The 43,249-nt window shown below is 61.0% G+C and carries 49 protein-coding genes; 35 read left to right on the top strand and 14 right to left on the bottom strand.

From position 1 onward, the window contains the following. The first annotated feature begins 295 nt into the window (after nt 1-295). The 4 genes from PLN84_RS07025 to PLN84_RS07010 all read left to right on the top strand — a co-directional run bounded on the left by PLN84_RS07025 (nt 296) and on the right by PLN84_RS07010 (nt 3,073). Nucleotides 296-970, top strand: a complete 675-nt coding sequence (locus tag PLN84_RS07025; RefSeq protein WP_292383323.1) for a hypothetical protein — start codon at nt 296-298, stop codon at nt 968-970. A gap of 121 nt (nt 971-1,091) precedes the next feature. Further along, nucleotides 1,092-1,400, top strand: a complete 309-nt coding sequence (locus PLN84_RS07020) for a hypothetical protein (RefSeq protein ID WP_292558810.1) — start codon at nt 1,092-1,094, stop codon at nt 1,398-1,400. A 3-nt stretch (nt 1,401-1,403) separates the two neighbouring features. Further along, on the top strand, nt 1,404-2,318 hold the full coding sequence (locus PLN84_RS07015; RefSeq protein WP_292383321.1) for a calcium-dependent protein kinase: 915 nt from the start codon (nt 1,404-1,406) through the stop codon (nt 2,316-2,318). Then, nucleotides 2,315-3,073, top strand: a complete 759-nt coding sequence (locus PLN84_RS07010; RefSeq protein WP_292383319.1) for a carboxypeptidase-like regulatory domain-containing protein — start codon at nt 2,315-2,317, stop codon at nt 3,071-3,073. Before PLN84_RS07015 ends, PLN84_RS07010 begins: the two co-directional genes overlap by 4 nt. Nucleotides 3,074-3,137: 64 nt before the next feature. Here PLN84_RS07010 and PLN84_RS07005 read toward each other — a convergent pair whose 3' ends face one another. Further along, on the bottom strand, nt 3,138-3,623 hold the full coding sequence (locus tag PLN84_RS07005) for a helix-turn-helix domain-containing protein (protein ID WP_292383317.1): 486 nt from the start codon (nt 3,621-3,623) through the stop codon (nt 3,138-3,140). A 241-nt stretch (nt 3,624-3,864) separates the two neighbouring features. Between PLN84_RS07005 and PLN84_RS07000 the strand changes: the two genes are divergently transcribed. From PLN84_RS07000 to PLN84_RS06965, 8 genes are all read left to right on the top strand, one after another. Beyond that, complete coding sequence (locus tag PLN84_RS07000; protein ID WP_292383315.1) at nt 3,865-5,106, top strand: methanogenesis marker 16 metalloprotein; 1,242 nt, start codon at nt 3,865-3,867, stop codon at nt 5,104-5,106. Next, the gene (locus PLN84_RS06995; RefSeq protein ID WP_292383313.1) at nt 5,103-6,395 is read left to right on the top strand and encodes a cysteate synthase; all 1,293 of its coding nucleotides are present in this window, start codon (nt 5,103-5,105) and stop codon (nt 6,393-6,395) included. Before PLN84_RS07000 ends, PLN84_RS06995 begins: the two co-directional genes overlap by 4 nt. Next, on the top strand, nt 6,388-7,509 hold the full coding sequence (comE, locus tag PLN84_RS06990; RefSeq protein ID WP_292383311.1) for a sulfopyruvate decarboxylase subunit beta: 1,122 nt from the start codon (nt 6,388-6,390) through the stop codon (nt 7,507-7,509). The genes PLN84_RS06995 and comE overlap by 8 nt, the downstream gene beginning before the upstream one ends. 439 nt (nt 7,510-7,948) lie before the next feature. Further along, nucleotides 7,949-8,866: a hypothetical protein gene (locus PLN84_RS06985; RefSeq protein ID WP_292383310.1), complete on the top strand. Its 918-nt coding sequence runs from the start codon at nt 7,949-7,951 to the stop codon at nt 8,864-8,866. Beyond that, nucleotides 8,848-9,459 (top strand): YIP1 family protein, encoded by a 612-nt coding sequence (locus tag PLN84_RS06980; RefSeq protein WP_348531982.1) that lies wholly within the window; start codon nt 8,848-8,850, stop codon nt 9,457-9,459. The genes PLN84_RS06985 and PLN84_RS06980 overlap by 19 nt, the downstream gene beginning before the upstream one ends. A gap of 212 nt (nt 9,460-9,671) precedes the next feature. Beyond that, entirely contained in the window at nt 9,672-10,688 is a 1,017-nt protein-coding gene (locus PLN84_RS06975; RefSeq protein WP_348531981.1) for a cytochrome c biogenesis protein, read from the top strand. A gap of 660 nt (nt 10,689-11,348) precedes the next feature. Then, nucleotides 11,349-11,777 (top strand): hypothetical protein, encoded by a 429-nt coding sequence (locus tag PLN84_RS06970; RefSeq protein ID WP_292383305.1) that lies wholly within the window; start codon nt 11,349-11,351, stop codon nt 11,775-11,777. Between the two features lie 43 nt (nt 11,778-11,820). Next, a complete protein-coding gene (locus PLN84_RS06965) occupies nt 11,821-12,606 on the top strand; it encodes a winged helix-turn-helix transcriptional regulator (protein WP_299953494.1) in 786 nt (261 codons plus the stop codon). 98 nt (nt 12,607-12,704) lie between these two features. On the opposite strand, the gene PLN84_RS06960 is transcribed toward PLN84_RS06965, so the two are convergent. Beyond that, a complete protein-coding gene (locus tag PLN84_RS06960; RefSeq protein WP_292383302.1) occupies nt 12,705-13,391 on the bottom strand; it encodes a hypothetical protein in 687 nt (228 codons plus the stop codon). A gap of 187 nt (nt 13,392-13,578) precedes the next feature. Between PLN84_RS06960 and PLN84_RS06955 the strand changes: the two genes are divergently transcribed. The 7 genes from PLN84_RS06955 (at nt 13,579) to PLN84_RS06925 (ending at nt 19,304) form a co-directional block, all read left to right on the top strand. Further along, nucleotides 13,579-13,731: a hypothetical protein gene (locus tag PLN84_RS06955; protein ID WP_292383300.1), complete on the top strand. Its 153-nt coding sequence runs from the start codon at nt 13,579-13,581 to the stop codon at nt 13,729-13,731. Nucleotides 13,732-13,789: 58 nt separating this feature from the next. Further along, nucleotides 13,790-14,527 (top strand): carotenoid biosynthesis protein, encoded by a 738-nt coding sequence (locus tag PLN84_RS06950; protein WP_292383298.1) that lies wholly within the window; start codon nt 13,790-13,792, stop codon nt 14,525-14,527. A 92-nt stretch (nt 14,528-14,619) separates the two neighbouring features. Further along, a complete protein-coding gene (crtI, locus tag PLN84_RS06945; protein WP_292383296.1) occupies nt 14,620-16,095 on the top strand; it encodes a phytoene desaturase family protein in 1,476 nt (491 codons plus the stop codon). 10 nt (nt 16,096-16,105) lie between these two features. Continuing rightward, nucleotides 16,106-16,930 carry a phytoene/squalene synthase family protein gene (locus PLN84_RS06940; protein WP_292383294.1) on the top strand — a complete coding sequence of 275 codons (825 nt, stop codon included), beginning with the start codon at nt 16,106-16,108 and terminating at the stop codon, nt 16,928-16,930. 6 nt (nt 16,931-16,936) lie between these two features. Next, complete coding sequence (locus PLN84_RS06935) at nt 16,937-17,788, top strand: prenyltransferase (RefSeq protein ID WP_292383293.1); 852 nt, start codon at nt 16,937-16,939, stop codon at nt 17,786-17,788. Between the two features lie 246 nt (nt 17,789-18,034). After that, entirely contained in the window at nt 18,035-18,706 is a 672-nt protein-coding gene (locus tag PLN84_RS06930; protein WP_299953488.1) for a hypothetical protein, read from the top strand. A gap of 142 nt (nt 18,707-18,848) precedes the next feature. Then, complete coding sequence (locus tag PLN84_RS06925) at nt 18,849-19,304, top strand: hypothetical protein (RefSeq protein WP_292383289.1); 456 nt, start codon at nt 18,849-18,851, stop codon at nt 19,302-19,304. 63 nt (nt 19,305-19,367) lie between these two features. Here the strand turns inward: PLN84_RS06925 and PLN84_RS06920 are convergent, their stop codons facing one another. Together PLN84_RS06920 and PLN84_RS06915 are read right to left on the bottom strand one after the other, a co-directional pair. After that, the gene (locus tag PLN84_RS06920) at nt 19,368-19,730 is read right to left on the bottom strand and encodes a hypothetical protein (protein WP_292383288.1); all 363 of its coding nucleotides are present in this window, start codon (nt 19,728-19,730) and stop codon (nt 19,368-19,370) included. A gap of 248 nt (nt 19,731-19,978) precedes the next feature. Beyond that, nucleotides 19,979-20,911, bottom strand: a complete 933-nt coding sequence (locus tag PLN84_RS06915) for an AEC family transporter (RefSeq protein ID WP_348531980.1) — start codon at nt 20,909-20,911, stop codon at nt 19,979-19,981. 103 nt (nt 20,912-21,014) lie between these two features. On the opposite strand from PLN84_RS06915, the gene PLN84_RS06910 reads away from it, so the two are divergent. Continuing rightward, entirely contained in the window at nt 21,015-21,413 is a 399-nt protein-coding gene (locus PLN84_RS06910; RefSeq protein WP_300195539.1) for an NUDIX domain-containing protein, read from the top strand. 19 nt (nt 21,414-21,432) lie between these two features. Here the strand turns inward: PLN84_RS06910 and PLN84_RS06905 are convergent, their stop codons facing one another. The 4 genes from PLN84_RS06905 to PLN84_RS06890 form a co-directional block, all read right to left on the bottom strand. Then, nucleotides 21,433-21,906, bottom strand: coding sequence for a winged helix-turn-helix domain-containing protein (locus tag PLN84_RS06905; RefSeq protein WP_348531979.1), 474 nt, complete (start codon nt 21,904-21,906; stop codon nt 21,433-21,435). Between the two features lie 95 nt (nt 21,907-22,001). Further along, nucleotides 22,002-22,799 carry a hypothetical protein gene (locus PLN84_RS06900; protein WP_292383281.1) on the bottom strand — a complete coding sequence of 266 codons (798 nt, stop codon included), beginning with the start codon at nt 22,797-22,799 and terminating at the stop codon, nt 22,002-22,004. A 26-nt stretch (nt 22,800-22,825) separates the two neighbouring features. Continuing rightward, the gene (locus tag PLN84_RS06895) at nt 22,826-23,602 is read right to left on the bottom strand and encodes a PepSY domain-containing protein (protein ID WP_348531978.1); all 777 of its coding nucleotides are present in this window, start codon (nt 23,600-23,602) and stop codon (nt 22,826-22,828) included. 24 nt (nt 23,603-23,626) lie between these two features. Continuing rightward, nucleotides 23,627-24,319: a hypothetical protein gene (locus PLN84_RS06890; RefSeq protein WP_348531977.1), complete on the bottom strand. Its 693-nt coding sequence runs from the start codon at nt 24,317-24,319 to the stop codon at nt 23,627-23,629. A gap of 623 nt (nt 24,320-24,942) precedes the next feature. Here PLN84_RS06890 and PLN84_RS06885 point away from each other — a divergent pair. From PLN84_RS06885 to PLN84_RS06840, 10 genes are all read left to right on the top strand, one after another. Continuing rightward, the gene (locus tag PLN84_RS06885; RefSeq protein WP_292383275.1) at nt 24,943-25,392 is read left to right on the top strand and encodes a hypothetical protein; all 450 of its coding nucleotides are present in this window, start codon (nt 24,943-24,945) and stop codon (nt 25,390-25,392) included. Nucleotides 25,393-25,420: 28 nt separating this feature from the next. Further along, nucleotides 25,421-25,867, top strand: a complete 447-nt coding sequence (locus tag PLN84_RS06880) for a hypothetical protein (RefSeq protein ID WP_292383273.1) — start codon at nt 25,421-25,423, stop codon at nt 25,865-25,867. Between the two features lie 524 nt (nt 25,868-26,391). Then, nucleotides 26,392-26,655, top strand: a complete 264-nt coding sequence (locus PLN84_RS06875) for a C39 family peptidase (protein WP_292383272.1) — start codon at nt 26,392-26,394, stop codon at nt 26,653-26,655. Nucleotides 26,656-26,680: 25 nt separating this feature from the next. Further along, nucleotides 26,681-27,469, top strand: a complete 789-nt coding sequence (locus PLN84_RS06870) for a hypothetical protein (protein ID WP_292383270.1) — start codon at nt 26,681-26,683, stop codon at nt 27,467-27,469. A 157-nt stretch (nt 27,470-27,626) separates the two neighbouring features. Next, nucleotides 27,627-28,412 (top strand): calcium-dependent protein kinase, encoded by a 786-nt coding sequence (locus PLN84_RS06865; RefSeq protein WP_299952909.1) that lies wholly within the window; start codon nt 27,627-27,629, stop codon nt 28,410-28,412. 76 nt (nt 28,413-28,488) lie between these two features. Beyond that, nucleotides 28,489-29,043: a hypothetical protein gene (locus PLN84_RS06860; RefSeq protein ID WP_292383267.1), complete on the top strand. Its 555-nt coding sequence runs from the start codon at nt 28,489-28,491 to the stop codon at nt 29,041-29,043. A 463-nt stretch (nt 29,044-29,506) separates the two neighbouring features. Next, complete coding sequence (locus tag PLN84_RS06855) at nt 29,507-30,073, top strand: hypothetical protein (RefSeq protein WP_292383265.1); 567 nt, start codon at nt 29,507-29,509, stop codon at nt 30,071-30,073. A gap of 1 nt (nt 30,074) precedes the next feature. Further along, a complete protein-coding gene (locus tag PLN84_RS06850) occupies nt 30,075-30,230 on the top strand; it encodes a hypothetical protein (protein ID WP_292558647.1) in 156 nt (51 codons plus the stop codon). Nucleotides 30,231-30,409: 179 nt separating this feature from the next. After that, nucleotides 30,410-30,643: a hypothetical protein gene (locus PLN84_RS06845; RefSeq protein WP_292383264.1), complete on the top strand. Its 234-nt coding sequence runs from the start codon at nt 30,410-30,412 to the stop codon at nt 30,641-30,643. Next, on the top strand, nt 30,640-30,912 hold the full coding sequence (locus PLN84_RS06840; RefSeq protein ID WP_292383262.1) for a type II toxin-antitoxin system RelE/ParE family toxin: 273 nt from the start codon (nt 30,640-30,642) through the stop codon (nt 30,910-30,912). Before PLN84_RS06845 ends, PLN84_RS06840 begins: the two co-directional genes overlap by 4 nt. A gap of 377 nt (nt 30,913-31,289) precedes the next feature. Here PLN84_RS06840 and PLN84_RS06835 read toward each other — a convergent pair whose 3' ends face one another. From PLN84_RS06835 to PLN84_RS06825, 3 genes are read right to left on the bottom strand one after another with little or no spacing between them, the layout of a single operon-like run. Further along, on the bottom strand, nt 31,290-33,014 hold the full coding sequence (locus tag PLN84_RS06835) for a M28 family metallopeptidase (RefSeq protein WP_292558646.1): 1,725 nt from the start codon (nt 33,012-33,014) through the stop codon (nt 31,290-31,292). A 28-nt stretch (nt 33,015-33,042) separates the two neighbouring features. Further along, entirely contained in the window at nt 33,043-33,534 is a 492-nt protein-coding gene (locus tag PLN84_RS06830) for a hypothetical protein (RefSeq protein ID WP_292383259.1), read from the bottom strand. Beyond that, nucleotides 33,534-34,118, bottom strand: coding sequence for a nucleotidyltransferase domain-containing protein (locus PLN84_RS06825; RefSeq protein WP_292383258.1), 585 nt, complete (start codon nt 34,116-34,118; stop codon nt 33,534-33,536). The genes PLN84_RS06830 and PLN84_RS06825 overlap by 1 nt, the downstream gene beginning before the upstream one ends. A 243-nt stretch (nt 34,119-34,361) precedes the next feature. Here PLN84_RS06825 and PLN84_RS06820 point away from each other — a divergent pair, with 243 nt between their 5' ends. Together PLN84_RS06820 and PLN84_RS06815 are read left to right on the top strand one after the other, a co-directional pair. Then, nucleotides 34,362-34,706, top strand: coding sequence for a hypothetical protein (locus PLN84_RS06820; RefSeq protein ID WP_292383256.1), 345 nt, complete (start codon nt 34,362-34,364; stop codon nt 34,704-34,706). Nucleotides 34,707-35,069: 363 nt separating this feature from the next. After that, nucleotides 35,070-35,903 (top strand): hypothetical protein, encoded by an 834-nt coding sequence (locus tag PLN84_RS06815; RefSeq protein ID WP_292383254.1) that lies wholly within the window; start codon nt 35,070-35,072, stop codon nt 35,901-35,903. A gap of 95 nt (nt 35,904-35,998) precedes the next feature. Here PLN84_RS06815 and tfrB read toward each other — a convergent pair whose 3' ends face one another. Next, nucleotides 35,999-37,456, bottom strand: a complete 1,458-nt coding sequence (gene tfrB / locus PLN84_RS06810; RefSeq protein ID WP_292383252.1) for a fumarate reductase (CoM/CoB) subunit TfrB — start codon at nt 37,454-37,456, stop codon at nt 35,999-36,001. Further along, entirely contained in the window at nt 37,453-39,084 is a 1,632-nt protein-coding gene (tfrA, locus tag PLN84_RS06805) for a fumarate reductase (CoM/CoB) subunit TfrA (RefSeq protein WP_292383250.1), read from the bottom strand. The genes tfrB and tfrA overlap by 4 nt, the downstream gene beginning before the upstream one ends. Before the next feature lie 72 nt (nt 39,085-39,156). Here tfrA and PLN84_RS06800 point away from each other — a divergent pair, with 72 nt between their 5' ends. Together PLN84_RS06800 and purM are read left to right on the top strand one after the other, a co-directional pair. Further along, nucleotides 39,157-40,545 carry an aspartate kinase gene (locus PLN84_RS06800; RefSeq protein ID WP_292383248.1) on the top strand — a complete coding sequence of 463 codons (1,389 nt, stop codon included), beginning with the start codon at nt 39,157-39,159 and terminating at the stop codon, nt 40,543-40,545. After that, nucleotides 40,538-41,533 (top strand): phosphoribosylformylglycinamidine cyclo-ligase, encoded by a 996-nt coding sequence (purM, locus tag PLN84_RS06795; RefSeq protein WP_292383246.1) that lies wholly within the window; start codon nt 40,538-40,540, stop codon nt 41,531-41,533. The genes PLN84_RS06800 and purM overlap by 8 nt, the downstream gene beginning before the upstream one ends. A gap of 41 nt (nt 41,534-41,574) precedes the next feature. On the opposite strand, the gene PLN84_RS06790 is transcribed toward purM, so the two are convergent. Next, nucleotides 41,575-41,811 (bottom strand): hypothetical protein, encoded by a 237-nt coding sequence (locus PLN84_RS06790; RefSeq protein WP_292383244.1) that lies wholly within the window; start codon nt 41,809-41,811, stop codon nt 41,575-41,577. A gap of 180 nt (nt 41,812-41,991) precedes the next feature. On the opposite strand from PLN84_RS06790, the gene tnpB reads away from it, so the two are divergent. Then, complete coding sequence (gene tnpB / locus PLN84_RS06785) at nt 41,992-43,146, top strand: IS200/IS605 family element RNA-guided endonuclease TnpB (RefSeq protein WP_292383242.1); 1,155 nt, start codon at nt 41,992-41,994, stop codon at nt 43,144-43,146. Nucleotides 43,147-43,249: the final 103 nt, after the last annotated feature.

Below are 43,249 nucleotides of genomic sequence, written 5' to 3'. Positions count from 1 at the left end.
TGATGCGACATTAAAGAGATCAGGTTGCCGTGAGTATAAAAACGGTGCTATTTTGTTATTCCCCCATCGCACGCCTCTACGTGTCTTCCGGTAGCCGGTCACCTCCGCAGTCCGGGTTCGGTATCGACCGGCGCAGCGAACGTCCCTGATGGACTGCGGCGAATTCTCCGGAACAAAACCAACGGATCCGGCTCGACGTGTAGAGGATCGTGACAGAAATCGTTTATAGGGGAACGTTGACTTCTCATGCATCGATCCGGAAGGCGGCCCCACCCGGCCGGGCGATGGTGAGGAGATGGACGAAAAATATACCAATACCAAAAAAACTCTGCTGAACCTGCTGATAGCGGTTACCATCCTCGCTGCGGTGGTCCTCCTGCTCTTTCTTGCTGTCGGGTTCGTCGAGACGACCATGCCGAACGATTCCTACGAGATCAGGATCACCGGTCTCTCCGATCTTGCCGTAAACGGCACCGCCACGGTCATGATCCCGGTTCCGGCGAACGCGAAGGGCGAGCTGGTGATCTTCGAGTCGTCCAGCGTTCTCCAGCCCGCCGGGTGGCGGACGGCGATCCGGGAGACGCAGTACGGGAAGATGATCGCGTTCACGACGACGGAAGACTACGCGCAGGATATCTTCAGACCGACCGGCGAGTTCGAGACGAAAGAAGAGCCGCGGCTGCTCGTGCCGGTCCTCGGGACCCCTGAGAACGCGAGCGTCGCCGAGTTCACCCGGGGATCGGGGGGCACCTACACCACGGTCGTCTTCCTCGACGGCTTCGTCCCGCCGTCGGAGGATGCAGCGGTGGTCTCGTTCGACCTCAGTTACCGGGGCGGCGGGGGCATGAAACACCTGATAAAGGAGGATACCTGGACGACAACGGTGCATGCGACCGTCCCCGGAACAACGTCCGGATTTGTCCTGGTTCCGGCCGAATACCATGTTATTGCCGGGGGTATCGCGTTTTGATGGGCAGCTCTGGAAGAGAACATCTCGATCGAAACGTATGTATATTGATAGTTAAACTCAGAAAGCCCGTAACAGGGCGATCTCTCTTGCTCTTTTCTCTCTCATCATCCTCACTGCCGTGTTGGGATGCCTCTCAAGCGACACTGTCGCCGACTGCCATAATCTCACCGTCACCCGAACCGATGCTGCCGGTATCGAGGTCCGGCACACTGTCTTTGATGAAGGGAGCGACGAATACGGCACCATTCTTTTGCCGGTTTCGGATGGCGGCCTGTCTGTCGGGGGGTCAGTCAAACAATCTCCGGAAAGCGACGAGCAGGCTCTGCTGCTCAAGATCGCGGAGGATGGTCGCATTGAGTGGAACCGGTTCTACTCGACGCAGCGTACCATTCAGGCAATCACCGCCCGGATATTCAACCACGGGAACTGAGCGATGAGGGGCCTGCAGATCGGTACACTTGTCTGTCTCACCGTGGCGATCGCGGCCGGCTGCATACTGGTTCTCGGTTCGGCGAATGCGGGTGGAGGTCAGTATGCTCTCGTTGCCGGGTTCCCGGAGGTTCCTGACTCCTGTACGCTCTACCGGGTCGTCCCCATCACCGTCACCGGGGAAGAAGTCCGTGAGATCGCGGGCCGGTTCGGGCTCTCCGGGGAGTTGAGCGAGAGATCCGGGGAGTTTTGCCTCGTCGACACTAAAAAGGACCCTGAGGCGTGGCTCTCGGTGTATGCGCATTCCGGTGGGGTGGTTTACCGCATCCCCGACCGTGAGCTGCCGGCCGAGGTGACCCGGCAGCCGGACCTCCCGACGGATGCGGAGGCGGAGGAGATTGTTCTTGCATTCCTGGAGAAGACCGGGATGCATTCGCCGGACGCCCGGGTCGTGGAGATCGGGGTGAACCAGAGGCACGAGGTCTGGAGTTCAGGTGACGGTGAACCTGAGGCATCGTACGATGTGACAATCGCCGCCCGGTTCGGCCGGTCGCTCGACGGGCTGCCGGTCTACGGCGACGAGTTCGCGGTCATCCTGGGCGACGGCGGCGATGTCGTCGGGCTCGTGAAGACCTGGCGGGAGGTGGAGCCGGCCGGAGATATCGCTTTAAGGTTGCCGGAGGAGGCGTATGCGGACCTCCTCGCATCACGGATCGTCCGCCCTTCGGCAAGTGCGGCCTACGACCGCGTCACGATCGAGAACGTCTCGCTCGGCTACTGGATGGAGCCTCGCGGTGTCGTGCAGGATACGGTCCGGCCGGTCTACGCGTTCTCTGGGACCGCAGTCCGGGACGGCGCTCCGGAGCCGTACGTCGCGTACGTCGCCGCCGCGAGGGATGGGTTGGAAGGAGGGGCATGAAAGAATTGACCCGATCGGTGGCAATCCTTCTCCTCTTCGCGCTGCTCCTCGCGACAATCCCGGTAGCAAGCGCAGGTATCGATCAGCACACGATCCCGGCACCGAGGGTGAACGAGACGATCGTCATCACCATCACCTCCCCGATCGAGGGTGCGGAGGGCTGGATCGACGTCGTGCCGCCGCACGTCGCCGTCGTCGGGGAGGTCCACGCCCCTGCAGGTCTGCACAACGTGGTTGTGCGGAGCGGAACAGAGGAGGTCTCGTGCGGAAACGGGACTGAGTTCGCCTGTTCTGTGCCGGTCCTGGCCGGGAAGAACGCGATCACCGTCGTGGCAACGGACAACTACGGGCGCCGGGCCGAGAAGACCGTGAACCTGACCGTCTGCATCGGCATCCCGCCGTCGCCGTTGATCACCGTCTCGGGCAGGGTGACGGACACCGGCGGCAATCTGATCCCCGGTGCATCGGTGCGGTTCGAGTCGGTGCTTACGCTCGACGACGAACCCCTCGCGGCGACGGCCACGACCGGTGAGGACGGCGCCTACCTGGTAGACACCCCCGGCTACCGGCAGACTGTCACGGTCGAGAAGGAGGGCTACGTCCCCCTCCGACAGGGGATCACCTTCGAGAACCCAACAAACACGCTCGACCTGGAACTGGAGCCACTGCCCCGGACGGTGCCGGGGTTCGGTCCCGCGGCCGGGCTCCTTGGGACTCTCGGGGCAGTATGGATTTTTTGGCGTGCAAAGAAGTAGGGCTGCAGGGGTGCTCCATGCTACCCGATAATATGACCCGGAGAGGGGGGATTTCCACAGAACCCTAAACCCTCTTTGCTATCGTCTCGATCGCTTCAATAATCGTCTGCTGTTGCGGCTTGATGATCGCCACCGGGCAGTCGACGATCTTCTCCACGATCGACGCGAGGATGGGGGCGCAGACGATCCCGAGCGCTCCCTCCTTCTCCGCCCGTGCCGCGGCGGCGATGCACTCCTCGAGCGAGTCCGCCGGGTAGCCCCGGATATGGTATTTCTTTTCACCGATGGGCAGATCCCGGTTATCGATATCGTCGAGCAGGAACCGGGCCGCGATCACCGCGATGAAACTCTTCTCCCGCGGCTCGAGGACGTTGACGATCCGCCGGACGGTCGAGAGGCGCGGGTCCGCCCTCCCCGACGTGAGTTTGTAGAGGGTTGCGGGCGGAATCCCGGCCCGCTCCGCGAGTTCGCGGATGCTCATGTCCTGGCGGGCGAGCTCCTCCTGGAGCGCCTCGGCAAACTCGGTCTCAAAGATTCTTCGTGAGAGCATTACTCTACTGTAGTAGGATTCTCAAGATAACTTTTTCCTCATATGGTCAAGAGATCTGCTATAGTGGCCAACCGCGGATCTCCTGATAATCCCGGTCAACCGGGTGGGGAACCTCGCGGGACAGAGGGTTTAAGGACGTTGAGGCCTATTACACCGCCTGTTTGACGGAGTTGCCTGGTAATGCAGGGCGAGCTCCGGCGTGACAGGGCCCGGTGCATGCAGGTGGAGGAATAAGATTATTATGAAGACACTGGCAGAGATCGACGAGAGAATCCGGAACGGCACCGCGGTTGTCTACACCGCAGCGGAGTTCAAGCACCTCATCCGCGAGGGTGCGGAGATCACGGCAGCAGACGTGGACGTGGTCACCACGGGGACATGCGGGGTGATGTCGGGGACCGCGGCGATCCTCTCGGTCCCGGTAGCGGCGCCGGGGACGTTCGAGCGGGCGGAGCGGGCCTGGCTGAACGGTGTCCCCTGCATGCCCGGCCCCTGCCCGAACGAGCGGTTGGGGCTGCTTGACCTGATCGTCTCCGGGACCGCCCACGCCGGGGCGGGCTACGGGGGCGGCCATCTCTTTCGCGATATCGTCGAGGGCCGCGAGATCGAGGTGCTGGTGGAGGCCGCCGACCGCTCGATCGAGGCGCGGGTGACCCTCGACGACTTCGCCTACGCCCGGCTCTTCACCACCCGGAGCGCCTTCAAGAATTACACCGCCTACGTCAACACCCGGCCGACCCGGGTGACGACGATCTTCTCGGTCACGGGGCTGGAGGGGCCCTGCCGGGAGGCATCGGTCAGCGGGTGCGGCGAGATCAACCCCCTCCAGAACGACCCGGCGAGGCTCACGATCCGGGACGGAACCCCGGTCTTCCTGAACGGCTCGGCCGGGATCGTGACCGGGGAGGGGACCCGGAGCACCCCGGCGCGGCCGAACCTCACGGTCATCGCCGATATGACGGGGATGCAGCCCCGCTATATGGGGGGCTTTAAGACCTCTGCCGGGCCCGAGTGCATCACGAGCCTCGGCGTCGCGATCCCGGTCCTCGACGACCGGCAGGTCGCTGCCCTCCGCGTCCTCGACGAGGATATCCCGCTTCCGGTCGCCGACATCAACACCCGGACCGTCCTCGACGAGGCGACCTACGCCGACGTCTGGCAGCAGCCCGACCGGGAGGTGACCTACCACCCCGAATGGTGCGAGGGGTGCTCGGCCTGTGCTGCGGCCGCGATCTGCCCGACGGGCGCGTTTAACCGCGAGACCGGGATCGACCGCGACCGCTGCCTCGCCTGCACCGCCTGTCTTGCCGCCTGCCAAAACGACGCGCTTGAGGCCGGGGAAGGGTCGCTCCGGGTCCGGGGCCGGAAGGTCCCGATCACGCTCCGCCAGTCCGGCCGGACGCTCGCGGAAGACCTCTGCCGGGACATAAAAGAGATGATCCTCGACGGTCGGTTCACCTTCACCGGGGGCGGGTGGCGGTGAGGGAGAAGTACCTCCTCCAGTGCCCGGGGTGCGGCAGGCCGTTTCCCGACCGCTACACCCTCGACTGCCCGTCGGGGTGCGACGCTCTCCTCCGGACGGTCTACGCGGAGCGCCGGCTCGTCCTTCGTGACCTCCCCGGGATCTTCCGTTACATCGAGTGGCTCCCGGTCGAGGGCCACCTCCGGATCGATGCCGGCCCGGTCTCCTACGGTAGCGTCGCCCTCGCCCGGGAACTCGGCCTCTCCCACCTCACCGTCACCTTCTCCGGCTACTGGCCCGAGCGGGGCGGGCGGATGGAGACCTGTTCGTTCAAGGAACTCGAGGCGCAACCGACGCTCCTCCGTCTCCGGGAGAAGGGAGCCGGGGTCATCCAGGTCTCGTCGGCGGGGAACACCGGGCGGGCGTTCTGCCAGGCCTCGGCCCTGACCGGGGCCCCGGTCGTGGTGGTGGTCCCGGCATCCGCCGCCGGCCGGCTCTGGACGACGGTTCCATCCCCGAACGTCTGCCTCATCACGGTGGACGGGGACTACTCGGATTCCATCGCGTTCGGGCGGGAGGTCTGCTCGCTCCCGGGGATCGTCCCGGAGGGCGGGGCAAAGAACGTCGCCCGACGGGACGGGATGGGGACGGTGATGCTCGATGGGGCTCTCGCCGCCGGGAGGCTCCCGGACTACTACTTCCAGGCGGTCGGGAGCGGGACCGGGGGGATCGCCGCGTGGGAAGCGGCGGAGCGGCTCATCGCCGACGGCCGGTTCGGTTCCCGCCTCCCGGAACTCCACCTCTCCCAGAACCTCCCCTTCGTCCCGATGGTCCGGGCCTGGGGGGCGGGGAGGCGGGAGATTGTTCCTGCAGAGGATATGCCTGACGCCGAATCCTCGATCGCCCGGGTCTCCGCCAGTGTGCTCACGAACCGCCACCCGCCCTGGGGAATCCGCGGCGGGGTCTACGACGCCCTCGCGGCCTCCGGCGGGAGGATGTATGCGGTCGCAAACGACGAAGCCCAGAGTGCCAGGCGGCTCTTTGCCGATACCGAGGGGATCGACCTCGACCCGGCCGCCGCCGTCGCGGTCGCCTCACTCGTCCGGGCGGTGGAGGAGGGGCTCGTCGGCCCGGATGACCACATCCTCCTGAACGTGACCGGCGGGGGTTACGAGCGTGCAGCAGAAGAACTCGACCGCTACCCGGTCGAGCCGTACCTCCGGGTCCGGGCCGGGGAGGCATTCGAGGGGGATGTCCGGGATGCCGTCAGAGCCTGGTTCGCGGAGCAGGGGGTGGCAATCCGTGCGTGAGGGCTGTGTCCTCGACCGGCTCGCCGCCCTCGGGGTCGATACCGTGGCGTCGCTTCCCTGCGACCGGACGCAGGAGTTCTGCGCCCTGATCCCGGAGCGGTTCCGGGCGGTCAACCTGACCCGGGAGGAGGACGGCATCGGGATCTGCGCCGGGCTCGCGATGGCCGGGGGGCGGCCGGTGCTCCATATGCAGAGTTCGGGGCTCGGGAACTCCTTAAACGCGATCATGTCGCTCACCGTCACGTTCGGTCTCCCCCTCCCCATCCTCGCGAGCTGGCGGGGGGTCTACCGGGAGGCGATCCCGGCCCAGGTGCCGTTCAACCGGGCGGTCCCGGAGGTGCTCCGTGCGCTTGGGATTCCGTATACCGTCATCCGCAGTCCCGGGGATGAGGAGTTGATCGATGAGGTCGTCCGGGACGCCTACGATTCTATGCGGCCGCATGTGGGCCTGATCCTCCCCTCGTTCTGGGAAGGGGCAGAGGAGGCCTGCCCGGCGGAGCAGGTCGTCCCGGCCCGGGCCAGGGAGTCGGCGGTGGACTACCGGCGGACGTTCCGCGACCCGGCGATGACCCGGAACGACGCGATCCGGGCTATCGCCAATATCCTCGACGGGGAGGCGGTCGTCGCGAACATCGGTGTCCCATCAAAGGAGCTCTACGCGGCTCGCGACCGGGACCTGAACTTCTACATGCTTGGGAGCTACACCCAGGCGACGCCGATCGGCCTCGGGCTCTCGCTTGCGACGGATAGAGACGTCGTGGTCCTCGACGGCGACGGGAGCCTGCTCGGGACCGCCGTCCTCCCGGTGGTGGCGGCAGAGGCGCCGGAGAACCTCACGATCGTCTGCCTGGACAACGGGGCCTTCGGGAGCACGGGGAACCAGCCCACCCCGGCCTCTGGGCTGGTCGACATGGAATTCCTCGCCCGTGCCGCCGGGATCCGGCAGACGTGCAAGGTGCAGGACGAAGAAGAACTCGCGGAGGCATGGGAAGACCGGGGGCGGGGGCCGAACTTTATTCATGTGGTGTTAAGACCCGGGAACGCACCGGTCCCGAATATCCCGCTCGCCCCGGCCGAGATCCGGGAGCGGTTTGTGCGGGTGATTGGGAGGTAGGTGTTCGGTTCGTCTCTGTGGCGGAGCGAGTAAACCCTCTTTTTCCCGCTACCCGATATGACCCGCGGAACTTCTCCCAGTGTCCTGTCCCTCATCGCATCTCTTGAAGGTGCCGGACGGAAATGGTTGCACACATCATCGCGAGAAAAATGATTTCCTGTGCTTTTAACCCAAGAGGGGAGTTTTTTTTCGGCAGTTCCGATAACGGCTCCCGGACGTGTAAAGAAATCGGACAGAATTTATAAATAAACTCATACCCATGTCATTGTGTGGGCGCCTTGATGATGCGTCCGCAAAAGTTCGTGGGGCCCCTCCATCCACGGTTGACGCCCCGGATGATAGAGCCCCGCAAGCCCGGAGGCTATTTGGATGTATGCTCTTTCGGTACTTGAAAGTATGCCACTCCTGCCTCCGGGAAAAGGAACTGGAGGAAAAACGCATGAACGGAAAAATTGGAATGAGGGCGCTTTCCGTGCTCCTGGCAGTTATGCTGGTGGGCGTGATGATGGCGATGGCAATGGCAATGCCGATAGTACCTGCGGCGAGTACAGAAGAACAAACTAGAACTAATCCTTTGCTTCAAAATCAGGAGACTGAAAAGAACATCTATACCATGTTGGGGATAGAGCAACCTTCCAGAGACGAGGGTCCTCAATGGCAGAGATATAACGAAGCGAGAGGCCGGGTGGATGACCTGATCCGCGGATCAGAATCGAGAGAAAGCATCAGAGAAATCATTGGATATCTGGAGGGACAAAGAGAAAGAGTCGTCCTCTACTATGGAATGGATGGGAATATTTATGGTTTACTCGATAGCCAGGGTAAGGTATCCAAGAGCAGGGTGGACCCGGTAGTCATCGGTTCAAAGACAGAATATTTCGAAGACAGTTGCAAAGATTGCTCGGTAGGTAATCAGAGTAGCAATTATTCCGTCAGCTATGAATTGAGTCGAATCGATCTCTCGGCTCTGGGGTCAGAAGAGTTCGGCGCGAGATCAATTTATGAAGCCCAAGTTACAAGAACGGACAGCTGGATATATCTATCCATAACCCAGGCAACTCTTTACACTAAAGGGACATTCACTTATGACTATGGCAACAGAATTCTAGGCATATCGGACAATACTTATACGTCTCAGGGGATTAACTTTGATCGTTGTGAATTCGGACATTCAGTACGGGAAACCGGGTATACGGGATACGTTGAATCTAATGTTATCTGGGCATATCTTACGTTGAGTCCACCCAAACACTCTGTTGATGCTTGGATCAGTTGTGATATCTATGGTTCAACTGATGGAAGTTCTAGTACCTCGGACTGGGTGTCTATAGGAGTCGGATGTCAATCAGTTCCATAACTTTCAGAGGTAGTGTCATGTCGGTAAGATCCCCATTAAAAACTGTCTTAACCAGTCTCCGGCAATTTTTTCAGCAACTAAACAAAAAACCACTGGGAGGTGATCTTCAACTCTTTTTTGTGACAGTTATGACTATGTCAATCTTATTCACGTTAGCATCTTTCTTTACAGGGTTGTATCCTGGAAACGAATCCGGACCTGACGGATTGTACTTGATTGGGATCCTAGTATTGGGCATCTTCATCAACCTGATACAGGGTCTGATAGTCGGAGTCGTCGCACTCCTCGGAGTCAGCCTCGTTGAACATTTCTTCCTGCTTTTTGTCAATGTACGTTATGGATTTGAAAAAACGATGAAATCGGTGATCTATGCCCTGTTTCCCTGCATCCTGTTTTTTTGGGCGGTTGTGATCGTAGAGGTCCCATTGGCAGGCCTGTTGCTTCTCTTTGTTTTTGGTTTGATAACCTATTTGAGTGTACAGATATTTCATGAGATGTCAAAGGATCGGGCCATATTTGTCTCTCTTGCAACCAGTATCGTTCTCGCGATTCTTTTCTACAGATGGATCTTTGGTTCTGGATTGTTATTGTGATCTTTCTTTTCGATAGAATTCTGGAGCGAGGTGTTTAAATCATAAAAGAACGGTAGGGGACATGTTTTATGATGCTGACAGCAGGATTAACTTTCTGATAGATGGGTTATGGTTGGTCCGGGCGCATGGTCTTGATGTTTATTGGGGTTTTTCATGAATGATCTTATCTCGCGGATCGATGACGTCCAGAACCATCTTGGGGATGAGGTACCTTGAAAAATGGATACAGAAGAAAGAGCACTCGCATTGGAGCAATAGCAGCATGTATCTTCCTCTTGGCTGGAATGATTTCCTATGCGGGCGCAGCTCCTATCCCTATAGAGTATTATTACCTGGACGGCTGCACCGCCTGTGATCAGGTTAAACCTTTGATCGCAGAGGTTGAGAGCGATCTCGGCGATTCCATCTCTCTCGAATACGTCGATGTGGGTACAACTGAGGGTTTGGACCGGTGGCAGCAGCATGGATTTCACGAGATCCCAGCCGTGGTCGTGAACAGCACCATCAAGATCCCCGGAGGTGAGATAACCGAAGAGAATGTCAGGGCGGCGATCGAACAGTCTCGTGCTGGCGCTGAGCCGCAGGAGAATCCGCCACCGATCAACTGGAATATTCCACTTGCTTATTCTCTGGGCCTTTTCTCTGGTTTCTCGCCCTGCTTGATGGCGGTGCTGGGCTTTATTCTGGCGTATGTCACGGGATCGGGCGGAGGCCTCCGGAGTGGTCTCCTGAACTCACTGATCTTCGGCCTGGGACTGGTTTTCGCATATATCGTCATGGGGTGTTGCGTCCTGCTGGCGGGGCTCTCGTTCGGCGGGCTCGGCCCGTACCTCGCCGTCGCGGCGGGATTGATCACGATCTTCACCGGCGTGAGCTTGCTTGGGGTGGTAAAGCTCCCGGATGCCACAGACGGGTTTCTTCAGTCCTCTCTGCGGAAGTATTCGACCACGCTGGCCGGGTTATTCTTCCTGGGCATGCTGTTCTCGATCGTCAAGGCGCCGTGCGCCGCCCCGATGATTCTCATCCTGCTGAGCAGAATCCTGATCGACGGCACGGTGCAGGATCTCTCGCTCCTCCTGGTCTTTGGGGCCGGGGTGCTCACACCGTTTCTCGGCGTCGGGACCCTTGGGGGCTACGGTTCGTCGAGCAGGATCCGGGAATATCGGGATCTCATCCGGGGCATCAGCGGGATCATCCTGATCGGGTTCGGAGCCTGTCTGCTCCTCTGAATGTTGAGAGGGTTTGGGACGAATGAGGAAACGTGTGATTTCGGCTGATCGGGCTACCTCATCGTGGGAGTGAGTATTTGCCTTAATGGGGAGTTGAACGGAGTATTCACTCAGGGTTTACTTTGAATGGAAGGCAATGTGTGAATGTTTTACGGTAGGGGGCCCAGTGATTACCTCCTGTGGTCTTGTTCTCGCGATACTCCCTATATTCTGTTTCATTGGCCCGGTTTTTCTGGTCGTCCGGCGCTTATATCACCGTTTGTACCGTTGTTAGTCTATTATTCGCTCGGGGGCTGGCTACCCTCCCGTGTGTAGAGAAGATGTAGGTCAAACGGGGATACATGTGATCCTGGTTGGTCCGGAAACTTCCTCGTTGACGCAGGTATGCGCCTCGAAGAGATAAGATCGAACGTGGTATCCGTCCAGAGTTTCCTTGTGTGGGGGTGTAAGAATGCCTCGCAACTGGACATTTGATGTTCATCTGGTTGCCTCGGGCTCCATTCTCTGGGATTTAGCAGATATCTCCTGATTTCTACTGGACAAACGGATGTCCTCCTTCTCTTGCCGGAAGTTGACAGGTTGCCTGTATATAAAACGTGTAAAGAAATAGGACAGAATATTTATGCAGAGTGTCTTCGAAGTCTCTACCGGTGGATTTTGATGAAATTCAACCGTTTTATCGGACTCCTGGTCGTCTTCGTTATTGTCATACCGATAGTTTCGGCCAGCAGCATCGGAAGTGGGAATAGTGAGACCGTGTTGGACCTCCCGCAGGCAGACGGGTCTGCAACTCGTGCAGCGTACACGATCACATCGGGAGAGACGCACTATCATGGATTTTACGTGTCACCTGGTACGTCCTCGATACCTATCGATCTGAACTGGTTTACAGGTGCTTATTCCCTGAAATTAGGTATTATCAGGCCAGATGGGAGCCTATACGGTTATTACCACGATGATGATGGCGATGATAACCTGAAGGGGCGGATCTATCTTACGATAAACAACCCTACATCCGGGTCCTGGACATTTACTGTTTATGGTGAGGACGTTACTGGAACTTGGCCATATGATTTTAGCGTGGGCTAAAGAAAAGGAAACATTTTTATTTTCACTGGGCATATGAAACGCTATGGCGTCATGGTCGTTGACTGCCAGAATTGCTCTGTTTGTCTTCTGTCTCCTGCTGTTACCATCTGTTGGGTGCGCGATCTCTGTCCAGCCGACATCGGGAATACATCCGGAGCGGATTTTTTTAGATCCGACTCCATTATACGTCTGGAACGTTCCCCTGAACACCGTTATCCTCGGTCTTCTAGCCATAACCGTTCCGACCACGCTTTTCGTTCTGATACAAATCTTGTTCTCGCTGTCTGCGTGGCTTCAGCTTGGCCATAAAAGGGTCACAGATGGGAATATCCTGGACAACGAAAATCGAAATGCAGTGTATACGTGTATCTGGAAGAATCCGGGAACTAGCATGCGGAACCTCTCCCAAATGCTGGGAATGAATATCGGGACCCTCCGGTATCATGTGGGGGTACTGTACAGGATGGGAAAGGTCACTGCTGAGCAGAACAGCGGGGGAATGAGGTACTACGTCGGTGTGGGCACCTGTTCCGACCTGGAGAAGATATTGGCCGGATGCCTCAACGTGCATCCGAAGATCCGAATAATAAATCTTGTTCTGCAGCACCCGGGAATTGTGAGGAAAGATATCGCGTCCAGGCTCATCTTGTCGGGCCCGAACGTCACCTGGCATATGAGATCGTTAACCCGGGAAGGCATCGTCAAAAGCGAGAAGGATGGGCGGAATGTGCGGTACTATCTCCGCCCGGATGTGAAGGAGTATATAAAGGCACACAAGTCGTGGCATCTCGTGAGCGGTGGGAAAGGTGTTTCAGGTACTGGGACCTGATGCCGGCTTGAGACTCTGATTTCATCCTCCAGCATTTTTTCCGGTTTATCCTGCGGGCGTACCCATATATGCGTCTGCGATCAGGCAGTATCTCCGCATCACGCATAGACAACAGTATCGGCAAGGGCAATATCTTGTTCCGTGAAGAGAATGAGACAGTCCGGCACGCCTCCCGCGGCTGAACTTCCTTCCGGTTGCAGAACTTCCGGGGCGATCTCGATCGCGTACCAGCAGGCACCGTCCGGGAACGTTGCCTCCTTCAAGGGACGGAGCGAGCCTTCCGAGAGGATGTAAAGGTCGCCGTGGGTTTCGTTATATTCCCTCTTGATCTCGTACTTGAGCGTTTGAAGCGTTATATTGCGATCCCCCCGGGTGAGGTCGGCAAAATCGATCAGGGTCGCTTCACGGAAGATGGCGAGGGGGTGCGCTCCCTGCAGGGGGAACTCGAGTACCTGGTCTTTGTAGAGGACGTTGCCACCTGGATAAACATATACCTTGTAAAAATGCTGCTCTCCGTCCACGTCCCCGGTGTAGTACGTCTGAGTGCACTGTACCACCCCGTCCTTATCGACGAACTGGTTCAGCTGAATGAGTATGGCCGACTCGTTCGCGAACCCATGTTCACGTACCAGGGCATCCCAGAGGTGCACGAGATCGGGCTGACGCTCCCCGGGGTCGATTCTCATCTCTCTCGTAGTAATCACGGGCATTTCAGGCGTGTAGAAGTAGTGCACGAAGACGAGGCAGATGAGGATTATCCAGACGATGAGCGGGATCTTTTTCATTCTTGGGCTCCCGGACCAGGATGCGCAGTCTCGATGGTTAATGGTACCGTCGTCACGGATGATAGGGCTTATGTAATTGTCTCTTAGTCTTCTGTAGTGTGAACGATCCCTTAATTTTGATAATACTTTCCGGACGCGTAAAGGGATATGACAGAAGGCATATATCTCCAGCCGGCCACGTCGTTACATGGAACGCAACCACATCGCCGTGTTGCTCGTCGGCATCGCGGCCGGCCTGTACGCAGCCCTCACCTACCAGTGGGTTCTGGGGTTCATCATCGTTGCACTGGTGGCGCTGATCCTGGTCGCGAGCGACGTCGCAGGGCGGACCGGGGCGTAGCCTGCGGTGACCGCCACCGGCATGGAAGATTTATCCCCCTCGCCCCCCTCCCCCGCCCATGCGCATCACCCGGGCGGCCCTCCTTCTTGCCGCTCTCGTCCTCTTCCTCGCCGCCTGTCTGGTGGTCCGGTTCGACGATCCGGCGGTCCCGCCCGCCGTCCCGGTCGTCTTCCTGGTCGCCCTCGCCCTCCCCTCCTACATCGCCCTCGTCCGCTGGCTCGGCCCCGCCCGCGGCATCGCCCTCCTCCTCCTCCTCCTGAGCATCCTCCCGCTCGCCGTCGAGGCGTATGCCGTCGCGACCGGCGTCCCGTATGGCAGGTTCACCTATTCGGCCGACCTTGGCTACCGGGTCTTCGGCCTCGTCCCCTGGACGGTCGCGTTTGCTTATCTCCCGATGCTCCTCGGCGCCGTCACCCTCGCCGCAGCCGCCGCCGGGACTGCGTGGTGGCGGCTGGTCCCGGCCGGGGTTCTCGTCCTCCTCTTCGTCGACCTCGTCGTCGACCCGGCGGCCGTCCACGCCGGCCTCTGGGTCTGGACCGGCGGCGGCGCCTACTACGGCGTGCCGGTCTCGAACTTCGTGGGCTGGGCCCTGACCGGAGCGGTCTATATTGCCCTCTTCCGGCTCATCGCGGGCGCTCGATCGATCCCCGGCACGGTGGCGGCGAGTCTCCTTCTCATCCTCGCGTTCTGGACCGGCTACCTCACGCGGAACGGTCTTGTGATACCGGCCCTCCTCGGGGCGGCGCTTGCCCTTGCAACACTTCCGATCATCGTTGAAGACGACACTTCACGGTGAGCGCCGCATCGGCGGTGCGCCTTCCCCGATACCAAAGTTTATATTCGATATGACTCTTCCTGCACCAGTTTTCTGTTCCGGTGGGGGAGGTTATGCGGGCTGTCATCGTTGGAGCAGGGTTCGGAGGTCTCTCCGTCGCGGCTCTTCTTGCAAAAGGCGGCTTTGACGTCGCGGTGATCGAGAAGAACGAGCAGTCCGGGGGCCGTGCGAGCGTTCACCGCGACGGAGGGTTTACGTTCGATATGGGGCCGTCGTGGTATCTGATGCCCGACGTCTACGACCGGTTCTTCGCGGAGTTCGGGAGAAGCCCGAAAGACTACTTCCCACTCGCGAGACTCGACCCCTCCTACCGGGTCTTCTTCGCTGACGATCAAGTCGCGGACATCTCGGCCGACCTCGAGAAAAACTACGCTCTCTTCGAGTCGTTTGAGCCGGACGGGGCCGAGAAACTCCGGAGTTACCTCGCCGGCTCGGAGGAGACCTACGAGATCACCATGAGCGACCTCCTCTACCGGGACTACCGGAGCATCTTCGACTTCTTCGACCGGCGGCTCCTTGCCGGGGGGAGGAAACTCCATCCCTTCGAGAACCTGGAGTCCTTCGTAAAAAAACGCTTCTCAAGCGACGAGGCCCGAAAAGTCGTGCAGTACTCCATCGGCTTCCTCGGCGGCTCGCCGCGAAACACCCCCTCGTTCTACCACATCATGACGCATATCGACATGAACATGGGGGTGTGGTACCCGGAAGGGGGCATGCGGGCGGTCGTCGAGGCCCTCGTCTCGCTCGGGCGGGAGTTCGGGGTCGAGTACCGCTACAACGAACCGGCGACCGCCATCGACGTCGAGGGCGGGACCGCCCGCCGGGTCGTCACCCCCCTCGGGGCGCACGAGACCGATGTCGTCGTCGTCAACGCGGACTACCCGTTTGCCGAGATGCACCTCCTCCCCGACGGCTCGCGGTCGTACCCAGCCTCCTACTGGGCAAAAAAGGTTCTCGCCCCGTCCACGTTCGTCGCCTATCTCGGCGTCGACCGGGTGGTCGAGGGGCTTGCCCACCACAACATCTTCCTCGAGCGGGACTGGGAGGAGGGGTTTGAGACGATCTTCGATCCTAAAAAAGCCGCCTGGCCGACAGGCCCCTCGTTCTACGTCAACGTCCCCTCGCGGACCGATCCGACCGCCGCCCCGGAGGGCTGTGATACCCTCTTCGTCCTCGCACCCCTCGCCCCCGGCATCGAGGATACCCCGGAACTCCGCGAGCGGTTCTATGACCACCTCATGAGCCGGATGGAGGAGATCCTCGGCGAGAGTATCCGTGACTCGGTCGTGACCCGGCGGATCTTCGCGCTCTCGGACTTCTCGAACCGCTACAACGCCTACCGGGGCACGGCGCTCGGCCTCTCCCACACCCTCCGCCAGACGGCGCTCTGGCGGCCGGCGCACCGGAGCCGCCGGGTTCCGAACCTCTACTACGCCGGCCAGTACACCCACCCGGGGATCGGGGTGCCGATGACCCTGATATCCTCCCAGATCGTCGCCCGTGAGTTGATTGACCGTTGCCGGCGGTGAGGTGCGCCCCGTGATCGACGAGACCATCTACGATATCTTCAGGCGGGGGAGCAAGACCTACTTCTACTCGACCCTCTTCTTCCCGCCGCGGGTGCGAAAGGACGTCTTCTCGCTCTACAGTTTCGTCCGTGTCGCCGACGATTACGTGGACGCGGTGCCGCAGGAGGTCGATGAGTTCTACGCCTTCACCGGCCGCTACGCCGCTGCCGCGGCCGGGGAGGCGACGGGGGACGTGGTGATCGACTCGTTCGTCGAACTTGCGGGGCGGAAAGACTTTGATCCGGCGTGGACGGTGGCGTTCCTCTCCTCGATGGAGAGCGACATCACCGTCACCTCCTACCGGACGATCCGGGACCTCGAGGGTTACCTCTACGGCTCGTCCGAGGTGGTCGGGCTGATGATGGCCCGGCTCCTCGATCTCCCCCCGGAGTCATACGTTGCAGCCCAGAACCTCGGCCGGGCGATGCAGTACGTCAACTTCATCCGCGACATCGCGGAAGACCTCGCCCTCGGCCGGACCTACTTTCCCGCCGAAGAGATCGAGGCGTTCGGGCTCGACGACCTCTCGGCGGCAACCGCCGCCCGGCACCCCCGGGGGTTTGCGGCGTTTCTCCGGTTCCAGCTTCGGCGGTACCGGGAGTGGCAGGAGCAGGCGGAGACCGGGTTCCGGTACATCCCCCGGCGCTACCGGATCCCGATCCGGACGGCGTCGGACATGTACCGCTGGACGGCCCAAACGATAGAACACGATCCGGCCGTCGTCTACCGGGGGAAGGTGAAGCCCTCGGTGGGACGGATCGTCTCCAGGGCCGCCGCAAACACCTTAAAGGCGTGACCCCCCGTGGCTCCCCGGCTCCTCTCGCTTGCCTGGCGGGTCTCCCGGTTCCGGTTCTGGATCTACACCGGTGGGACCTACGTGGTGGGCTACGCCCTCGGGATGAACTCCTGGACGGCCTTCTTTGACCCCGCCTACGCCCTCTTCCTCGTCTACTTCTTCTTACCGGCAAACCTCTTCATCTACGGGGTGAACGACTGGTGGGACCAGGATACCGACCGGTTCAATCCCAAGAAGGATGTGAAGGAGTACCGCATCAGCGATGCGGACGGCCGCGACCTGCTCCTCCTCATCGGCCTTGCGGCTGCCGTCAGCCTCGCGCTCATCTTTGCGCTCGACACCGTCGGGCAGGCGCTTCTCTTCTTGTTCCTCCTCCTCTCCTACTTCTACAGCGCCCCGCCGCTCCGGTTCAAGGAGGTCCCGGTCCTCGACTTCTCCTCGAACATGCTCTACGTGGTCCCGGGGATCCTCGGCTACTACCTCGCGGGCGGCGCCCTCCCGCCGCCGGCTCTCGTCATCGCCGGCTACCTCCACATCGCCGCGATGCACCTCTTCTCCGCGATCCCCGATATCGGATGGGATGCGGCCGCGGGAATGACGACGACGGCCGTCGTCCTCGGGAGACGGCGCTCACTCCTCCTCTGCCTCGTCTTCTGGTCGGGGCTTGCCGCCCTCGTCATCTGGCTTGCCGGTCTTCACCCCTTAAGCCTGCTCGTCCTGATTTACCCGGCCGTCCCCCTCGCCCTCCTCCTCCGGGAAGGCCTCTCGATCGACCGGGTCTACTGGTACCTCCCATATGTCAACACCGGCCTCGGGGGGCTGGTCTTTCTTCTTGCGACCCTGCGGACGGTGGTGTGATAGGGAGGATGGCCTTTCGCACTATTCCCGGCTCCGGCTTGCAGACACCACAATGACGCCTGGAATCGATAAGGGATGCTTGATGCGTAGACGCGCGCCACAGAAAAGGTTTATAACCGAACGTCGATATCTCACCCGTAGGTACCGGTATCCGGGCATGCACGGTCCATCCCTGGGTTCGACTCCCGAAGCGAGGCCTGTATGAAGGTTGACTTTGTTTTCAAGGCGTTCACTGCCATTTTTGCTATGATTGTCGTGCTGTTCCTCCTTTCCGCGTTTACCGAGACCGTTCTGCCGGGCAACTTCTACCGGATCTCGATCACCAATCTACCCGATCCTGCCACGAACGGCACCGCCACGATCATGGTCCCTATCCCGGCGAACGCAACGGGTGAACCGGTGATCCCGGAGGAGACGTTCTCCGGCGCTCGGGTTACCGCGTGGCAGGCGGCGGTTCGGGAGACACCCTACGGGAAGATGCTCGCGTTCACGGCGACGGGAGAGTGCGCGCCTGATATATCCGTATCGTGTGAGGTGATGCAGACTGAAGACGAACTGCAACGCTTGCCCCGGCACCAGCGGCCTACCAACCTGACCGCATGGGAGATGAAGAGAGAACCGCGGCTGCTCGTGCCCGTGCTCGAAACCCCCGGTGATGTCGGCGTCGCTGAGTTCATCCGGGTTTCGAGCGGGACCTACACCACGGTCGTATTCCTCGACGGCTTCGTTCCGCCGCCGGAGGAAGCAGCCCCGGTCACGTTCAGCCTCGAGTACCGGGGAGTGGGGGGCACGAAACGCTTGATGAGAGAGAATACCTGGATGACAACGGTGGGTACGGCCGTTATGAGCACAGAGTCGGGCTTCATTCCGGTTCCGGCCGACTACCTGGTTATCGCAGGGGGTATTGACTTCCCATGAGAATCGGCGCTATAAACCTCTACGGGATTACGGTGACGGCTCTTGCCGCTGTTGGGGGGTTCTTGACGACCTGTTACGGACACCCGTTGCCGTGTTCGTCTGCAGGGAAGAGAAGATCTCTGATACAGGGTAAGCGTGGTCTATGGAGGATGATTCGACGAAGAGAAGATCGGTAACATGGCTCTTCCTCTCTCTTTCGGCAGCGCTGCTCGCGGCCCTGCTCCTCCTCCACGCACCGGGTGCGGGCGCTGTGCATGACCCGGTAGAGATGCCCGCCCCGACAAAAGAGCCCGGGAGGGCCGGGAACCTGACCATCATCCTGGTGACCAGGGATTCGAAACTTCCGCAGGCCGTCCCGATCCCCTCGTCGTGGAGGGATATCGAACCGGAGAAATGTGAACCGAGCGAGGAGGATTGGGCTTTTATCAGGGATGCCGCCACGAATCTCTCAGAGGAAGAGAAGACCCGGTTTGTTACGGAGGTCAGAGAGATCTACGCCGGAGTGTCAACGCTTTCGCAAGGAGAGCAGGACGACCTGGAGAGGAGACTCGGGTACTACCTGATTAAGGCAACCGAGAGAGCCGGGACAGCCCCATAACCGCTGAGGAACCCGGCCTGGCGGGGTCCTGCCGCCCTGGCAGGAAACCCCTTCCATGGGGGTTCACTGGACCCGGGTAACCTTTGTCGGATAGGCCAGTTTATAGTCGACCTCCCGATCGTCGATATATGTTCTCTGGTTGATGTAGCCCTTGACGTAGGGCCTGACCCTGGCATCGAACCTGATCACGTCCCCTTCCTGCAGATCCCCGAGGCTCTCGAACCCCTTCGTGTAGTTGAACCAGAGGTGGTCGGTGATCGGATTTCCATCGATGTCCTGGACATCGACAAGCAGCACCGTCACGTCGTACGCGACCCACTCATTCCCGACCTTCTTTGGCCTATAACGGTCCTTCTTCCCGAATCGTGCAAACGCCCCGGTGAATGTCCTTCGTTTTCCATCGATCTGCTGTAGTCCCGGCCTCATGCCTCACCACTCCCGGTCAGACCCCATAGTCGGCGACGATTATGTCGTTACATGCTCAATCAGAGCGGCCTAACATAACGTTTGCGGAGGCGGGGTGAAAGTGTGTTCTCTTGTGTCCCTATCATAGCCAGGGCCGCTAATAGTTTCACGTACCCCGGGTTACCCCACGCAAAAGTGGACGAAGACCGGGTGACCGGCGATTCGCCTTGCGCACCAAAGCACACTCTTAAAGATGCCCCGACACCACCCTACAGCAGCACCGTCGTCATCAGCGGAATCGTAACAAGCGACCCGATCGTTGAGACGAAGACGATCTGCGACGCGAGTCGGGCGTCGGCGCCGTACTGCTCCGCGAAGATGGCGGTGTTTGCGGCGGCGGGCATCGCGGCCATCGTGATCATGACGCCGTTGACGAGGGGGTCAGAGAAGACCGGGGAGAAGAGGTAGCAGTAGGCCACCGGGACCGCGAGGAGGAGGACGGCGCTCGTCGCCCAGATCCGCCAGTCCCCGACCATCTCCCGCGCCGGGAACGTCGCGAGCATCGCCCCGACGATGATCATCGCAAGCGGCGTCGTCACCCCCCCGAGGAGGTCGATCGAGTCGATGAAGGGGGAGGGGATCTCCACCGAGCCGAGGAAGAGGGCGAGCCCGACGACGGAGGCCGCGATACCGGGGTTTGCAAGCAGTCTCGGGTCAAATCCCCCCTCGCGCTCCTCGGTCAGCATCGCGATCCCGACCGAGAAGACCAGGACGTTGAAGACGAGGTTGAAGATCGCGACGTAGAAGAGCGACTCCTCTCCGAAGAGCGTCAGGGCGACCGGGAACCCCATGAACCCGACGTTCCCGAAGACGATCGCGAACTGGAGCACCCCCTCCTCCGCGGCCGGGACCCGCATGGCCTTCGAGACTGCCCAGGCGAGGGCGAACGAAAAGACGTAGAGCATCCCGGTCGCGAGGATCAGGGTCTCTGCGCCGACGAGGCGCTCAGGGGTGAAGGGGACCTGCATCGAGGCGACGATCAGCGCCGGGATGGTGATGTTGATGAGGAGCCCCGAGAGCCCCCGGGTGGCCCGGGGGTCGACGATCTTTGTCGAAACAGCGACGTAGCCCGCGGCGATCAGGAGGACCAGGATGAAGATCTGGTCCGCGACTATCAGGAAATCCGTGACCATACCGTTCATGAATGGGGGCGCTCCCTCGTGACCCATCAAGGTGGGTTCTGATGACTCTTTACGGTTCTGCCGTGGGGGAGGTATTTCTGTCGGTAGGGATCTATCTTGCCGTATGCCGGAAAAACCGTTCTACCTCGCCGTCTCGGCGCTCATCCGGGACGGCGCAGGGAGGGTCCTCCTCCTGAAACGCGCTGCTGACGACCCCATCAACCCGGGGAAGTGGGACCTCCCCGGAGGGACGCTCGACCCCGGGGAGACCTTCGACCGTGCCCTCCGGCGGGAGGCCCGGGAAGAGACCGGGATGCGGGTCACCCTCCGGCACGTCGCGGGCGCCGGGGAACTCGACCTCCCGACGAAGAGGATCGCCTACCTGGTCATGGCCTGCGATGCCGACAGGACCGAGGTCAGCCTCAGCCCGGAGCACGAGGACTACACCTGGGTCGAGCCTGAGGAGGCGGCGGCAATGGACCTTGCGGAACAGTTTCGGGGGTTGTTTGGTGGCGGCGGGTGAGCGGGGGGAAACCCGGCAGTTACCCCCGGCATGGGAAGCTATCCCTCCGGCACCGCACCGCAAGGTACCAGAGCGCGATCGTCACGCCAAGGAGCGCCTCGCCCGCGTAGAGGAGAAGGAGTTCCCGGACGGCGCTTCCCCCCTGGACGGCGAAACCGCGGAGGAACGAGGCGACGAGAAGCGCCCCGGCTGTCATGGCAACGAGGGACGTGCTGAGGAGGAAGATGATCCGGTGGTCCTTTCCGGGATGAAGGACCCGTCGGGCTCTCTTCGTCAGGGTGTAGTCCCGCCATTTCCGGGCGTTCTCGTGCGTCACCAGGTCCGCGTCGGCGAGAACGGCAAGGTGCTCATGGATGGTCGACCTGGCAAGATCGAGCCCATCGGCGAGCTCACTCACCGTCATGGGCCGGGAATCAAGCGCTTTGAGGATGGCGACCCGGGTGTCGGAGGCGAGAGCGGTGATGTCGTCCCGGTCGAGCGTGACGTCTTCCATAGTCTGACCTGAAACAATCAGGTACTCTTCTGCCGGGAGAGAAAAGCGTTCCGGAACCGCCCCGGGTTTCGGAAAAGGGGTGTGCCGCATCTCCCTCAGCTCGCCCGGAAGGTCGGCGGCGGGACTGGTTCCGGTGCATCTCTCCCCGCTACGACGAACGATGCCGGTGCACGGGGAAGGCGGGTCCTGTTGTAGCCGGGGTCGATCCCGCCCTCGCCGGCGGGGATGGGACCGGACTCGACGACGCTCACCCGCCGGAGGTCGAAGGTGACCGGCGTGCCGTTCGGGGTCGTGATGGTGCAGGGGGCGGCGAGATCGACCGTCAGAATAAGGCTCTCCTCCTGCCCGGGTCTTGGAAGGTCCGCCGTCACCCGCACCTCCCGCCACTCGCCGGCGGCGAGGTTATCGATGGGCAGCGTCGTCGCGATGCCGGGGAGGATATCCCCCGTCGGGAACCCGGTGGTGGCGTTCAGGCCCGTGATCTCCGTCGCCACGGCAAGGTCGGCACGGGCGCAGTCTTCGCCCGCAAGGTTCCGTATGAAGAAGTCGAGGCTGATTTTGTCGCCCTCGATTGCGATATCAGGGGTGTACCGGATATCCTCCGGGCGGGTCGGATCAAGGCTGTAGCGTTCGCCGAGGTTGATTGCCCGGTTGTAGGCAGTAACGTTCCGCAGGTGCCAGGTCTCGTTCGCTCCGTCGTAGACGATGACCGGGCTTTCGTAGGAGCCGGGGTACTCGAACCCCGGCCCGAACGGCAGTATCCAGTTCACCCGCTTGAGCGGTTCCTGCACGTGTCCCTGCTCCGGGGGAAAGGCCGCAAGTATGGCGAGGTTCGCCGCGGCAAGAACGAGAACGGCGCAAAGGCCAATCCATACCCACATCCTCGAGTGCATTGTTACCACTTAGGAAAAGAAGTGATTTAGAGGTATGGGCTTACCATCAGCACTTCTCCTGCTCGTGCATCGATGACGACGAGCCCTCCCTGGAGGACGTCACCCTCCGGCTCGCCTTTCATCGTCACCACCCACGTCAGCGTCTGTGCGTCCGGCCGGGTGTACTCGACGGAGAGGTCGGCCGTCGCACCGGTCACCCGGATTCCCGGGAACTCCCCGGCCGCGACCTTCAGCGCCTCGTCCCGGGAGAGTGCCGGCTCAAGCGGGCATTTGATCTCCCGCCGGATCCCGATGTACGAGACGATCTCGCCGGTACCGGGGTTGACGTTTACGACAACCGTGTTCGGCGTGAGGACACCGTTCTTCTCTTCCCTCCAGATGTACAAATATTCGCTGCCTGCATCGCCGTGAGAGACCAGGTTCGACTCGATAAGCCGCATACTCTTCTCCGCAAAACCGCTGTACTTCTCTTCAGCGTAGGCCCTTGCCGCCGCTTCGGCTGCGGCCTGATCCAGCCGGATCTCGTGGGAATCCTTCCGTGCAGAGTCAAACGTGGCGCGCTCAACAGCCCCGGTATGGGCGTTGACGTAAACCTGTCCGCCTCCGATGCCAAAGACGTAGTACTCTCCCTGATTCAGGCGCTCGGTCTTCTGGTACTGGACGGTTGCATCGGGTGCATTAAGAAAGTCCTGTGCTTTTTCTTTCGCAGTATCCACTCCGATCGGAGCGTTGATGCCAGCCGCTGCCGCGACCGAGACCGCGATAATGAGGCAGAGCGTTGCAAGGATGTATATCCGTTTCATAGTTGAACCACCATTATTAGTTTATTAGTAGATTCCGTAGCGGGCGGGAGTGAGATAACTGTTGTAATTGCCGGAGATCTCGTAGGTGTCCACTCCCCAGTAGCCGATTGGCCAGTGCCAGTAGCAGTCGTCCTTTGCGTTGCTTGCGGCGCTTGCAACGGTCTCCCCGTTTCGCACCCGATCCCAGAAGTTCCCTGACCAGCACTTTCCGTTTTCGACCTCGACCTCGCCGTCGAACCCCAGGCAGATGTCTGCTCCTTTGTTCATGGTCTGCTGGAGGAGATCCCCGTTGTACTGGTTGTCGTGCGACGAATAGCAGGCGAGGTAAACCGCGAGCAGGACATCCCTGATATCGGTCCCGTAATCAGTTATGTAGTACTGGTCGTTTCCCGGGTAGTGACCGCCGGTGTCGGCAAGTATCCAGGATTCCGAGGAGAACTTTATTCCACCGCCTTTATGCGAGTCGTCGTAGTAGAGGCCGTGGCCATTGAAGAAGAATATAGCATCCGACCTGAACGTACTGTAGGCCGTCGATGCGTGTGCATTCATGGACGACGAGCTGGAGTAGCCCATCGCAGCCTGATCCACCTGTGCGTCGTAGGCCGTCGGCGTCGTATCCGAACAGTCATAGTTGTGCGCAGGTGGTGCGGCGCTGACGGCAGCAGGCAGAGCCGCGAGCAGGAAGAGTGCTGCCAGCATGCATAACCATCGTTTCATGAGTACCCCCGAAGGTGCGCCCGGGCATTCTCGCACCCGGAACTAAACCCGAATTCGAGGGGGAATCTTATAAAACCCGATGTCGTCATTCGGTTCTGACCGAACAAACCTTAAACCTTGCGATCCGGTTCCGGATGGTGAGGGCGATCTGATCCCGTGGCGGTGGTGCTGCCGGCGGCGTGCGGCACGGCTCACGGAAAGCCTGGTTTTGCAAATAACTCCCATACGAACCGGTATCGCCCGGAATACACCCCGTTGGGCGAGCAGCCAATCTGCTGATGGTCATCTGCTGATGGTCATCCTATAGAAACATTTTTGTATTGTTCGGAAAAATCCGACGGATTGTTGCGGGTTTTATATGTTCTCATGACGCAGATCCGAATGAGGTGCCGCGTGTGGTGCCCGCCCATCCCTGGAGGTAACAGAATGTATGCATTCCGTGTACTCAAAACGTGTGCCTCTCCTACCTCAGGTGAATGAAAACGGAGGAAAGACACATGAAAGGAAAAATCGGAATGCGGGCATTCTCCATGCTTCTCGCCGTCTGCTGGTGAGCATGGTTGTTGTGGCTGTGGTGAGCGCTCAGGATCCTTCCAGCAGGATCGGATATTAAAGGAGGTCACATGAAATCGAAACATGACAGACGTTTGATCATCGTGGGGGTTCTGGTGTTCATCGGCGTCGTCCTCCTCGTCGCGACGGTTGTGCTCACGTGCACCGCCCTCTTCACCTGGCTCGAAGCAAGCGGTGGATCCCCGAGATTGAACGTCTGGGAGATCAGGGGCGAACTGCCGCCGGAAAATGCATCGATCATCCACCTGACCGAGAAAGACTTCGAGCAGCACCCGGCGCTCGACTCCGCAATCCGGGGCGACAACCGGGGTCCCGGTGCCTGGTATTCGGGAGACACACCGTACGGTGTCCTCGACGAGCGAACGATTGGGAGCGCTCCGGTGACATACCTGGAACGGGAAGTACTTATCGAGTCGTTTGGTCCCAATGTCGAGGCGAGAAACCAGCCGTACATCGAATACGAGGGTGCGTATTACTACTTTCTCATCCTGATCCCCTAGGGTCGGGTCAAAAAAGGTGGCTATCGGAATGGAAGAAGATAAGAATCCGAAATCAAGGAACCAGCTCAAAACGGCAGGAATCGTTCTCGCCTGCGGTCTTGCCGTCGCCGTCGCCGTCGTCCTCGGCTTCATGCTCGCCGACGCCCTCATCGTCTATGCTTACGAGAGTTCAGGCGGGCAGCCGATGCTCTACGTCATGGAGAGAGCGGAGCCGGGAGAGAGCATGGTCGTTCCTCTGACCGGGCAGGACTTTGCCGATCATCCGGCGCTCGATGCGGTCATCCGGGGCGAGGAACGGAACCCGTCGGCATGGGAGTGGGGCTACCGGGACCAGCGCGTCATCGGGGGAACTAAGGTCTCGTACCGGGAGAGCAAGGCGCTCCACGATGCCTACGGTCCCCAGGGGGAGAGGGGGCTGTACCCGCTCATGGAGTACGAGGGTGCGTATTACGTGGTCCTGACGACGTGGCCCTGAAGGGGAGTCCCCGTCGCCCGTCCTCGATATGCATCGCTTCTTTCCACGGGGAAGGCAAGTCGGAGGAAGTGAACTGAACCACAACATCAGTCTGGGCGTCACCGCCTGGCCTCGGGCCACCCTATCCAGCTATTATCCAGCCTTAGAGGCCGACTGCGGGAAAATCCCGGGAGGTATCATCCTCCCCCTCAGCGAAGAAAAGGTTTGGGTTTTTCTGTTCCGAACCGGTTCTCCAGAGATCGGGTGAGTGCATCCTTTCGGGCATATCACCCGGCGGGGAAGGCGGCACACTGCCGTGCGATCGCCCCACAATGAGAAGGTTTAAGATGAATTCGGAAAAAACCGAACGATGGCTGCTGATTTTATATGTTCTAACGACCCAGAATCGGATTGGATGCCGCGTGCGGTGCCCGCTCGTGTGCGGGGCCGCCCACCCCCGGGTCTGACGCCCGGATGACGCACCCCGCAAGCCCGGAGGCAAAGGAAACGTAGGCGTTCTGTGCACTTAAATGTGTGATTCTTCAATGGATTCAAGCGACGATGCCCGGATGACGTTTGATAAGGTAAAGAGCGAGGTGGATGCACAGAGGCCTTTTGTTCTCAGCCTGTGGGGCGGCGGCATGCCTATAGGAGGAGATAGGCCTTATGGTGATCACAGCGTTGCCTGTGTAGGTTATCACGACTATACGGAGGACTGGGTGTCCATACATGACACATGGGATACTCAGATCCATAACGTAGTCTATGGTAACTGGTGGGGTGCCATGGCGACCTGGGTGAGGCCCTGACCCCTCTTTATGGTGGTAGATCCAGATGAAATCCCTGAAAACCGACAGAACCAGCAAATTCGCATTCATTCTCCTCCTGATCGCTATCGGTGCTTTCGGTATCCTCCTGCTCATTGACCTCCTCGCCATCGGTCCCGGGTATCCTCCCCCTGAGGCCCTGCAGAAATGGTATATCCCGCAGCCCCGGTATGAGTATGCGGAGAACGGCTCTGTCGCCGTAAATAGAACGATCGATGGGAATGTTGTCCTGCTCGGCGATATCGAAGACGGGTGCCCATCCTTGTTCCCGGTCCTCTCACGGCACTGCAGCTATGCAATGTATGTCGACACCGTGTCGGGTGATCGGTATCTGGTCGTCAACTGGTACTTCGATGACAAGGCAGACCTCTTACAGGCTGAGATGGTCCTCTGCAGCCACCTCCGAGCATCTGGGAATGTCTCTTCCGCTGAGCTATTCCTCTCCAAAGAACCTGATTTATCACAGGGGGAACCGATCTTTAGTCCCGTTGCCGTAACAAAATTCGATAACGAAACGTCTCTTGGTTATTTCACCGTTGTTGAGAAGCCGCTGTCCCCGGAACACGACGATTACTTCGTTGTTTACTATGGGGTGGTCGGGCCGGCCATTCTCCCTGATCACACTGCTACCCTGGAGTATCTTATGCTCCGGAGTTATTCGCTTCATGGTGCAAGGCCGCTCGCACCCTGCTCGGCACAGGAAGCGGCAACAGGGTCTACGCATTCCGTGTGCAAAGGCACGCCCCTCCCGCCCCGGGCAGCGGAATCTCCCGGGATAGTAAATAGATGGTCTTAAAATGTCACTAAAGATTGGTGTACTCGTCTGTCTCGCTCTCGCGATCATAGCCGGGTGCGTATGGGTTCTTGGTCCGGGCCAGGTCCCGGAAAGCTCTCTTCCCGCCGGGGTGGGCGCAGGCGAAACTATGTTCTCTCTCACCGCTGAGTTTCCGGAGGTGCGGGACTCGTATACACTCTACCGGGTAGTCCCTGCCGCCGTCACGGAAGAGCAGGTCCGGGAGGTTGCAGGAAGGTTCGGGCTCTCGGGGGAACCAGGGGCAATGAACAAAAGGACCGGCGAGTTCCTTCTCATCGACGCCTCGAAGGATCCGGAGGAGCAGGTATCGGTGTATGCACATTCCGGCGCCGTGGCCTACCACATCCCTGACCTGGAACTGCCGACCGAAGTGACCGACCAGCCTGACCTTCCCTCGGACGCGGAGGCGGAGAAGATTGCTCTCGCATTCCTGGAGAAGACCGGCATGCAGTCGCCGGACGCCCGGGTCGTGAAGATCGAGGTGAACCAGATGCAGGAGATCTGGGAAGCAGGTGCCACCGAACCGAAGGTGTCGTACGACGTCACCAAGGCAGTCAGGTTCGGTCGGTCGCTCGACGGGTTGCCGGTCTATGGTGACGAATTTGCGGTGATTCTGGGCGACGGCGGGGGGGTCGCCGGGCTCGTGAAGACCTGGCGAGAGGTGGAGCCGGACGGGAACGTCAGCCTCCGATCCCCCGAGGAGGCGTATGAGGACCTTCGTGCAACACGGACTGTCCGCCCTCACACGGGGCAAGAGTACGACCAGATCACGATCGAGAATGTTGCGATTGGTTACTGGATGGAGCCGAGGGGCTTTGTGCAGGACCTTATTCGGCCGGTTTATGCGTTTTCCGGAACTGCGCTCCGGGACGGCGTTCCGGAACCGTATGTCGAATATGTCTTTGCTGATGAGGGGAAGCAGTGAGATCTACCCTTCTTCCCCGGTTTTTGGATGCCCATAGGAGAGATCTGCCCGCAGATGCGCCCTCCGGAGCACCGGCATGACCGAATTCGGCTTTGCTCAGGCGGTTCTCATGACCCTGGAGACTGTAGTTTCCCTGGGTCCGGTCTATCTCTTCCTTCTCGGCACGTTTGCCGTTGTTTTCTTTCTCTGGTACACTTGGCCCCGCCTCACCGGCCGGGACCGGGGGCAGGTCACGACAAAGGAGTATATCCTGATCGCCTTCAGTACCGTTCTCCTCTCCATGGCGATCCTGCTCCGCTGGCTCAGCCTCTCCCTGTGGGGGATCTCTACCCTTGCGGCCCTCTTTATCGCCGCTCTCCTCGTCTGGTTCTTTCGCCCGTTCTTCGCCCGGGGAAACATCCCGGTGCGGGAATATGCCTGGCTCGCCGTGGTCGTCTTCTGCCTGCCGCTACTGATTCTATTCTGGTTCGGCACCGTCTCCCTCGTTCTGCTCCAGGTGCATGGCTCGTTCTTCCCGACTATCGAGGCCTGGGCGTATGTGCTCGGGCTCGACGCCCTACTCCCGGTCCTCGGGATTCTCGTTCCACTCCGGCAGATCGGAGGTGCTCGAAAGCGGCGGCAGGGTGCGTGACGATCCGTCCCGGCATATCGTTGATGGGTCACCACGGGAGATCCCTGCAGACAAAGCGGTGTTCTTTCTGGATCTCGAGGATGATCGTCTGGAGACCATGATCATCGCGCGACTGGGAGACAATAGTGGAGTCTGAGAACTACGTGTGACCGTGACGAACTCCGGGATCTGGCCGGCCTATTCCTGGCTGACCCGGCCGCTCCCCGATAAATGCAGGTGATCCCCGGTGCAGCTCATGTCTCGAGGCCGTAAGGGCTCTTTCCGGGTGTAGATTCGATTGGACGGATCCGACATCTGTGCGTCACAGAAAAGGTCTATAGAATGAACGTTGACATGTGTACCTCTCCTGTCTCCGGGAAATTCTTGGAGGAACATGAAATGAACAGAAGAGCTGGAGTACTGGGTGATCGCACCCTCGGGCGCCGGGGGCTGGGTCTTGGCCAAAGGTAGTTTGATTGCAAAGATGGACGATAAAGGCACCATCGCGTGGCGAAAGTCGGCCGGAGAAGTGGATCCGGGTACGATCCCGATCATCGTCCCGGATCCGGCAGGAGGGCTCCTCGTCGCCGGAGAGATTGCAGGGGCGCCCGGGACCGTCACAACGGTCAGGTTCGATGATCAGGGCGCACCGGTCTGGAACACGACGGTCGGGGGCAGTTCCGGAGAGCCGTACCTCCTCTCGGCGGCGCGACAGGATCCAACCAGCGGCTACCATCTCCTTGCCGGGGTCACGGGCTCCAGATCGACGGAGGATCTGGAGGTCTCGCTTGGGGAGGATGGGAGCATCTTCCGGCAGGAAACGGCCAACGCCTCCGCTCCGGTGACCTGGGTCCCTGACGGCGGATACCTCTCGGCGGCCCTTGCTGAGAATGACTACGGTGGTACCCTCCTCCGGGTGGAGAGGTTCGATGAGAACAGTGCTGCGCGGTGGACGTCGACACAGCAGCTGGACGAGTACAGCAGCATCGTGGCCCTCATCCCGACGATCGATGGCGGTTCGGCGGTGCTCGGGATGTACATGAAATACTGATGTGGACCACGGCATCGGTGATCGCCGGGAGGTGAGCGGGGTGGTGCCCCCGTATCCTTCTCCCCGCAACGCCCCCATCAGGTGCTTCCTTAGGGGCCCGGTGGTCTTCTCGCTCATCCTGCTGATCGTCGCCGCCGGCCCCGGGCCTCAAGGATAGTACTCTCCGCTTCTCTCATGGGGAGGTCCAGTTTGAGCAGGCGCACTGGACCTTATCAGAAGGTTCGATCGCATGTAATCGTGCCGTCTGGGTGTCGGAAAAGGTTGCACAGGAGATCGTCTTATGTACCTGTTCACACCATACAAACCTTCATTGAGTATACCTGAGTATACCTCAGTATGACAAGCGTCACCATCAAGATCGATGTAGAGCTCAAGAGTCGGCTCAACACCCTGAAAATCCATCCCCGGGAGTCATACAATGAGGTGATCGAGCGCTTGGTGGATATGGCGGTCGATGAGGAACCCCTCAGCGAAGAAGCGATCCGGGACCTCGAACGATCGCTTGAGGACCTCAGGGCAGGGAGGGTCTATACCTTGGAAGAGGTCATGGCGGAGCTGAGAGGTGAATGACCTATCGCGTGGTCATCACCGCGGCAGCCCGCCATAACCTTAGAAGTATTCCCCGGCCTGTAGCGATTCGGATAGGCGAGGAACTTGCGTCGCTTGCTGGCGAGCCTGATCCGAAAAAACACCTCAAAAAACTGAAGGGTCCGGATAATCCTCCGTTCTACTCGCTCCGTATCGGGGACTATCGGGCGATCCTCTCGATCGTAGATAACCTTCTGGTGATTAATGTTATCGCCGTCGGACACCGGAGCAGAAGTTATCGAAGGTTCTGACCGGAGCATCACCGCAGGAGAGCCCGCCTGTAACCTGACTTATACATCTGGTGCGCACCTGGACGAGGATCAACCGCCCTCAGTCCCGTGGCCACCCTGCCCACCAAAACGGCTGCTCTCCGGTCCCGGAAGCCCTCACACCCCTTCCCGGCGGGTAGATACTCCCGCGTCGGATGTAAATCATAGCAGCGCCCCTGGAGGCCTGGGTATTCGTCGGCCGGACGATGCCTCTCTGGGGCGGAAGAAAGGCCGCCCGGCCACGCCATGCCGTCTTTTTTCTCTCCTCAACATTTCAGCCGGGCATTCTCCCGGGGTTTCACTGTACTTCGGGATTGTCCGGTGCCGGAGACTGTACCGGATCAATACCCCGGGCCGGCTCACTGAAGAATGAGGCTCCCCACCTCCGTAGCCTTTTCATCGCCCTCGCTGCAGGAGATAATCCAACGGTAGGTGCCCGGCCCATCAGGCTCCAGCCAGAACCCGATCTCACGTTTCCGGGTGTCGTTGAGGCCCGGCACGTCAAAGAAGCGGCATTCAGACCTCCGGCCGCCGGGACTATCTACTCGGAACTCCGCCGCCCGCAGGAACGCATCCGCAGTGTCCCGGTAGTCGCACCCCACCACGATACGGTAGCGCTCGCCGGGGGTGTAGGTGCGGGTGTAGGTTTGAGCCGATGCCAGGCAGGTTGCCCCGCCGGTCTCATCGACCTGCAGGATTCCCCCGTCGAGTTCGACCATCCTATAACTCGATATAGAGAAGTCGGCCCGGTCGACCCCGAGGACCGCACCGTCCGGTCCGTATGCCACGACCGTGAAGGAGTGCGGCCCCGGGACCGGGATGACCGCCTGACCGTCCTCAAGATCCCGGATCAATATCCCGTCCAGGTAGCCGTCGACCCGGACGACCACTTCCGGCCGGTCGAGGCGGTAGGAGAGCGGAATGGTCGCAAAGGTGAAATCGCCTCGATGAGCGTCGTCCTGTCCGGTTTTGTCCCCCCAGGGGATGATGACGACGCTCCCGGATACCACCGGCGGCACGATTTTCACCCCCTCCCCCGTGGCCGTCGCAATCGCTTTCGTTCCGGTAGGGCCGTAGGTGGCCGCCTGCACGACGTGGACCCCTCCCGGGAGGGTGACCGACCCGGACGGGAGCACCCCGAGGCTGGTGCCGTCGACGATCACCTCGACCGGCGCGTCGGCCGGGGTTCTGAAGGTGACCGTCCCGTTCTCGACCAAGAGATCGATCTCCGGCGCGTCATCGGCCGCGTCAATCCCCACAATCGTCCCGGCGACGATCGCGGCACACTCCGCGGCAAGGGTGTAGTTGAGCCTCTCAGGCTGGTCGTCGGGGGTATGGATGATCGCATAACTGTCGCGCTCGTAGAGCCGGAGCGCCGGTATCCCCGCGGCACGGAAGGCGTGTTCGTCCCCCCGTGCAGCGTCAAGCAGCCGCTCCGGCGTCTCCTCGATGCACGACGGGAGCAGATCAAGGATCCACCGGTGCTGAGGGAGCGCTGTTGCGAGCAGCCGGTCCCCGGAGGCGACGCAGTCGAGGTTTATCGCCGCGATGATCCGGTTGTGGAGGTCCGGGTTGTCGGCGAGCCACCGTGTGCTCCCCTCAAGCCCGGTCTCCTCGCCGCCGAAGGCGATGAAGTAGACGGTATGGTTCAGGGGGGTGTCGTTGAGGATCCTGGCGGCCTCGAGCATCGTTGCGACGCCCGCGGCGTTGTCGTCGGCACCGGGGGTCTCCGGGATGGCGGTATCATAGTGCGCGGAGATAACGACGATCCTGTCGGTCGATCCCTCCCTGACACCGATGATGTTTGAGGAGAGGGCAAGCGGCGGGTCGAAGTAGCAGTTGCTGTACGAAAACCTCCCGGTGCTGACCGAGAGCCCGCGCTCCTCCATCGCGGTGGCGATATAGGTAGCCGCTGCAGTCCGCTCCTTTGACCCCAGCGCCCGCTCGAACGTGCAGAGGTCATACGTCATCTCCTCGATCCCTACAGGATCGGCCGCGAGGTCGTCGAGGGCGGCCGCCGGCGCGATCCCGGCGAGCACCACCAGGAGCACGGCAGCGACCCTTAGTATTAATGGTTGTCTCATGGTTCTCTCTCGTTATAGGCGGTCCCCCTCACCCTTCCTCCCGTAACGCCTCCGCCAGGCGTCCCCTCAGAATCCCGATGGTCTTCTCGTTCATCGCCCCGACGATGTTCCTGCACTTCACCAGAAACCGGGGAGCGGCCCGGACCAGTTGGTCGCAGAAGAGGTCGGGAATCTCTCGCGAGACGTAATACTGGGCGTCGACCCGCGCTCCCCTTGCCTTTTCCACGAGTGTCGCCTCCTCCGGAGTGAAGTAGTCGGAGAGAAGCCGTTTCATGAGCAGGATGGTGCAGGAATGGTTTTCGCACCGTATTCCAATCCGCGTGAGGACCGCGTAGAGGGAGAAGTGGGAGAAGTACATCGCGTAATACGCGGTCGTTATCCTCCAGTCGTGAGTGGTGATCGTCTGCATCGTCTCAAGGGCCTCTTCGGCCTTCCCCAGGTATGCCGACGCTAGGGTCTCGTTCGGGGCGGTAAGGGAGATCCCGTTCTTGATCCGGCCGCACCATAGAAGCTGGTCCATCATCCCACCGCCTTCTCGACGAAGTGTTCGGTGCCTTTGATCAAGATATGGTTCCGGAGCACTTCCTGGAGAAAGGGGTCTGTGTGGAGACCACGATCAAAGATCTCCAGCGGGTAGACGGTGAGGTGAATTTTGATGCCGTAGGTCTTCCCGACTCTCTCGATCTCCCCCACCCGGCATTCTCCGGCAACGAACAGGTCGAGGTCGGACTCCTCGTCCGCGGTCCCCTCGGCGTGGCTCCCGAAGACAGCACCGCATCCCTCGATAAGGGGGATGACCCGGCTGAGAACTCCGGCGACGAAGGGTTCCTCTTCCCCAAAGCAGATCCTCCGGTAGACCTCGGCAAGGGTGCAGAAGTCCCGCGCGTGATCGCCCCGGCGCAGGGAGAATAACCGCGTCCTGCCTCTGGTAGCAGAACGGAGGATCTGCTTTGCCTCAAGGTATTCCAGGGCCGTCTGGGCCGTTCCGTGGCTGATGGAAAGGTGTCTGGCAACCTCCCGGATGTACATCTCGCGATCGTAGCCCCGGGTGAAGAGGGAGAGGATCCTGAGGTGGTCCTCTCGAATGTCCAATACTTTAGACATATGTCCAGAATATTGGACAGTCCCCGGCATCAGGGTTCCGGTCGGCTGGTGGCTACCGGGATGAAGGGTCCCTCCCCGGCTCAACCCGGGTTCCGGCCTGTTGCGTTCGTTCTGCGCTCGGAATCGATCGGATGGACTCGATGTGTAGACGCGCGGCACAGAAAGGGTTTATAGGAGAGCGTCGACGTCTCCATCGTGAATACCGGGATCGGTATGCCGGGACACACCGGCAGGTGAAGATCGATGAACAAAAGACGATTCATAAACGGTACCGGTCGGGGAGGGCTGATCTGCATCGCCCTGCTGCTCTTCATCCTGGCCGGCAATGGTATTGCACATGCAGCCACGGGTCCGGGTGAAGGCGTGCAGGTCGACCCGACAAGTGGTGAGGCATCGGCAGCCGATCTGGAGAATACCCGGCAGACCGGGCTTGCGGAGCCCGCAGATACGACGACGTATCACGGCGCCGAAAGTGTGTTCAGCATCTTCTACAACCCCGTGCACCTCGCGTGCGCTCTCGGGGCCGTGATCGTGCTCCTGGTGGGCTACTTCCTCATCCGGAGGTCCCGCGGGAAGGACGCACCGTGAGTCTGCTCTTCTTTCCGGCCATCGCCTTCGTCCTCGCATGGCCTTTCGCTCTTATAGCTCTGGTCGGGAAGCTGGGACGGGGAAAACGGCGCCCGGTGGTTTCGCTCGGGATAGGAATCATGGCAGCGGCGTCCGGCACCATCGCCACGATCTACGCAGGCACTCCCGCCAGCAGTGGCCTGATGAAACAATCAATACTCGTCGTTCTCGTGTCAGCTCTCCTGCCGTCCGGTCTGCCTCCTGCACATGGCTGACGTTTTCCGGCTATGGAACCATCCGGAAGCCCCGACGCGTAGACGCGCGACACAGAAATCGTTTATAGAAGAATGTCGAGACCTCTCTCAACCAATGAAGTGACCGGGTATGCGGGTAATTAAAATACTCCTGATATTGGCGTTCCTCCTTCCGGCGGGTTCCGCCGCGGCTCCGGCGCCCTCCACCGGGGGCACCACGAACTGGCTCGATACCTTCGACGAGTGGGTCACGCCCAGGGACATGTCGATGTACAATCCGGTCATTGAAACCCCGCAGAGGGTTCCGATCACTGAGGAGATTGCACGGCAGCACCCCGGTCTGATCCTGCTCGATGAGAACGTGACGTTCCCCGATATTGCATCTGCGACGGCGCCGGGCCTGCCGTCCGGCCCTGCGGTTGGCGTGGTCATGACCGATCCTGCGTATTTCAGCCCGGTCCCGCCGACCGGCGAGGTGAACCTCACGAGCCTTCCACCCCTCCGGAACTACGACCTCGTGACCGCCGATCCGGGAGCGTTCGTCGCCGCCGCGGGTTCGGGGAGCCCGGTGACGCTCAGGCTCCCCGGTGGTGAGTTCGTGCTCGACCTCGAACAGGTGCCGGGTCCCGTCGCCGAAGGTGCCCGGGCCTTCGTCAAGAACGAGTCGGGCACGTTTGAAACCGCCCCACCCCCGATCTGGTTCTTCGAGGGAACGGTCGCCGGGGATCTGGAGAGTTTCGCCTCGTTCACGGTCGGCGGCGATATGATCCTCGGGACGATCCGGACAAGCACGACATCGTTCGTCATCGGCCAGGCCGGGACCGTCGATATCGACGGAGAGCAGAAGGTCGTACACGTCGTCCACGACGAGCGGGACATCATACCGGAGGTCTGGTCCCCGGCACGGGGACTGGGCCGGCTTGCGAACCTCGTAATGGGTCTGATCGACGCCGTGCGGTTGTGATACCGGTCCGGTCCTCCCGGCGCCCGTACATCTCCAGCGTACTGGACGGCCCGGCGGCTCTACAAGCCTGAAAATAGTCGGGCGAAACGGGGCCTCTATTCCCCTGTTTTCGCGTCCTTCTTCCGGTAGCCCTCGAGCAGCACCGTCACCAGGTTCTTCACCGGCACGTCTGTACAATCCGCGATATGGAACTCGCAGAACGGGCAGACCGTCACCACCACGTCGGCCCCGGTCGCCTTCACAGCCTCGTCGCGCTTTGCGCCGAGGGCCTTCGCCTCTTCCGGTATCCCCGACCGGACGCCGCCGCCGGCGCCGCAGCACTGCGAGGGCATCTCGACGAACTCCCGGACGGCGTTGCAGAGCAGCGCCCGCGGCTGGTCGCGGATACCCTGGCCCCGGAGGAGGTGGCAGGGGTCGTGGTAGGTCGCCCGGACGTCGAGCTTCGCCGGGGGCTCGATCCCGTACTCCGTCAGGACCTCCGTGACGTCTTTGATCGTAAACGGCGTCTCGTAATCGTTCTTCAGCGTCGCCCCGCACCCGGCGCAGATCGTCATCACGGTTGTGATCCCCCTCCGGGCGAAGGCCTCGATGTTCTTTCGCTTCAGGTCCTCGACATCCGTCGTCTGCCCCGTCCGGATCAGCGGCGAGCCGCAGCAGACCTGGTCGTGGGGGACGAGCACCCGGATCCCGTTGCGCTTCATGACCTCCATCGCGTCAAGCGCCGTCTGCGGCACCCGGCCGTTGAACATACACCCGACGAAGAACCCGACCTCCCCGCGAACCGGGCCGTCGGGCTCGATCACCTCGGGCACCTGCTCAAGGAACGTCGGTTGTGTCCGCTCGACGCTCCGGCCCGTCTCCCGGACCAGCTGCGCCACCTCCCGGTGGCGGGGGAGGGTCAGCCCGCGGCGGTTCGCGACCTCGCGGAGCTTCTCGATGGCTTTGCCCGGGATATCGATCTCTTTGGGGCAGACCTCCGTGCACCGCTTGCAGGTCGTGCAGTAGAAGAGCCCTTTTGCGATGGCATCCGTGATCCGGTCCCCGGAGTCGCGGGGATCGAGGGCGAGGCGCATCTCCTGCCGGAGGACTGTCGGACCGGCGAAGTCGGTCACCTGGAGCGCCGGGCAGGCCGAGACGCACGAGAGGCACTCGATGCAGTCCCGGAGCGGCTTGATCGCCGCGATCTCCTCCTTTGCCGGGAGCCCCGCGTCGGGCGAGGGACAGATCCGGGCGATCTTTGCGATCACCGGCTCCATATCCACCGTGAGGTCTTTCACGACCGGGAGGTCGAGCGGCTCGACCGTCATCCCGTCGCGGGCCTCGGCCATGCAGGCGAGGGCGGGCGTCCCGTCCACCCTGACGGCGCAGCTCCCGCACTGCCCCGACCCGCAGCAGTAGCGGTAGGTGAGCGTCGGGTCGTGCTCGTCGCGGATCGCGTGGAGGGCGTGGAGGACCCGGGCGCCTTCGTTCACCCGGACCGTATACTCTTCAAGGTGCGGCTCCGCGTCGACGGCCGGGTCGAACCGCGAGACCGCGAGGGTGATCGTCTTCATCCCGCGACCTCCCGCCGCTCGATCCCTTCGCGGGCGAGGGAGACGTAGGTGTGGCAGAACGGCGACATGGCAGGCTCCGTGATAACCGTCGCGTCCCGCCGGACGTGGGCGCCCCGGTTCTCCGGTCGCAGGAGAGCGCACCGGACGATCAGGGACGCCGTGGTGCACATGTTCCGAACCGTGCAGCATTCGAGCAGGTTCGCCGTCGAGGCGGCGCAGAGCCGCTGGTCGGCGAGCCGCCGGATGTGGCCGAGCGCCGTCCGGAGGTCGGGGGCGGTCCGGAAGATCCCGGCCTGGTTCCACATCGTGAGTTTCAGGTCCTTCCGGACAGCGGCGGGGCTCGCAGCCCCCTCGAAGAAGCCGTCGAGCATCCGGAGCACCCCGTCGACCCGGGTCTGGTCGACCCGGCCGCCCCGCGCTGGCGCCTTCCCGGCAGACTCCCCGGCACGTTTCCCGAAGACCTGTGTCTCCGCGAGAGCATTGCCGCCGAGGCGGTTTGCGCCGTGTACCCCGCCGGAGACCTCCCCACAGGCGAAGAGACCGGAAAGCGTCGTCCGGCACTCCGGGGTGATCCGGAGACCGCCCATGATGTGGTGGGCGGTCGGGGCGACCTCCATCGGCTCCCGCCGGATATCCACGCCGAACGCGAGGAACTGCTCGAGCATCACCGGGAGCCGGGTCTCGATTGTCTCCGCGGGGAGGTGGGTTACGTCGAGGTAGACCCCACCGCGGTTCGTTCCCCGGCCCTCCAGCACCTCGGTCGCGATCGCCCGGGCCACCACGTCGCGGGTCGAGAGTTCCATCCGGGCGGGGTCGTAGTGCTCCATGAACCGCTCCCGCCGTGCGTTTAAGAGGATCCCGCCCTCGCCCCGGACCGCCTCCGTCACCAGGCGGCCGCGGGCGTCGTAGGGATAGACCGCCCCGGTGGGGTGGAACTGGACCATCTCCATATCGATCAACTCCGCCCCCGCCCGGTAGCCCATGGCGAATCCGTCCCCTGTCCCGGCGGCGGAGTTCGTGGATATATCGTAGACCTGGGTCCCCCCGCCGGTTGCAAGCACCGTGGCGTCGGCCGAAAAGAGGACGGGGCTCCCGTCCCGGTCGAGAGCGATCGCACCGGCGATTGCCCCGTTCTCGTCCGGTACGAGGTCGACGACCGAGACCTCCTGGTAGAGCTGCGCATCCGTCGCGTCCAGGCGGTCGAGGAGGGTCATGATCAGCTCGTGGCCCGTCCGGTCCCCGGCGTAGCAGGTCCGGGGGAACCGCTGCCCCCCGAACGGCCGCTGCGCCACCTGGCGATCCTCGGTGACGTCGAAGACCGCACCCCACCGGACGAGGTCGTTCATTCGTTCCGGCGCTTCATGGACCAGCGCGTCCACGAGTGCCGGGTCGTTGAGGTACGCCCCGCCCTTCAGCGTGTCCTCATGGTGGACGTCGATCGAGTCCGCCTCACGGAGGACGGCGTTGAAGCCGCCCTCTGCCATCGTCGTGCACCCGCCCTTGCCGGCAATGGTCTTGGAGACCAGGACAACGCCGCCGTACCGGGAGGCCTCGATCGCAGCCCGCACCCCGGCGCCGCCGCTTCCGATAACCAGCACGTGCGCGTCCACACTCTCGTCTACAAGCATCTTATTAGTCGGTGAGTTGTATAATACCATAAAGCAATTGCAGGGGACGCGTGAGCCAGAATGAGGCTTTTAATGAAATTTGGCGGCACCTCCGTTGGAGAGGCGGACTGTATCCGGCGGGTCGCAGACATTGTAGAATCACATCGGCGAGCAGGTGACGAGGTCGCGATTGTCGTGTCGGCATGCTCGAAGGTCACCGACCAGATCATCGCGGTGACCGACGAGGTCGTAACGAGTAAGGAGCAGCCCCTGATCGGGGATCTCCTCCGGACGATGCGGACCCGGCACACCCGGCTCCTCGAGGAGGCGGCCCCCGACTACGTAGACGAGGCGACCGCGGTCATCGACGACCGGTTTGTCCGGCTGCAGAACATCCTCAGCGCGGTGCATACCTTAAAGGAGCTGACGCCCCGGTCCCGCGACTACATCATCTCCTTCGGGGAGCGGCTTTCCGCCCCGATCGTCTCGGCCGCCCTCCGGCAGCGCGGTATCCCCTCGGTCGCCCTCGACGGTGCCGAGGCCGGGATCGTCACGACCGCGAACCACGGGGACGCCCGCGCTCTCCCGGCGAGTGAAGCGAAGATCCGGAGCCGGGTAACCCCGCTCCTTGCGGACTCCGTCCCGGTGATCATGGGGTTCATGGGGGCGACCGAGCAGGGCGTCGTCACTACCCTCGGGCGGAGCGGCTCCGACTACTCGGCTGCCGTCCTCGGCGCCGGGATCGATGCCGACGAGATCTGGATCTGGACCGACGTCGACGGGGTGATGACGTCTGATCCCCGGATCATCAGAGACGCCCGGGTTCTCGACGACATCTCCTATCTTGAGGTGATGGAGCTCTCGTTCTTCGGCGCAAAGGTCCTCCACCCGCGGTCGGTCGAGCCCGCGATGCAGAAGGATATCCCGATCCGGGTCAAGAACTCCTTCCGGCCTGAAGTCCCCGGGACCCTCATCCTCCGGGATAAGCACCAGGAGAAGCGGGTGGTCAAGGCCGTCGCCCTGATCGAGAAGGTGGCCCTGGTCAACGTCAACGGTGCGCAGATGATCGGCCGTCCCGGGGTTGCAAAGACGATCTTCTCCGCGCTCGCGGAGCGGGAGGTGAACGTCATGATGATCTCGCAGGGCTCCTCTGAAGCCAACATCTCCCTCATCATCGACGAGTCCCACCTTGAGGCCGCGATGGCCGCGCTCGATCCGATCGTGCAGCAAGGTGTCGTGCGCGAGGCCACCTACGATCGCGACGTCGCTGCGGTCGCCGTCGTGGGTGCGGGGATGGCCGGGACCCCCGGGACGGGAGGCCGGATCTTCTCCGCGCTCGGCCGGGCCTCTATCAACACCATGATGATCTCGCAGGGCTCAAGCGAAGTGAACGTTTCGTTCGTCGTGAAGGGTGGAGACGGCAAGCGGGCCCTGCAGGTGTTGCACGACGAATTCCGTCTCTCGGAGAACTCAGATGACTGAAGAACATACCTACCGTGAAGCAGGGGTCGATATCGACCTCGAGGCCCGTTCGGTGCGGGCGCTGATCGACTCGCTTACCTACCGGAGGACCGGTGCGTTCGGAATGCTCGGGAAGGTCGGGCACTTCGCCGGGATGATCGACTGCGGCCCCTATGTCCTCGCGCTCGCGGTTGACGGCGTCGGGACGAAGATGCTCGTCGCGGACGAGCTCGGTGACTGGAGCACCGTCGGGATCGACTGCATCGCGATGAACGTCAACGACCTTTACGTGATGAACCTCGAACCGGTGGCGTTCGTCGACTATATCGCGACCGATGCCCTCTTGCCGGAGAAGATGGCCCAGATCGGCCGGGGCTTGAACGAGGGTGCGAGACTCGCGAACATGAACATCGTCGGCGGCGAGACCGCGACCCTGAAAGGGCTCGTGAACGGCCTCGACCTTGCGGGGACGTGCCTTGGGGTCCAGAAGAAAGAGAAGGTCGTCACGGGTGAAGCGATCGTCCCCGGCGACGTCATCGTCGGCGTCCCCTCAAGCGGCATCCACAGCAACGGCTTAACCCTCGCCCGGAAAGTCGTCGAGGACTGCGCCTCCTACGAGACAAGGCTTGCGAACGACAGGACCCTCGGGCAGGAACTCCTGACCCCGACCCGGATCTACGCCGAGGTGCTCCGGGTGACGGAAGCCTGCGCAATCCACGGGATGTGCCACGTCACCGGCGGCGGGCTCCTGAACTTTACGCGGCTCACGGGCTACGGGTTCTCCGTCACCGATCCCCTCGCGGTCCCGGCAATCTTTGCCTGGCTGCAGGAGGCCGGCGGCATAAGCGACGTCGAGATGTACCGCACCTTCAACATGGGCATGGGCTACGCCTTCGTCGCCCCGGAGAAGAGCGTCGCCGCCATCCGGGCGATCATCCCCGACGCCCGGGTGGTCGGCACGGTGACACGGGAGCCCGGCGTCCGGCTGAAGGGCGTCGAGATTAAGTGAGGGATCTCCCCTCGCCCCTCACACCTGTCCGATATTCGCGTCTACGCCCCGCCGCCGTGCTCCTCAAAGTAGTGGAGCGCATCGGGGACGTGCTCCCGGACTTGCTTCAGGAAATGCTCGGTGAGGTCGGGATCGGCCACCATGAGCGAGTGCTGCATCGCCCGCTCCGTCTCCTTGGATAGCCCCCCTTCCCGGTCCATCTCTGCCTTTATATCATGGACGGCGTTCTCGACCTCTGTTTTGCTCTCCCACTTCAGCACCGATATTGTTCGTGCCATTCTGTTCACCTCAGGGTGTCGCGTATGGGAAGAGGTCCTACTTTATCTTGTGGGGGTGAAGGGGGCGGAGCGGGAAGACCCCACCCTTCAGGGTGGGGATGAAAGCGAAGCCGCCCTTCGTCACCCTCTCGGAGAGATTACCGGAAACTACATTTTATTATAAGGCCCAATATTATTCGTATGCTCCAGGCCTACAAGTATCGGATGTACCCTTCTCGGGGGCAAGTACCTCTCCTCATGCAGCACATCCATGCCTGTCGGTTTGTGTACAACCATTCTCTGGAGCAGAAGATCCGAGCATACGAACAGGATGGTCAGAAACTATCCTGTTTTGACCTGAATAACCGCCTTCCCGCACTCAAGGAAGAACACCCGTGGCTCAAAGAGGTCAACTCACAGTCACTCCAGATTGCAAACAAGAATCTTGATAACGCTTTCACCCGGTTCTTCCGGGAGAAGAAAGGATTTCCCCTGTTCAAGTCTAAGAAAAATCCGGTACAATCCTTTCAGGTGCCTCAGCATTACGCTGTGAATTTCGGGCGACATCAGATCAAACTCCCGAAGATCGGCGAGATCAGAACCATCTTCCACAGGATGTTCTCCGGGAAGATGAAATCGGCAACCGTATCGGTCACTTCGACCGGGACATGGTTTGTCTCGATTCTCGTCGACGACGGGAACCCCGCGCCCGCGCCCGCGCCGTTCTCATCCAAAACTACGCTCGGTATCGATGTAGGTCTGACCGACTTCGCTACACTATCGACGGGAGAGAAGGTGGGGAACCCGAGGAACCTGCGTAAGTCTCTCGGGAGGCTGAAGTGCCTCCAGCGCAGACTATCCCGGAAGAAGAAGGGATCGAAGAATCGCCAGAAGGCCATCAGGAAACTTGCCCGGTGTCACGAGAAGGTAGCAAACCAGAGAAACGATTTCCTGCACAACCTCTCTTTCCGAGTTGTGAGCGAGAACCAAGCAATCGCAGTAGAATCGTTGAACGTCTCCGGAATGCAGAAGAATCATAACCTCGCACTGAGCATTGGAGATGCATCGTGGAGCACGTTCTTCACGATGCTGGAATATAAGTGCCGAAAATACGGGAAGACCCTTCTCGCGATCGGGAGGTTTGATCCCTCCTCAAAGATTTGTCATCAGTGTGGGCATCTCAAGCGGGATCTCACACTTTCAGACCGGGAATGGGTCTGTCCCGACTGCGGCACTCACCACGACCGTGACATCAACGCGGCAATCAATATCAAGAAATTTGCCCTGCAAGAACAGAACCTTGTCGGAGTAGCAGGTGCGGAACGCGCCATAGAGCCTGTGGACTTGCCTCAGTAGAGGAAGGATGAAGCAGGAAGCCCCGTCCTTCAGGGCGGGGTAGTTCACAGTAACCCGGTGGGGCAAAAAGAAAAATATCAGGTCTCGCCCTGATCGAGGAGCA

This window comes from Methanoculleus sp. (genome assembly GCF_035363275.1).
Lineage (GTDB): Archaea > Halobacteriota > Methanomicrobia > Methanomicrobiales > Methanoculleaceae > Methanoculleus.
Note: the sequence above shows the minus strand (reverse complement) of the source record. Positions and strands in the feature narration are given on the sequence as shown.

Excerpts from the sequence above, each read along its gene's own strand:
- PLN84_RS06985 (WP_292383310.1), top strand. The coding sequence starts at position 7,949 with ATGAACGGAAAAATTGGAATGAGGGCGCTTTCCGTGCTCCTGGCAGTT.
- PLN84_RS06835 (WP_292558646.1), bottom strand. The coding sequence starts at position 33,014 with ATGAGACAACCATTAATACTAAGGGTCGCTGCCGTGCTCCTGGTGGTG.
- PLN84_RS06845 (WP_292383264.1), top strand. The coding sequence starts at position 30,410 with ATGACAAGCGTCACCATCAAGATCGATGTAGAGCTCAAGAGTCGGCTC.
- PLN84_RS06955 (WP_292383300.1), top strand. The coding sequence starts at position 13,579 with ATGGAACGCAACCACATCGCCGTGTTGCTCGTCGGCATCGCGGCCGGC.
- PLN84_RS06910 (WP_300195539.1), top strand. The coding sequence starts at position 21,015 with ATGCCGGAAAAACCGTTCTACCTCGCCGTCTCGGCGCTCATCCGGGAC.
- PLN84_RS06920 (WP_292383288.1), bottom strand. The coding sequence starts at position 19,730 with ATGAGGCCGGGACTACAGCAGATCGATGGAAAACGAAGGACATTCACC.
- PLN84_RS06855 (WP_292383265.1), top strand. The coding sequence starts at position 29,507 with ATGGACGATAAAGGCACCATCGCGTGGCGAAAGTCGGCCGGAGAAGTG.
- PLN84_RS06895 (WP_348531978.1), bottom strand. The coding sequence starts at position 23,602 with ATGAAACGGATATACATCCTTGCAACGCTCTGCCTCATTATCGCGGTC.
- PLN84_RS06890 (WP_348531977.1), bottom strand. The coding sequence starts at position 24,319 with ATGAAACGATGGTTATGCATGCTGGCAGCACTCTTCCTGCTCGCGGCT.
- PLN84_RS07005 (WP_292383317.1), bottom strand. The coding sequence starts at position 3,623 with ATGCTCTCACGAAGAATCTTTGAGACCGAGTTTGCCGAGGCGCTCCAG.
- PLN84_RS07000 (WP_292383315.1), top strand. The coding sequence starts at position 3,865 with ATGAAGACACTGGCAGAGATCGACGAGAGAATCCGGAACGGCACCGCG.
- PLN84_RS06800 (WP_292383248.1), top strand. The coding sequence starts at position 39,157 with ATGAAATTTGGCGGCACCTCCGTTGGAGAGGCGGACTGTATCCGGCGG.
- PLN84_RS06900 (WP_292383281.1), bottom strand. The coding sequence starts at position 22,799 with ATGCACTCGAGGATGTGGGTATGGATTGGCCTTTGCGCCGTTCTCGTT.
- PLN84_RS06825 (WP_292383258.1), bottom strand. The coding sequence starts at position 34,118 with ATGTCTAAAGTATTGGACATTCGAGAGGACCACCTCAGGATCCTCTCC.
- PLN84_RS07015 (WP_292383321.1), top strand. The coding sequence starts at position 1,404 with ATGAGGGGCCTGCAGATCGGTACACTTGTCTGTCTCACCGTGGCGATC.
- PLN84_RS06815 (WP_292383254.1), top strand. The coding sequence starts at position 35,070 with ATGCGGGTAATTAAAATACTCCTGATATTGGCGTTCCTCCTTCCGGCG.
- PLN84_RS06930 (WP_299953488.1), top strand. The coding sequence starts at position 18,035 with ATGATTGTCGTGCTGTTCCTCCTTTCCGCGTTTACCGAGACCGTTCTG.
- PLN84_RS06960 (WP_292383302.1), bottom strand. The coding sequence starts at position 13,391 with ATGAAAAAGATCCCGCTCATCGTCTGGATAATCCTCATCTGCCTCGTC.
- PLN84_RS06830 (WP_292383259.1), bottom strand. The coding sequence starts at position 33,534 with ATGGACCAGCTTCTATGGTGCGGCCGGATCAAGAACGGGATCTCCCTT.
- PLN84_RS06980 (WP_348531982.1), top strand. The coding sequence starts at position 8,848 with ATGTCAATCAGTTCCATAACTTTCAGAGGTAGTGTCATGTCGGTAAGA.
- PLN84_RS06905 (WP_348531979.1), bottom strand. The coding sequence starts at position 21,906 with ATGGAAGACGTCACGCTCGACCGGGACGACATCACCGCTCTCGCCTCC.
- tnpB (WP_292383242.1), top strand. The coding sequence starts at position 41,992 with ATGCTCCAGGCCTACAAGTATCGGATGTACCCTTCTCGGGGGCAAGTA.
- PLN84_RS06860 (WP_292383267.1), top strand. The coding sequence starts at position 28,489 with ATGACCGAATTCGGCTTTGCTCAGGCGGTTCTCATGACCCTGGAGACT.
- PLN84_RS06965 (WP_299953494.1), top strand. The coding sequence starts at position 11,821 with ATGGCGTCATGGTCGTTGACTGCCAGAATTGCTCTGTTTGTCTTCTGT.
- PLN84_RS06820 (WP_292383256.1), top strand. The coding sequence starts at position 34,362 with ATGAACAAAAGACGATTCATAAACGGTACCGGTCGGGGAGGGCTGATC.
- PLN84_RS06925 (WP_292383289.1), top strand. The coding sequence starts at position 18,849 with ATGGAGGATGATTCGACGAAGAGAAGATCGGTAACATGGCTCTTCCTC.
- PLN84_RS06885 (WP_292383275.1), top strand. The coding sequence starts at position 24,943 with ATGAAATCGAAACATGACAGACGTTTGATCATCGTGGGGGTTCTGGTG.
- PLN84_RS06870 (WP_292383270.1), top strand. The coding sequence starts at position 26,681 with ATGAAATCCCTGAAAACCGACAGAACCAGCAAATTCGCATTCATTCTC.
- PLN84_RS06970 (WP_292383305.1), top strand. The coding sequence starts at position 11,349 with ATGAAATTCAACCGTTTTATCGGACTCCTGGTCGTCTTCGTTATTGTC.
- PLN84_RS06950 (WP_292383298.1), top strand. The coding sequence starts at position 13,790 with ATGCGCATCACCCGGGCGGCCCTCCTTCTTGCCGCTCTCGTCCTCTTC.
- PLN84_RS06840 (WP_292383262.1), top strand. The coding sequence starts at position 30,640 with ATGACCTATCGCGTGGTCATCACCGCGGCAGCCCGCCATAACCTTAGA.
- PLN84_RS07025 (WP_292383323.1), top strand. The coding sequence starts at position 296 with ATGGACGAAAAATATACCAATACCAAAAAAACTCTGCTGAACCTGCTG.
- purM (WP_292383246.1), top strand. The coding sequence starts at position 40,538 with ATGACTGAAGAACATACCTACCGTGAAGCAGGGGTCGATATCGACCTC.
- tfrB (WP_292383252.1), bottom strand. The coding sequence starts at position 37,456 with ATGAAGACGATCACCCTCGCGGTCTCGCGGTTCGACCCGGCCGTCGAC.
- crtI (WP_292383296.1), top strand. The coding sequence starts at position 14,620 with ATGCGGGCTGTCATCGTTGGAGCAGGGTTCGGAGGTCTCTCCGTCGCG.
- tfrA (WP_292383250.1), bottom strand. The coding sequence starts at position 39,084 with ATGCTTGTAGACGAGAGTGTGGACGCGCACGTGCTGGTTATCGGAAGC.
- PLN84_RS06790 (WP_292383244.1), bottom strand. The coding sequence starts at position 41,811 with ATGGCACGAACAATATCGGTGCTGAAGTGGGAGAGCAAAACAGAGGTC.
- PLN84_RS06880 (WP_292383273.1), top strand. The coding sequence starts at position 25,421 with ATGGAAGAAGATAAGAATCCGAAATCAAGGAACCAGCTCAAAACGGCA.
- PLN84_RS06875 (WP_292383272.1), top strand. The coding sequence starts at position 26,392 with ATGGATTCAAGCGACGATGCCCGGATGACGTTTGATAAGGTAAAGAGC.
- PLN84_RS07010 (WP_292383319.1), top strand. The coding sequence starts at position 2,315 with ATGAAAGAATTGACCCGATCGGTGGCAATCCTTCTCCTCTTCGCGCTG.
- PLN84_RS06915 (WP_348531980.1), bottom strand. The coding sequence starts at position 20,911 with ATGAACGGTATGGTCACGGATTTCCTGATAGTCGCGGACCAGATCTTC.